The sequence below is a fragment of the Aquabacterium sp. TM01 genome (assembly GCF_057808345.1).
On the sequence record NZ_AP046529.1, the window covers coordinates 3,071,147 to 3,127,145 of the forward strand.

54 protein-coding genes and 3 tRNA genes (2 of these 57 cut by a window edge) are annotated in these 55,999 nt (G+C 64.9%); 14 read left to right on the top strand and 43 right to left on the bottom strand.

All coding sequences use genetic code 11. The annotated features are described in order from the left end of the window. The 7 genes from AC3WW4_RS14185 to petA all read right to left on the bottom strand — a co-directional run. Positions 1 to 393, bottom strand: the 5' portion of a protein-coding gene (locus AC3WW4_RS14185) for a PEP-CTERM sorting domain-containing protein (RefSeq protein ID WP_488829116.1). The gene continues 330 nt to the left of window position 1, outside the view; the window shows 393 of its 723 coding nt (coding positions 1–393); the start codon lies at positions 391 to 393; the stop codon falls past the left edge of the window. A 235-nt stretch (positions 394 to 628) separates the two neighbouring features. Then, a tRNA-Thr gene (locus AC3WW4_RS14190) sits at positions 629 to 704 on the bottom strand. Positions 705 to 730: 26 nt separating this feature from the next. Then, on the bottom strand, positions 731 to 1,336 hold the full coding sequence (locus tag AC3WW4_RS14195) for a ClpXP protease specificity-enhancing factor (protein ID WP_488829117.1): 606 nt from the start codon (positions 1,334 to 1,336) through the stop codon (positions 731 to 733). A gap of 28 nt (positions 1,337 to 1,364) precedes the next feature. After that, complete coding sequence (locus AC3WW4_RS14200; protein WP_290763543.1) at positions 1,365 to 1,979, bottom strand: glutathione S-transferase N-terminal domain-containing protein; 615 nt, start codon at positions 1,977 to 1,979, stop codon at positions 1,365 to 1,367. Between the two features lie 107 nt (positions 1,980 to 2,086). Then, positions 2,087 to 2,854, bottom strand: coding sequence for a cytochrome c1 (locus AC3WW4_RS14205; RefSeq protein ID WP_488829118.1), 768 nt, complete (start codon positions 2,852 to 2,854; stop codon positions 2,087 to 2,089). Positions 2,855 to 2,874: 20 nt separating this feature from the next. After that, a complete protein-coding gene (locus AC3WW4_RS14210) occupies positions 2,875 to 4,269 on the bottom strand; it encodes a cytochrome b (protein WP_488829119.1) in 1,395 nt (464 codons plus the stop codon). A 14-nt stretch (positions 4,270 to 4,283) separates the two neighbouring features. Then, the gene (petA, locus tag AC3WW4_RS14215) at positions 4,284 to 4,883 is read right to left on the bottom strand and encodes a ubiquinol-cytochrome c reductase iron-sulfur subunit (RefSeq protein WP_488829120.1); all 600 of its coding nucleotides are present in this window, start codon (positions 4,881 to 4,883) and stop codon (positions 4,284 to 4,286) included. Between the two features lie 262 nt (positions 4,884 to 5,145). Here petA and mscL point away from each other — a divergent pair, with 262 nt between their 5' ends. Next, complete coding sequence (gene mscL / locus AC3WW4_RS14220) at positions 5,146 to 5,565, top strand: large conductance mechanosensitive channel protein MscL (RefSeq protein WP_488829121.1); 420 nt, start codon at positions 5,146 to 5,148, stop codon at positions 5,563 to 5,565. A gap of 123 nt (positions 5,566 to 5,688) precedes the next feature. Beyond that, entirely contained in the window at positions 5,689 to 8,109 is a 2,421-nt protein-coding gene (locus AC3WW4_RS14225; protein ID WP_488829122.1) for a DUF1631 family protein, read from the top strand. A 22-nt stretch (positions 8,110 to 8,131) separates the two neighbouring features. On the opposite strand, the gene pdxA is transcribed toward AC3WW4_RS14225, so the two are convergent. Then, positions 8,132 to 9,136, bottom strand: coding sequence for a 4-hydroxythreonine-4-phosphate dehydrogenase PdxA (pdxA, locus tag AC3WW4_RS14230; RefSeq protein ID WP_488829761.1), 1,005 nt, complete (start codon positions 9,134 to 9,136; stop codon positions 8,132 to 8,134). A 140-nt stretch (positions 9,137 to 9,276) separates the two neighbouring features. Here pdxA and hisI point away from each other — a divergent pair, with 140 nt between their 5' ends. Genes hisI through tatC form a run of 5 tightly spaced genes read left to right on the top strand, consistent with a single transcriptional unit; the run spans position 9,277 to position 11,631 of the window. Then, complete coding sequence (hisI, locus tag AC3WW4_RS14235) at positions 9,277 to 9,666, top strand: phosphoribosyl-AMP cyclohydrolase (RefSeq protein ID WP_488829762.1); 390 nt, start codon at positions 9,277 to 9,279, stop codon at positions 9,664 to 9,666. Further along, the gene (locus AC3WW4_RS14240; protein ID WP_488829123.1) at positions 9,663 to 10,043 is read left to right on the top strand and encodes a phosphoribosyl-ATP diphosphatase; all 381 of its coding nucleotides are present in this window, start codon (positions 9,663 to 9,665) and stop codon (positions 10,041 to 10,043) included. Before hisI ends, AC3WW4_RS14240 begins: the two co-directional genes overlap by 4 nt. A 44-nt stretch (positions 10,044 to 10,087) precedes the next feature. After that, complete coding sequence (gene tatA, locus AC3WW4_RS14245; RefSeq protein ID WP_488829124.1) at positions 10,088 to 10,318, top strand: Sec-independent protein translocase subunit TatA; 231 nt, start codon at positions 10,088 to 10,090, stop codon at positions 10,316 to 10,318. Positions 10,319 to 10,356: 38 nt separating this feature from the next. Then, on the top strand, positions 10,357 to 10,833 hold the full coding sequence (tatB, locus tag AC3WW4_RS14250) for a Sec-independent protein translocase protein TatB (protein WP_488829125.1): 477 nt from the start codon (positions 10,357 to 10,359) through the stop codon (positions 10,831 to 10,833). Between the two features lie 9 nt (positions 10,834 to 10,842). Then, positions 10,843 to 11,631 carry a twin-arginine translocase subunit TatC gene (tatC, locus tag AC3WW4_RS14255; protein WP_488829126.1) on the top strand — a complete coding sequence of 263 codons (789 nt, stop codon included), beginning with the start codon at positions 10,843 to 10,845 and terminating at the stop codon, positions 11,629 to 11,631. Between the two features lie 108 nt (positions 11,632 to 11,739). Here the strand turns inward: tatC and AC3WW4_RS14260 are convergent, their stop codons facing one another. Together AC3WW4_RS14260 and AC3WW4_RS14265 are read right to left on the bottom strand one after the other, a co-directional pair. Next, positions 11,740 to 12,543 (bottom strand): THxN family PEP-CTERM protein, encoded by an 804-nt coding sequence (locus AC3WW4_RS14260; RefSeq protein WP_488829127.1) that lies wholly within the window; start codon positions 12,541 to 12,543, stop codon positions 11,740 to 11,742. A gap of 255 nt (positions 12,544 to 12,798) precedes the next feature. Continuing rightward, on the bottom strand, positions 12,799 to 13,986 hold the full coding sequence (locus AC3WW4_RS14265; protein ID WP_488829128.1) for a Do family serine endopeptidase: 1,188 nt from the start codon (positions 13,984 to 13,986) through the stop codon (positions 12,799 to 12,801). Between AC3WW4_RS14265 and AC3WW4_RS14270 the strand changes: the two genes are divergently transcribed. After that, the gene (locus AC3WW4_RS14270; RefSeq protein ID WP_488829129.1) at positions 13,985 to 14,764 is read left to right on the top strand and encodes a Nif3-like dinuclear metal center hexameric protein; all 780 of its coding nucleotides are present in this window, start codon (positions 13,985 to 13,987) and stop codon (positions 14,762 to 14,764) included. The genes AC3WW4_RS14265 and AC3WW4_RS14270 overlap by 2 nt on opposite strands. Before the next feature lie 136 nt (positions 14,765 to 14,900). On the opposite strand, the gene hisF is transcribed toward AC3WW4_RS14270, so the two are convergent. The 13 genes from hisF to AC3WW4_RS14335 all read right to left on the bottom strand — a co-directional run bounded on the left by hisF (position 14,901) and on the right by AC3WW4_RS14335 (position 26,204). Then, complete coding sequence (gene hisF, locus AC3WW4_RS14275; protein WP_290727480.1) at positions 14,901 to 15,680, bottom strand: imidazole glycerol phosphate synthase subunit HisF; 780 nt, start codon at positions 15,678 to 15,680, stop codon at positions 14,901 to 14,903. A gap of 1 nt (position 15,681) precedes the next feature. Further along, a complete protein-coding gene (hisA, locus tag AC3WW4_RS14280) occupies positions 15,682 to 16,428 on the bottom strand; it encodes a 1-(5-phosphoribosyl)-5-[(5-phosphoribosylamino)methylideneamino]imidazole-4-carboxamide isomerase (RefSeq protein WP_488829130.1) in 747 nt (248 codons plus the stop codon). Positions 16,429 to 16,476: 48 nt separating this feature from the next. Next, on the bottom strand, positions 16,477 to 17,163 hold the full coding sequence (hisH, locus tag AC3WW4_RS14285) for an imidazole glycerol phosphate synthase subunit HisH (protein WP_488829131.1): 687 nt from the start codon (positions 17,161 to 17,163) through the stop codon (positions 16,477 to 16,479). A gap of 33 nt (positions 17,164 to 17,196) precedes the next feature. Next, positions 17,197 to 17,823 (bottom strand): imidazoleglycerol-phosphate dehydratase HisB, encoded by a 627-nt coding sequence (gene hisB / locus AC3WW4_RS14290; RefSeq protein WP_488829132.1) that lies wholly within the window; start codon positions 17,821 to 17,823, stop codon positions 17,197 to 17,199. Continuing rightward, positions 17,820 to 18,932: a histidinol-phosphate transaminase gene (gene hisC / locus AC3WW4_RS14295; RefSeq protein WP_488829133.1), complete on the bottom strand. Its 1,113-nt coding sequence runs from the start codon at positions 18,930 to 18,932 to the stop codon at positions 17,820 to 17,822. The genes hisB and hisC overlap by 4 nt, the downstream gene beginning before the upstream one ends. A gap of 65 nt (positions 18,933 to 18,997) precedes the next feature. Next, positions 18,998 to 20,221: a diguanylate cyclase gene (locus AC3WW4_RS14300; protein WP_488829134.1), complete on the bottom strand. Its 1,224-nt coding sequence runs from the start codon at positions 20,219 to 20,221 to the stop codon at positions 18,998 to 19,000. A gap of 191 nt (positions 20,222 to 20,412) precedes the next feature. After that, the gene (gene hisD / locus AC3WW4_RS14305) at positions 20,413 to 21,738 is read right to left on the bottom strand and encodes a histidinol dehydrogenase (RefSeq protein WP_488829135.1); all 1,326 of its coding nucleotides are present in this window, start codon (positions 21,736 to 21,738) and stop codon (positions 20,413 to 20,415) included. Between the two features lie 98 nt (positions 21,739 to 21,836). Next, entirely contained in the window at positions 21,837 to 22,490 is a 654-nt protein-coding gene (gene hisG / locus AC3WW4_RS14310; protein WP_488829136.1) for an ATP phosphoribosyltransferase, read from the bottom strand. A 2-nt stretch (positions 22,491 to 22,492) separates the two neighbouring features. Continuing rightward, complete coding sequence (gene murA, locus AC3WW4_RS14315) at positions 22,493 to 23,797, bottom strand: UDP-N-acetylglucosamine 1-carboxyvinyltransferase (protein ID WP_488829137.1); 1,305 nt, start codon at positions 23,795 to 23,797, stop codon at positions 22,493 to 22,495. Positions 23,798 to 23,882: 85 nt separating this feature from the next. Next, complete coding sequence (locus AC3WW4_RS14320) at positions 23,883 to 24,128, bottom strand: BolA family protein (RefSeq protein ID WP_488829138.1); 246 nt, start codon at positions 24,126 to 24,128, stop codon at positions 23,883 to 23,885. Between the two features lie 18 nt (positions 24,129 to 24,146). Beyond that, on the bottom strand, positions 24,147 to 24,920 hold the full coding sequence (locus AC3WW4_RS14325) for an ABC transporter permease (RefSeq protein WP_488829139.1): 774 nt from the start codon (positions 24,918 to 24,920) through the stop codon (positions 24,147 to 24,149). Beyond that, entirely contained in the window at positions 24,917 to 25,834 is a 918-nt protein-coding gene (locus tag AC3WW4_RS14330; protein WP_488829140.1) for an ABC transporter ATP-binding protein, read from the bottom strand. The genes AC3WW4_RS14325 and AC3WW4_RS14330 overlap by 4 nt, the downstream gene beginning before the upstream one ends. Positions 25,835 to 25,895: 61 nt before the next feature. Next, entirely contained in the window at positions 25,896 to 26,204 is a 309-nt protein-coding gene (locus tag AC3WW4_RS14335) for a polyhydroxyalkanoic acid system family protein (protein ID WP_488829141.1), read from the bottom strand. A 240-nt stretch (positions 26,205 to 26,444) separates the two neighbouring features. Here AC3WW4_RS14335 and AC3WW4_RS14340 point away from each other — a divergent pair, with 240 nt between their 5' ends. Further along, complete coding sequence (locus AC3WW4_RS14340; protein ID WP_488829763.1) at positions 26,445 to 27,596, top strand: M20 aminoacylase family protein; 1,152 nt, start codon at positions 26,445 to 26,447, stop codon at positions 27,594 to 27,596. A gap of 24 nt (positions 27,597 to 27,620) precedes the next feature. Here AC3WW4_RS14340 and AC3WW4_RS14345 read toward each other — a convergent pair whose 3' ends face one another. The 3 genes from AC3WW4_RS14345 to AC3WW4_RS14355 are packed head-to-tail and all read right to left on the bottom strand — an operon-like array spanning position 27,621 to position 30,638. Then, positions 27,621 to 29,375 (bottom strand): cation:proton antiporter domain-containing protein, encoded by a 1,755-nt coding sequence (locus tag AC3WW4_RS14345; protein ID WP_488829142.1) that lies wholly within the window; start codon positions 29,373 to 29,375, stop codon positions 27,621 to 27,623. A gap of 2 nt (positions 29,376 to 29,377) precedes the next feature. Next, complete coding sequence (locus tag AC3WW4_RS14350; protein ID WP_488829143.1) at positions 29,378 to 30,079, bottom strand: RNA ligase family protein; 702 nt, start codon at positions 30,077 to 30,079, stop codon at positions 29,378 to 29,380. 22 nt (positions 30,080 to 30,101) lie between these two features. Beyond that, the gene (locus AC3WW4_RS14355; RefSeq protein WP_488829144.1) at positions 30,102 to 30,638 is read right to left on the bottom strand and encodes a hypothetical protein; all 537 of its coding nucleotides are present in this window, start codon (positions 30,636 to 30,638) and stop codon (positions 30,102 to 30,104) included. 72 nt (positions 30,639 to 30,710) lie between these two features. Here AC3WW4_RS14355 and AC3WW4_RS14360 point away from each other — a divergent pair, with 72 nt between their 5' ends. Beyond that, the gene (locus AC3WW4_RS14360) at positions 30,711 to 32,468 is read left to right on the top strand and encodes an ExeA family protein (RefSeq protein ID WP_488829145.1); all 1,758 of its coding nucleotides are present in this window, start codon (positions 30,711 to 30,713) and stop codon (positions 32,466 to 32,468) included. Next, on the top strand, positions 32,452 to 33,150 hold the full coding sequence (locus tag AC3WW4_RS14365; protein WP_488829146.1) for a general secretion pathway protein GspB: 699 nt from the start codon (positions 32,452 to 32,454) through the stop codon (positions 33,148 to 33,150). Before AC3WW4_RS14360 ends, AC3WW4_RS14365 begins: the two co-directional genes overlap by 17 nt. Positions 33,151 to 33,180: 30 nt before the next feature. Here the strand turns inward: AC3WW4_RS14365 and cphA are convergent, their stop codons facing one another. After that, a complete protein-coding gene (gene cphA / locus AC3WW4_RS14370; protein ID WP_488829147.1) occupies positions 33,181 to 35,766 on the bottom strand; it encodes a cyanophycin synthetase in 2,586 nt (861 codons plus the stop codon). 43 nt (positions 35,767 to 35,809) lie between these two features. Next, the gene (locus AC3WW4_RS14375; RefSeq protein ID WP_488829764.1) at positions 35,810 to 38,029 is read right to left on the bottom strand and encodes a cyanophycin synthetase; all 2,220 of its coding nucleotides are present in this window, start codon (positions 38,027 to 38,029) and stop codon (positions 35,810 to 35,812) included. 143 nt (positions 38,030 to 38,172) lie between these two features. On the opposite strand from AC3WW4_RS14375, the gene AC3WW4_RS14380 reads away from it, so the two are divergent. Beyond that, a complete protein-coding gene (locus tag AC3WW4_RS14380) occupies positions 38,173 to 40,452 on the top strand; it encodes a cyanophycin metabolism-associated ABC transporter (RefSeq protein ID WP_488829148.1) in 2,280 nt (759 codons plus the stop codon). Between the two features lie 6 nt (positions 40,453 to 40,458). Then, positions 40,459 to 40,929 (top strand): cyanophycin metabolism-associated DUF1854 family protein, encoded by a 471-nt coding sequence (locus AC3WW4_RS14385; RefSeq protein ID WP_488829149.1) that lies wholly within the window; start codon positions 40,459 to 40,461, stop codon positions 40,927 to 40,929. Positions 40,930 to 41,051: 122 nt separating this feature from the next. Here AC3WW4_RS14385 and AC3WW4_RS14390 read toward each other — a convergent pair whose 3' ends face one another. From AC3WW4_RS14390 to AC3WW4_RS14410, 5 genes are all read right to left on the bottom strand, one after another. Further along, positions 41,052 to 41,432: an HU family DNA-binding protein gene (locus tag AC3WW4_RS14390; RefSeq protein WP_488829150.1), complete on the bottom strand. Its 381-nt coding sequence runs from the start codon at positions 41,430 to 41,432 to the stop codon at positions 41,052 to 41,054. 101 nt (positions 41,433 to 41,533) lie between these two features. After that, positions 41,534 to 42,355, bottom strand: a complete 822-nt coding sequence (locus AC3WW4_RS14395) for an NADPH-dependent oxidoreductase (protein ID WP_488829151.1) — start codon at positions 42,353 to 42,355, stop codon at positions 41,534 to 41,536. Positions 42,356 to 42,511: 156 nt separating this feature from the next. After that, positions 42,512 to 42,587: transfer RNA gene (locus AC3WW4_RS14400), tRNA-Lys, on the bottom strand. A 202-nt stretch (positions 42,588 to 42,789) separates the two neighbouring features. After that, on the bottom strand, positions 42,790 to 44,451 hold the full coding sequence (locus AC3WW4_RS14405; RefSeq protein ID WP_488829152.1) for a 3'-5' exonuclease: 1,662 nt from the start codon (positions 44,449 to 44,451) through the stop codon (positions 42,790 to 42,792). 9 nt (positions 44,452 to 44,460) lie between these two features. Beyond that, positions 44,461 to 46,179 carry a leucine-rich repeat domain-containing protein gene (locus AC3WW4_RS14410; RefSeq protein WP_488829153.1) on the bottom strand — a complete coding sequence of 573 codons (1,719 nt, stop codon included), beginning with the start codon at positions 46,177 to 46,179 and terminating at the stop codon, positions 44,461 to 44,463. Positions 46,180 to 46,393: 214 nt separating this feature from the next. Here AC3WW4_RS14410 and AC3WW4_RS14415 point away from each other — a divergent pair, with 214 nt between their 5' ends. Continuing rightward, a complete protein-coding gene (locus AC3WW4_RS14415) occupies positions 46,394 to 46,621 on the top strand; it encodes a cysteine-rich CWC family protein (RefSeq protein WP_488829154.1) in 228 nt (75 codons plus the stop codon). 38 nt (positions 46,622 to 46,659) lie between these two features. Here the strand turns inward: AC3WW4_RS14415 and AC3WW4_RS14420 are convergent, their stop codons facing one another. The 10 genes from AC3WW4_RS14420 to rng all read right to left on the bottom strand — a co-directional run. Next, positions 46,660 to 47,988 (bottom strand): MFS family transporter, encoded by a 1,329-nt coding sequence (locus AC3WW4_RS14420; protein ID WP_488829155.1) that lies wholly within the window; start codon positions 47,986 to 47,988, stop codon positions 46,660 to 46,662. A gap of 139 nt (positions 47,989 to 48,127) precedes the next feature. Continuing rightward, the gene (locus AC3WW4_RS14425; protein WP_488829156.1) at positions 48,128 to 48,754 is read right to left on the bottom strand and encodes a response regulator transcription factor; all 627 of its coding nucleotides are present in this window, start codon (positions 48,752 to 48,754) and stop codon (positions 48,128 to 48,130) included. Between the two features lie 11 nt (positions 48,755 to 48,765). Beyond that, the gene (locus AC3WW4_RS14430; RefSeq protein WP_488829157.1) at positions 48,766 to 50,895 is read right to left on the bottom strand and encodes a PAS domain S-box protein; all 2,130 of its coding nucleotides are present in this window, start codon (positions 50,893 to 50,895) and stop codon (positions 48,766 to 48,768) included. A 136-nt stretch (positions 50,896 to 51,031) separates the two neighbouring features. Beyond that, on the bottom strand, positions 51,032 to 51,397 hold the full coding sequence (locus AC3WW4_RS14435) for a YdcF family protein (protein WP_488829765.1): 366 nt from the start codon (positions 51,395 to 51,397) through the stop codon (positions 51,032 to 51,034). A gap of 210 nt (positions 51,398 to 51,607) precedes the next feature. Then, positions 51,608 to 51,683, bottom strand: a tRNA-Lys gene (locus AC3WW4_RS14440). A 36-nt stretch (positions 51,684 to 51,719) separates the two neighbouring features. After that, positions 51,720 to 52,529, bottom strand: coding sequence for a tRNA threonylcarbamoyladenosine dehydratase (locus tag AC3WW4_RS14445; protein WP_488829158.1), 810 nt, complete (start codon positions 52,527 to 52,529; stop codon positions 51,720 to 51,722). Between the two features lie 19 nt (positions 52,530 to 52,548). Further along, positions 52,549 to 53,331, bottom strand: coding sequence for a tol-pal system protein YbgF (gene ybgF / locus AC3WW4_RS14450; protein WP_488829159.1), 783 nt, complete (start codon positions 53,329 to 53,331; stop codon positions 52,549 to 52,551). Positions 53,332 to 53,373: 42 nt separating this feature from the next. Beyond that, positions 53,374 to 53,916: a peptidoglycan-associated lipoprotein Pal gene (gene pal, locus AC3WW4_RS14455; RefSeq protein WP_488829160.1), complete on the bottom strand. Its 543-nt coding sequence runs from the start codon at positions 53,914 to 53,916 to the stop codon at positions 53,374 to 53,376. Positions 53,917 to 53,979: 63 nt separating this feature from the next. Then, positions 53,980 to 55,260 carry a Tol-Pal system beta propeller repeat protein TolB gene (gene tolB, locus AC3WW4_RS14460; RefSeq protein ID WP_488829766.1) on the bottom strand — a complete coding sequence of 427 codons (1,281 nt, stop codon included), beginning with the start codon at positions 55,258 to 55,260 and terminating at the stop codon, positions 53,980 to 53,982. A 104-nt stretch (positions 55,261 to 55,364) separates the two neighbouring features. Beyond that, positions 55,365 to 55,999: the end of a ribonuclease G gene (rng, locus tag AC3WW4_RS14465; RefSeq protein WP_488829161.1), read on the bottom strand. Its footprint extends 868 nt past the window's final position; only the last 635 of its 1,503 coding nucleotides appear in the window; its start codon lies off the right edge, out of view — the gene reads right to left on this strand; its stop codon occupies positions 55,365 to 55,367.

Sequence of the window (55,999 nt, forward strand, 5' to 3'; positions counted from 1 at the left end):
CGTGCCACAAGCAAAGCTCCCCAGATTCAGCGTGACGCCTGCGAACGACACGTTCGAAGCCCACCCAGCACTTTGGATCAGCAACGCACCGCCCGCGTTCACCCAGTTCAGGATGCTCACGCTGTTCGTGGTCAGAAAGCTCGCGAGTGCACTGTCGGTGCTGGCGCCGCCTTCCAACATGACCATGTTGTTGCCCACGCTGAAGATGCTTGCCACATTCAGCCCGGTGTAGCTGGTGTACAGACTGTACTGCCCCGCACCGAACACGGCGTTCATGTTGTCAACGTCCTTGTTCTGGCCCCAGGGCGAGGCACTGACAAGCACCGGCGCGGCACTGGCTGCGAACACGGCAAAGACGGTGGCGATGGCGGCGAGGATGGGTTTGATGCGCATGGTTACTGCAAAGTTAGGGATTGACATCTGTTTGACATCAGACATCAAGCAATACCTATGCCGCCTAATGAAATCAAAGACTTATAAAGCCATGGCGGATGCCGTGTAAAGCCTGCCGACAAAGTCTTCGCGCAGGGCCCGCGAATGACATGGGAGCGTTCAGCGTCGGCGGCACTCTCGATTCGCCAACAAAAAGGCCCCCAGGAACACCTGGGGGCCTTTGAAAGTATGTGCGTGGTGCCGGCTGTCGGATTCGAACTGACGACCTACCGCTTACAAGGCGGTTGCTCTACCAACTGAGCTAAGCCGGCACTGCCTCACATTCTACACAGCTTCTTCACTTGATTCTGCGCAGTGTCGGGCGGCCGCCACCCGATGGGGGGGGCTCGGGGGTGTCATCGCTGCTGCCCCCTGTGGGCGCAGGCCGGGCCTCTGCTTCCACGGCCTTCAAGACGGTTTTCTCTTTGACCGGCTTGGGCGCGCGCGCCAGGTGCAAACCTGTCGAACGCTCTTCCCCAGGGGCCTTGTCCGCCGCCGTGACCTCAGGAGTCTCGGACTCGTCGTCGGTGGCCGAAGTGGGCGCATCGACACCCTCGCCGCCCAACGAAGTCGGCACCGGAAAAGCCATGCCCTGCCCGTTTTCACGCGCGTAGATGGCCACCACATGATCGACCGGCACGACGATGTCGCGCACCCGTCCGCCAAAACGTGCCTTGAACTCCACAAACTCATTGCCCAGCACCAATTGACTGGTGGCCTCAAAGCTCACGTTCAGAACAATCTCGTTGTTCTTGACGTACTCCTGCGGCACCTGCACCGAGCGATCCACGTACACCGCCACATAGGGCGTGAACCCGTTGTCGGTACACCAATCATGCAAGGCGCGGATCAGATAAGGACGTGTGGACGTCCCTTGTGCTTCTTGTTCTGTGGACATGCTCATGGGGCTGGTTGTCGATCACGCAGCACGATCACTTGCGCATCACCTTTTCAGACGGGGTCAGCGCTTCAATGTAGGCCGGACGCGAGAAGATGCGTTCAGCATACTTCAACAGTGGCAGGGCGTTCTTCGACAGCTCGATGCCGTAGTAATCAAGGCGCCACAGCAGCGGCGCGATGGCCACGTCGAGCATCGAGAAATCGTCGCCCAGCATGTACTTGTTCTTCAGGAAGATCGGCGCCAGCTGGGTCAGGCGATCGCGGATCTGCGAACGGGCCTTCTCCAGTTGCTTGTCGGTCCCCTTCACGCCGCCACGGCCTTCGAGCAGGTTCACGTGCGAGAACAGCTCCTTCTCGAAATTGAGCAGGAACAGGCGCACACGGGCACGGGCCACCGGGTCGCCCGGCATCAGCTGAGGATGCGGGAAACGCTCGTCGATGTACTCGTTGATGATGTGCGATTCGTACAGGATGAGGTCGCGTTCAACAAGGATGGGCACCTCGTTGTACGGGTTCATCAGGGCGATGTCTTCGGGCTTGGCAAAGACGTCCACATCACGGATCTCGAAATCCATGCCCTTTTCGAACAGCACAAAACGGCAACGATGCGAGTAAGGGCAGGTCGTCCCGGAATAAAGCACCATCATGGGGGTGGGTCTCCTAAATATCTCAAAACAACGAAGCGCAGTGGCCGCTGAGAGCAGGCCACTGCGCCACCAGAGCACTCACTGATCGCTCAGCGAATGCCTCAGGATCACTTCACGTCTTTCCAGTACGCGGCATTCAGACGCCAGGCGATCACGAAGAAGATCGCCAGGAAAATCAGGACGCCCACACCGATGCGGGTACGCTGCTGCTGGACCGGCTCACCCATCCATTGCAGGTAGGCCACCAGGTCGGCGATTGCGCTGTCGAACTCCTGGGGTGCCAGGGTGCCCGGGGTCAGTTGCTCAAACCCTTCGAACTGGTGCGTCTTCTTGGTCGCGTCGTGCGGGTCAACCACTTCCACGAACTTGGCGGTGCGCTGACCCTGCAGTTCCCACAGCGCGTGCGGCATGCCCACGTTCGGGAAGGTCAGGTTGTTCCAACCGGTCGGACGGGTGTCGTCGCGGTAGAACGTGCGCAGGTAGGTGTACAGGTAGTCAGCACCGGTACCCGAATGGCTGGCACGCGAACGGGCCACCAGAGTCAGGTCAGGAGGCACTGCACCAAACCATTCCTTGGCATCTTTCGCATCCAAAGACACCTTCATGACCTCCCCGACCTTTTCAGTGGGGAACAGCAGGTTGTCCTTGATCTGCTGCTCGGTCAAGCCGATGTCCTTCAGGCGATTGAAGCGCATGAAGGCAGCAGAGTGGCAGTTCAGGCAGTAGTTGACGAACAGCTTGGCACCGTTCTGCAGCGCGGCCAGGTCCGAGACACGCTCCTTGGGGAACTTGTCCAGCACCAGGGCGCCACCGGCAGCCTGCGCGCCCGTCACCAGGGCGAAGGCGGCCAACAATGAGGCAAGAATTTTTTTCATGTCAGTGTTTCCTGCAGCGATCAGTGGGGCTTGAAGGTCACGCGGTCGGGCACGGTCTTGAAAGTACCCAACTGGCTCCACCAAGGCATCAACACGAAGAAGCCGAAGTAGATCAGGGTGCCGACCTGCGACACGGTTTCACCCACCGGCGACGGCGGCTGCACGCCCAGATAACCCAGGATGACGAAGTTGATCACGAACACGCCATAGACCAGCTTGTGCCAGCTCGGACGGTAGCGGATGGACTTCACCGGGCTCTTGTCGAACCAGGGCAGACCCGCCAGGATCACCACGGCACCACCCATCACGGCGACGCCCCAGAACTTGGCTTCGAAGGTCTTGAGCAGACCAATCACCACCGCGGCGATGACCAGGCCGACGACCTTGGACTTGCCTTGGCCCTTGACGAAGTTCAGCACGGCACCCACAGCGATGATGACGGCCAGCACGTTGACCATCAGGTCGGTCGTGGCGCGCAGCATCGTGTAGAAGGGCGTGAAATACCACACAGGCGCGATGTGTGCCGGGGTCTGGAACGGGTTGGCCGGGATGAAGTTGTTGTACTCCAGGAAGTAGCCACCGAACTCAGGCGCGAAGAAGATCACGGCCGTGAAAACGATCAGGAAGCCGACCACGCCCACCAAGTCGTGAACCGAATAGTAAGGGTGGAAGGGGATGCCATCGAGCGGCTTGCCGTTGGCGTCCTTCTTGGCCTTGATCTCGACGCCGTCCGGGTTGTTCGAACCCACTTCGTGCAGCGCGATGATGTGCGCCACCACCAGGCCCAGCAGGACCAGGGGCACAGCGATCACGTGCAGCGAGAAGAAGCGGTTCAGGGTGGCGTCACCGACCACGAAGTCACCGCGGATCAGGATAGCCAGGTCCGGACCGATGAAAGGCACGGCAGCGAACAAGTTGATGATCACCTGCGCGCCCCAGAAGGACATCTGTCCCCAAGGCAGCAGGTAGCCCATGAAGGCTTCGGCCATCAGCGCCAGGAAGATCAGGCAACCGAAGATCCAAACCAACTCACGTGGCGTACGGTAAGAACCGTAGATCAGACCGCGGTACATGTGCAGGTAGACCACGACGAAGAACGCCGAGGCACCCGTGGAGTGCATGTAACGGATCAGCCAGCCCCAGGGCACATCACGCATGATGTACTCGACGGAGGCGAAGGCCAGGTTGGCGTCCGGCTTGTAGTTCATGACCAGGAAGATCCCAGTCACGATCTGGATCACCAGCACCAGCAGAGCCAGCGAGCCGAAGAAGTACCAGAAGTTGAAATTCTTCGGTGCGTAGTATTCGCCGACGTGTTCGTTCCAGAGCTTGGTGGCCGGAAACCGGTTGTCCACCCAGGTCATGAACTTTTCGCCGTTCGAGGCACCCGCGGGCGCCTGCTTCATTTCAGCCATGTGCGTGTCTCCTGTCAGGCCTTCTTGTCTTCACCAATCAGCAGCTTGGTGTCAGACAGGTACATGTGGGGCGGAATCTCCAGATTGTCCGGAGCCGGCTTGTTTTTGAACACGCGACCAGCCAGGTCGAAGGTCGACCCGTGGCAAGGGCACAGGAAACCGCCCTTCCAGTCGTCCGGCAGAGAGGCCTGCGGACCTGCCTGGAACTTGGACGACGGCGAGCAACCCAGATGGGTACAGATGCCGACCGCCACCAACACGTCGTCCTTGATGGAGCGGTGGGTGTTGCGGCAGTACTCGGGCGTCAGCTCGGCACGTTTGCGTTCGGAATCGGGGTCGGCCAATTGCGGGTCGATGCTCTTGAGCGCGGCGACCTGCTCGGGCGTGCGCTTGAGGATCCACACGGGCTTGCCGCGCCATTCGACCGTCATCATCTCGCCCGGCTTGAGGGCGCTGATATCCGCCTCAACGGCAGCACCGGCGGCTTTCGCGCGCTCGGACGGTTGGAAGGTCGAAACGAAGGGGATGGCGGTGGCCACGCCGCCCACGCCACCGGCGGCGCAGGCCATGGTCACCCAGGTCCGACGGCTTTGGTCCACTGGCTGATTGCTCATGGGTATCCTTAGGGACTGATAGGACGATGACAGAGATATGGGGTCAACCGCATATTCTAACGGAGGTCAAAGGCGCATCCCGCCCGATTCTCAGCAGCTTGCTCAAGCGTTGGACAAGCGATCCTGCTACATTTTTGCAACATCCCCGGGTGACACTGACGCAGTGAGGTCAATTTCCGGGCCTCTCCCGTGTCATTGATACAGTGCATCACATCACCGGCAGCACTCCGCTGCCCCCGTTCATTCAAGACAGGAGCCAGCCATGGGTTTTTTCAGTGAGTTCAAGGAGTTTGCCGTCAAAGGCAACGTGATGGATCTGGCCGTGGGCGTCATCATCGGCGCCGCGTTTGGCAAGATCGTCGATTCCGTGGTCAATGACCTCATCATGCCGCTGGTCGGCAAGGTCGTCGGCGGACTGGATTTCAGCAATTACTACATCGCCCTGGCGGGACAGGACCCCACCCTGCCCTTGCTCGAAGCCAAGAAAATTGGCGCCGTGTTCGCCTACGGCAACTTCCTGACCGTTGCGTTGAATTTCGTGATCTTGGCGTTCATCATTTTCCTGATGATCAAACAGATCAACCGCCTCAAGAAGGAAGCGCCGGCCGCTCCGGCCGAGCCCGCCGCCACGCCCGAAGATGTTGTTTTGCTTCGTGAAATTCGTGACAGTTTGAAAAAGTAAGCGCCTCATGCAGATCTGCACGGTCACGGGCAAGGCAAGGTGCGCACCTTGCCGTGTTTCGAGACAGAATCGGGCGTCTGACTCTGGACCAATGCCCCGCATGACCTCTGATTGGATTGCCTCGTGACCGACCCACGCCTAGATGCCGTGCTGCGCCCCGCTCTCGGACGCATCCGGGGCGCTCTGTCGGGCGTGCTGGATCAGGCCGTCGTGCACCTGGGTGCTCAGGCCGCGGCCAGCACCAGCAATCTGCAAAGGCAAGTGCTCATGACGGCCGACCGGGAGTTGCGACTCAAGGCCGGTCGCCTCCAGCAAAGTTTCGAGCGTGAACTGAATAACTTGGTAGAGGGGTGCCTGCAGAGCAGCCAAGACACCAGGCCCAACAGTCTGGCCAACACGGACTGGGCCTCTTTGTCGCTGGTTGACAACGCCCAGGTCGAGCGCGACGTGCAGGCAGACCGCTTGGCGCTGAGCGTGATGCACGCCTGCGAGCGCCCCCTGGAAGCGGTGGGCAGCTACATTGCGGGCCTGCACGACGATGCCAACCCGGAACGCAACCCGCTGCGCCCCAAGCTGGTCACCAAGGCCCTGCTCGACAGCCTGATTCAGGTCGGCATTCCCGAGGATGCAGCCCAGGCCATTGCTGCGCAGTTGCCGCCTTTGCTCGGCCCGGCACTGGCGGGCTGCTATGAGCAGATCGCCGCCGACATGCGTGGACATGGCCTGCAACCGCAGAGCATGGCCGTTCAGAAATCGCGCAACTCGGGCGCCATGCCCCTGGTGTCTGATGCCCGGCGCCCCGAGCCTGTCGCCCTCGGCACCGAGCCCACGCCTTCACGCCCCAGCGCGCTGCATGCGCGTGCCGCGCAAGCCCTGGGGGAGATGTTCGGGGTCACCATGCCCGCCCCCGTGGGCGGTGAAGGCGACTACGGTGGTGGCAGCGGCAGAATGTCCGCCGGCGCACCACTGAGCGTGGACTTCCAGAATCTGCTGAGACAGATCAGCCGACAAGCCGGCGAAATCGGCAAGGAGGCCATGGCTGCGGCCGGCCTCGGCGTAGAGGGCGGCCACTCGGATGCCGGCCTTCACGTGCCAGGTTTTGCCGGACCGCTGATGGCCATCAACCAGATTCGCGCCAACCGCGACGAGCTGGTGCGTGCCAGCGGCGGGGCCGCGCTCGACAAGATGGTCATCGACATCGTGGCCGCCTTGTTCGATCAGGTGCTGTCCGACCCCAAGGTCTCACCCGAGATGGCGCGCCAGATCGCCCGCCTGCAGATGCCGGTGCTGCGTGTGGCACTGGGCGACATGAACTTCTTCAATTCACGCAAGCACCCGGTGCGGCGCTTCGTGAACCGCATCGCCTCGCTGTCAGCCGCCTTTGACGACTACAGCCAGGGACCAGGGGCCGACTGCCTGTCGCGCATCACCAGCCTGGTCAATGACATCGTTGACGGCGACTTCGACCGCATGGACCTCTACGAGTCCAAGCTGCGCGAGCTGGAGGCCTTCATCGAAGCCGAGTCCGCGCAGGAAGCGGCCGACAGTGCCGACATCGCGGCCTTGCTCAGCAACAAGGAAGCCGATCTGCGTGTGCAGCAGCGCTACATGCAGATCATGCAGCGCGAATTGCTCGATGTGGAGTTGCCGGATTTCCTGCGCGACTTCCTCTCCCAGGTCTGGAGTCGCGTGCAGGTGGTCGCGGCCACCCGCGACGGGGTCGACTCTCTCCTGGCTCAGCGGATGAAGGCCGCCGGCCGCGAGCTTGTCCTGAGCGTTCAACCCAAGGGCCACCCCAAGCTGCGTCAGGCTTTCCTGCTCAAGCTGCCGTCCTTGATGAAGGACGTCAACGAAGGTCTGGCCCTCATTCAGCACCCGGAGCCAGCCAAGCAGGCCTTTTTTGCCGAGCTGTTGCCGGCCCACGCCGCCTGCCTGAAAACGGCGCCCACGCTTGACCTGACCCAGCGATTGCTGGAACAGCGACTCAAGCAGGTCGAGAGCATCGCCATTCCGACGCGTGAAGAGACCGCTGGCGACTCGGTGCCGGCGCCGCTGGACAGCCTGCAATCCGACCATAGCCTGATGAGCACGTCGGCCTTCACCGCCGAAGAAATCAAGCAATCGGGCTTCATCCCCGAGGCTGCGCTGGACAGTGGTAGCCTGGACATCAACCTTGATCTGGCTGGCCCGACACCCGAAGCCGACCCGACGCTGGGCGAGCTCGACATCAACCTCGACACCCCGCCCCCGCCGGCGGCGGGCCTGCAACTGGTGCACCATATTCAGAAGGGCACGCCGTATCACATGATCATGCAGGGCAAGTGGCAGAAGGTCCGTCTGACCTGGATCAGTGAAGGCCGGACGTTCTTCATCTTCAATGCTGGCCACCTGCACAAGCAGACCATTTCACTGACGGGCCGCACTCTGGCCAGAATGTGTGAGACCGGGCGCTTCAAGGCGTTCGAGCAGGCCGAACTGATTGAACGTGCCACCGTGCGGGCCCGCAAGCAACTGGCCGCCCTGAGCGCCAGCACGCAGCACTGACTTCCGCGTCAGGGTGACGCGCTCAGCGACGCCGCCCGGCCACCAACGCATGGGCCATCTGCGCGGCCGCCGCCAGGCTGGCCGGATCGGCCCGCCCCGTGCCCGCGAGGTCGAAGGCCGTGCCGTGATCCGGACTGGTGCGCACGAACGGCAATCCCAGGGTGACATTGACCCCCTGGTCCAACCCCAGGTATTTGACGGGAATCAGCCCCTGATCGTGGTACATCGCCACGACCACGTCGAACTCCCCCGGGTGCGCGGGGGGCGCATGGCGCGCGCGCATGAACACCGTGTCGGGTGCGATCGGGCCGGTGGCGTTGATGCCCTCAGCGCGCGCCGCTTCGATGGCCGGGCCAATGATGCGCAACTCTTCGTCGCCGAACAAACCGCCCTCCCCCGCATGCGGATTGAGCCCGGCCACCGCGATACGCGGCTGGCTTTGCCCCCACAGCGCGGCGCTGCGGTGGGTGATGCGCAAGGTTTCGAGCACGCTGTCAAACGTCACCTGCTCGATGGCCTGGCGCAGCGACACGTGGATGGTCACCAGCACCGTCTTGAGCTGGTCATTGGCCAGCATCATGCGCACAGGCGCCGGCGGCTGCCCGGGTGGACTGCCTTCGGCTTGCAACAATTCGGTGTGCCCGGGGTAAGGTTCGCCGGCCAGCGCCAGCGCCTCCTTGTGCAAGGGGGCCGTGACGATGCCGGCCACCTCACCGGCCTGCGCGAGGCGCACGGCTTCGCGGATGCTGGCTGCTGCCGCCCGGCCGGCGCGCACATCGACCTGGCCCAAGGGGGCGTCCAGCAAGTCCTCAGGCAGACCGGGCGGCACCCAGACCCCCATCTCGTCAGCCGCCAAAGCCGAGGCCGTGCTCAGCTGGGTGAGCACGCGCACGCGGGGCCGCCGCTCGGCGGGCATCCAGCTCACGGCCCGCGCCATCACTTTGGGGCAGCCGACCACCACGGCCTCGCGCCCACCGGGCCACCACTGGGCAATGATCTCCGGGCCAATGCCACAGGCATCGCCCATCGTGACGGCCAGGAGGTTGGCGGGAGCATGCAAAGCAGAGGTCACCAGAAATTTCCTTCATGCGGTCTTGACATGAACATATTGTGACCTCAGCTAAGGGAACAAGGCTGGGCTGGCTTGCCGATTGCTACACTCCCACCATGACGTGGCTTGATGAGATTCGCTGGGATGACAATGGTCTGGTACCGGTCATTGCCCAGGAGGACAGCACCGGAGATGTGCTGATGTTTGCCTGGATGAACCGGGAGGCGCTGGCGTTGACGGCCGAGCGCGGCGAAGCGGTGTACTGGAGCCGTTCGCGCAAGCGCCTGTGGCACAAGGGCGAAGAATCCGGCCACATCCAGAAAGTGCACGCCATCCGCCTGGATTGTGACAACGATGTGGTGCTGTTGCGCATCACCCAACTGGGTCACGAACCGGGGATCGCCTGTCACACGGGCCGTCACAGTTGTTTCTTTCAAAAATACGAGAATGGCGCGTGGGTTGCTGCCGACCCGGTTCTCAAAGACCCCGAACACATCTACAAATGAGCGATTCCCTGGACACTCTGGACGTGCTGAGCCGCCTGGCCAGCGTCATCGAGTCACGCAAAGGCGGTGACCCGGACACCAGCTATGTGGCCCGCCTGTTCCACAAGGGCACCGACACCGTCCTCAAGAAGGTGGGCGAAGAAGCCACCGAGATGGTGATGGCCGGCAAGGACATGGCGGCCGACCCCAGCGAGGGGCATCGCAAGGCCCTGGTGGGAGAGTTTGCCGATCTGTGGTTTCATTCGATGGTGGCCATGGCACATCTGGGTGTGAACCCTCGGGATGTGGTGGGGGAGCTGGCGCGCCGTGAAGGCTTGTCAGGCCTGGAAGAGTTCGCCGCACGCAGCAAGCCCCTCGCAGGCCCGCAAGGCAGCTGAGTCACGTTTTTCAATTTTGGGTCACACTTTTTTCGGAGTTCATCATGGGTTCTTTCAGCATCTGGCATTGGTTGATCGTGCTGGCCATCGTCGTTCTGGTGTTCGGCACCAAGAAGCTCAAGAACATCGGCGGCGACCTCGGTTCGGCCGTCAAGGGTTTCAAGGATGGCATGCGTGACGGCACGACCGGCGAGCCAACCGACCCGCAGAAGGTCACCAATGCCACCCGCGACGATGCCAACACCGTCGACGTCGAAACCAAGACCAAGTCCTGATGGGTTCGCCCTGCCGGCTGCCGGGGGTGGCCTGATCCATGATTGATTTCGGTATCGACAAACTGGCCCTGATCGGGGCTGTGGCCCTGATCGTCATCGGCCCCGAAAAATTGCCGAAGGTGGCCCGCACGGTGGGCTTGCTGCTTGGCAAGGCACAGCGCTACCTCTCCGAGGTCAAGAGCGAGGTCAACCGCTCGATTGAGCTGGAAGAGCTCAAGAAGGCGAAGGAGGGACTGGAAGAGGCGGCGCGCGACATCGGTCAAAGCGTTTCGGCTGGCTTGCAGGAAGCGGGCGATGCCTTGAGCGAGCAAGACCAAGCCACCGCCGCCAGTTTCTACGACGATCAGCCGTTTTATGGCCGCGCCAAGCCCGTTCGGAAGAACTGGCGCCTCAAACGAGGGGCCATGCCACTTTGGTACAAGCAGCAGCACGGCATCCGGCGTCATGCGCAGTCCGGCGCGGCCCGTGTGGCGCGCTTCCGCCCTCCGGTGGCCTCCAAGCCACGTCAACCCTGACATCCCCCTGTGAGCGATCCCAAAACGAATCCAGACGAGCTGGAGGGCTCAGAGCAGCCCTTTGTGTCGCATTTGATCGAGCTGCGCGATCGGTTGATCCGGGCGGTGATTGCCATTGCGGTGGCGTTTGCGGTGCTGGCCATCTACCCCTCGCCATCCGGCCTGTATGACCTGCTGGCGATGCCGCTGGTTGAACACCTGCCCAAGGGTGCCACCCTGATCGCCACCAACCCGATCTCGCCGTTCATGGTGCCCGTAAAGGTGACGATGTTGGCGGCCTTCATGCTGGCTTTGCCGGTGGTGCTGTACCAGATCTGGGCGTTTGTGGCCCCGGGCCTGTACAGCCATGAGAAGAAGCTGGTGATGCCGCTGATTGTCTCCAGCACCCTGCTCTTCTTCGCCGGGGTAGCGTTTTGCTACTTCTTTGTGTTTGGCAAGGTCTTCACCTTCATCCAGAGCTTTGCACCCAAAAGCATCACAGCGGCCCCCGACATCGAGGCCTACCTCAGCTTTGTACTCAATATGTTCCTGGCCTTTGGCGCGGCGTTTGAAGTGCCCGTGGTGCTGGTGATCCTGGTTCGCATGGGCATGGTGTCGGTGCAAAAACTCAAGGATTTCCGCAGCTACTTCATCGTGATCGCTTTCGTGATCGCCGCGGTGGTGACACCACCGGATGTGGTCTCGCAACTGGCGCTGGCCATCCCGATGTGCCTGTTGTACGAGGTGGGCATCTGGGCGGCACAGTTGTTTGTCAAGCACACGAAGGCGCCAGACAGCGACGATGCTGCAGCCACCTGAGCGAAAGCGTTCTTCGAGCGCACCCGCTTGATGCAAAAGGCCCGCCAATGGCGGGCCTTTGTGTATCCAGAGGGAGGGCACCTGCTGACATGGCGCCCCTGCCGGATCTCACACTGTGGGCGTCACACGGCGACGGGCCATGCCAGCACCTGCCAGAGCCAAGCCCACCAAGGCCAGACCAGCAGGCTCAGGCACCGACAAAGGCACGGTGGAAATGGCCAGGCCGAAGATCAGGTTATTGGCGGTGTTTTCCACCGTCGTGAAACCCAGGCAACCCGCCGCTGCGCCGGCTGCTGTGCAAACAGGGGTCGCCAGCGTTTGCAAGGTCCCCGTGCCGCCAATCGGAAAGGCGTTCACGTAATAGGTGAACCCGTCGTAGTTCACAGCTTCATTCAACAATCCACTGGTCAACACGAAAATGTCGTTACACGGTACGGGACTGCCCGCCACCACACAGGTTCCTGATGTGTTGGGCGTTTCCAGAAACTGGATCGCGTAATTGATAGGAGCCACGCCTGGAATCGGACCTGAGGGACTTGGGAGATTGGGGGACAGCGCCAGAGACACATTGAGCGTGGCGTTCTGCAGCGAGGTCCCGGTGATTGGCCTGTTGGTGTGCGTCAGGGTCAAGGTCTGAACCGTATTGACCAGCGGCGGCACTCCCCCACCCACGTAGGTGTTCGCAAGGAGGTTCTGGGGAGGGTTCGTAATGCTCAAAGAACTCTGACCGAAGCCGGTGCTGGTCCCCCAGGTCAGCACACTGGGGCTGAGGCTGACCCCTGCAGGTCCCGCAGCCGTCCACTGTGCAGTCAGGTCGACTTCCCATTGTGTGACCATCGTGGCAGCACTGGCCTGTGAGCCCACCAGCAAAGCTGCGGCGGCGGCAATCATGGTTGACGTCAAGTGTTTCATTTTGAACCCCATCTGAATGATGATGAACCCGCATCGTTGGTCGATGCGCCTAGTTGACGGGCTGAGAACTGCCCCCGCACTCAGAACAACGCATAGACCGTGCCAAAGCCCCATCTGCGCGCCAAGTGCTTGAAAAACAAGGACATTCCCTAGGTAGCAACTTGGCGGTCAGTGGCAGGTGTCAATAAAACCAACACCTTGGTCGCGCCAACTTCCACGATCCAAAAACAAAGCCCGCATCAGCGGGCTTGGGGTTCACTCTTCGCTGTCGTCCTGCGGGGCCTGGGCTGGCAGGGCCGCCCTCGGGCGCTTGGCCACCGTAACCATGGCGGTCAGGCTCTGGCCGCCACGCAACAGGCGCAACTGAGCCGCCTCACCGGGTTTGAGCGCGGCCACGGCATTGAGCAACTGGGCCGTGTTGGCGACCTTCTGCGAGGCCACCTCCACCACCACATCGCCCGGGCGCACCCCACCCAGGGCCGCAGGCCCGTTGTGCAGCACGCCGGTGATCAGCACTCCCTCCTTGAGCGGCAGGTTGAAAGTCTCAGCGATCTCGGGCGTCAGGTCGCGCGGCTCGACGCCGATCCAGCCCCGGGTGACCTGGCCGTCGCGGATCAGGCTCTCCATGACCTGACGGGCGGTGGAGACGGGAATGGCAAAACCAATGCCCATGCTGCCGCCCGAGCGCGAGTAGATGGCGCTGTTGATGCCCACGAGGTTGCCGTCGATGTCCACCAGCGCGCCGCCCGAGTTGCCGGGGTTGATGGCCGCGTCGGTCTGGATGAAATTCTCGAAGGTATTGATGCCCAGCTGGTTGCGGCCCAGGGCGCTGACGATGCCCGACGTGACGGTCTGGCCCACGCCGAAGGGGTTGCCGATGGCCAGCACGGCATCGCCCACCTGCAAGGTGTCGGAGCTGCCAAAGGTGATGGCCGGCAGGCGATCGAGCTCGATCTTGAGTACGGCCAGATCGGTGTCCGGATCGGTACCGATGACCTTGGCCACTGCCTTGCGGCCATCGGTGAGCATGATCTGGATGTCGTCCATGCGGTCAACCACATGGTTGTTGGTGAGCACATAGCCTTCTGGCGAGACAATCACCCCCGAGCCCACGCCGGACTGCGGCTGCGACTCCTGGTCACCGAAGAAGTAACGGAACCACGGGTCGCTGCGACGGTTCTGGCGTGCCGCCGTGTTGCTGGCGCTCACACTGACCACGGTGGGGGCTGCCTTGCGGGCGGCATCACGGAAACTGGTGAGCGCCTGGCGCTCGGCGCTGGCGGCACTGGCGGCCGGGGATGCGGCCACGACCACGGTGGGCGCGGGCAATCCCTGCCGCGAGGTCCAAGCTGACAGCCACTGCGGGCGGAACGTCGCCACCACAAAGAGCACACCGACGGCAACGGTCACCGTCTGCGAGAAAATCAACCAGGTTTTGCGCATGAACATCACAAGCCAGAAAGGGCCCGCCGTGATCGATAGAGACACCCTGCATTCCCACCTCCACCAACTGCTGGAAGCCGAACGCTTTCGGGATTATGGGCCGAACGGTCTGCAGGTGGAGGGCAAGCAGGTCATTCGCAAGGTGGTGACCGGGGTGACCGCCAGCCTGGCGCTGATCGAGGCGGCCATCGCGGCCGAGGCCGATGCCATCCTGGTGCACCACGGCCTGTTCTGGAAGGGGCAAGATGGCCGAGTGACCGGCTGGATGAAGCAGCGTCTGCAGCGCCTGCTCGCCCATGACATCAACCTGCTGGCCTATCACCTGCCGCTGGACGCCCATGCCAGCCTCGGCAACAACGCGCAGTGGGGCGAGCAGCTGGGGCTGCAGGCCGATGCACGCTTTGGGGAGCAGGATTTGGGCTTCATCGGGGCGGCACCAGCGGGCTTGGACTTGCATACGCTGCAGGCGCGCGTTCGCTCGGTGATGGGGCGCGAGCCGGTGGGCTTGGCCGGCGATGGTCGCCCGCTGCGACGCGTGGCCTGGTGCAGTGGCGGCGCGCAAAGCTACTTCGAGAGCGCCATTGCGGCCGGCGCCGACGTGTTCCTCACCGGGGAGATTTCCGAGCCGCAGGCGCACTATGCGCGGGAAACCGGTGTGGCCTTCCTGGCCTGTGGTCACCACGCCAGCGAGCGCTACGGCGTGCAGGCGGTGGGCCAACACCTGGCGGCGCAGTTGGGCGTGCAGCACACCTTCATCGAGATCGACAACCCGGCGTGATCGGGACACAGCACGGCGACGGGCGAGGCAGCGCCACATGCCGTGGCCGCACGTCACGATGCGCAAAGAAAAGGCCGCGGTGAACGCGGCCTTATTACTGGTGGCAGAGGCCGGGACCTCTGCCCCTGCCGTGCAATCAGAGCCGCACCGGGATGCCCCGCTGCGCCATCAAGGCCTTGGCCTGGGCCACGGTGTACTCACCGTAGTGGAAGATGCTGGCGGCCAGCACCGCATCCGCTCCGCCCTGCTGCACGCCATCGGCCAGGTGGTCGAGGTTGCCCACGCCGCCCGAGGCGATCACCGGCACACCGACCGCGTCGCTCACGGCCCGGGTCAGCTCCAGATCGAACCCGGACTTGGTGCCGTCACGGTCCATGCTGGTCAGCAGGATCTCGCCCGCGCCGTGCTCGGCCATCTGCTTGGCCCAGGCCACGGCATCAAGGCCCACGTTCTTGCGGCCTCCGTGGCTGTACACATCCCAGCCCGGCCCACGTGCGGCGAGGTCTTCACCCTGACGCTTCTTGGCGTCGATGGCCACCACGATGCATTGAGACCCATAACGCTCGGAGGCTTCGCGTATGACCGGCGGGTTGGCCAGCGCGGCCGAGTTGAAGCTGACCTTGTCGGCGCCGGCATTGAGCAGGCGGCGCACGTCTTCGACCGTGCGCACGCCGCCACCCACCGTCAGCGGGATGAAGACCTGCGAGGCCACGGCTTCGATGATGTGCAAGATCACGTCGCGGCCATCGCTGGTCGCGGTGATGTCCAGGAAGGTCAGTTCGTCGGCGCCCTGGTCGTTGTAGCGTGCGGCGATCTCGACCGGATCACCGGCGTCACGCAGTTCGACGAAGTTGACACCCTTGACGACACGACCGCCCGTCACGTCCAAACAGGGGATGATGCGTTTGGCAAGCACGTCAGACGCCGCCGTTGAGTTCGTCGGCGCGCTTCTGGCCGGCGGCGAAGTCGAGGTCACCGGTGTAGATGGCACGGCCGCAGATCACACCTTCGACGCCTTCGGATTCGACGGCGCACAGGCGCTCGATGTCCTGCAGGTTCGACAGGCCGCCCGAGGCGATCACGGGGATGCTCAGGGCCTGGGCCAGCTTGACGGTGGCTTCGATGTTGACGCCCGACAGCATGCCATCACGGCCGATGTCGGTGTAGATGACACCTTCGACACCATAGTCTTCGAACTTCTTGGCCAGGTCCACGACTTCGTGGCCCGACAGCTTGCTCCAGCCGTCGGTGGCGACCTTGCCGTCCTTGGCGTCCAGGCCGACGATGATGTGACCACCGAAGGCGGTGCAGGCGTCACGCAGGAAACCGGGATTCTTGACCGCAGCTGTGCCGATGATGACGTAGCTCAGGCCGCCGTCGAGATAGCGCTCGATGGTATCGAGGTCACGGATGCCGCCGCCCAGTTGCACGGGGATCTCCTCACCGACCTCTTTGAGTATGGCCTTGATGGCCGCCTGGTTGACAGGCTGGCCGGCAAAAGCGCCATTGAGGTCCACCAGGTGCAGGCGACGCGCGCCGGCATCCAGCCAGCGCCGGGCCATCGCGGCCGGGTCTTCGCCGAAGGTGGTGGAGTCATTCATGTCGCCTTGCTTGAGGCGAACACACTTGCCGTCTTTCAGGTCAATCGCAGGGATCAGCAGCATGGCTGTGGTGCGTCAGTGAGGAAGTCGTTGAAAAGCCCGGGCCCGACATCAGGGCTGCCAGAGCAGGAAATTGCGATACAGGGCCAAGCCATGCTCCGCACTCTTTTCGGGGTGGAACTGCGTCGCGAAAATATTATCCCTGGCAACGGCGCACGTAAAGCGCACACCGTATTCGGTTTCGCCTGCGCTGTGCCGGGGGTCGTTCACGACGGCATGGTAGCTGTGAACGAAGTAGAAATAGCTGTCGTCAGGGATGCCGGCCCACACCGGATGCGGCTGACCGCCCCAGACGCCTTCGTGGCGGCTTTGGTGCACGGTGTTCCAGCCCATTTGCGGCACCTTGTAGCGGCTGCCGTCAGGCTGGGTCAGGCCATCAAGACGGAAACGCACCACCTTGCCGGGGATCAGGCCCAGGCCGGGGGTGTCCTGCTCTTCGGAGTGGTCGAGCAGCATCTGCATGCCCACGCACACGCCCATCAGGGGCTTGTTGGCGGCGGCATCGAGCACGGCGCCCAGCAGGTCGCCGCCGTAGGCGCCACGCAATTCGGCCATGCAGTCACGCATGGCGCCTTGCCCGGGCAGCACGACGCGCTCGGCGGCGCGCACCACAGCAGGGTCATTGGTCACCACCACGTTCAGGTTCAAATCCTTGGCGGCGTGCTCCACCGCTTGCGATACCGATCGCAGATTGCCCATGCCGTAGTCGATGACGGCCACTGTCGAGGTCTGGCTCATGAGAGTCAACAAGTTAGCAACAGAGGGCCAGGCTCACAGCGAGCCCTTGGTCGAGGGGATCACGCCAGCCATGCGGGGATCGCGCTCCAGTGCGCCGCGCAGGGCACGGGCAAAGGCCTTGAACACGGTTTCGCACTGGTGGTGGGCGTTGACGCCCTTGAGGTTGTCGATGTGCAGGGTCACGCCCGCGTGGTTGACGAAGCCCTGGAAGAACTCATAGGTCAACTGCGTGTCGAAACCACCGATGCTGCCTGAGGTGAAGGGCACGTCGATGTGCAGGCCCGGACGGCCCGAGAAGTCGATGACGACGCGCGACAGGGCTTCGTCCAGCGGCACGTAAGCGTGACCGTAGCGGCGAATCCCCTTCTTGTCGCCCACGGCCTTGGCAAAAGCCTGGCCCAGGGTGATGCCGACGTCTTCCACGGTGTGGTGGCCGTCAATGTGCAGGTCGCCCACCGCGTGAATGTCCAGGTCGATCAGGCCGTGACGGGCAATCTGGTCGAGCATGTGGTCGAAGAACCCGATGCCGGTGTGCAGCTTGGCCGCACCGGTGCCGTCGAGGTTGACGCGCACGGTGATCTGGGTTTCGGCAGTGTTGCGGGCGACCTCGGCCACGCGGTCGGCGCAGTCAGGGGCCGACACCTGTTGAGGAGCGTTCATGCAGAAGGAGTTGTCAGGGGTTCACGCAAGATCTCGGCCAAAGCCGTCATCAAGGCGTCATTTTCCGAGGGCAGGCCCACGGTCAATCGGACACAGTTTGCCAGCAATTGGTGCAGGCCGGACACATTCTTGATGAGTATCCCTCGGGACTTGAGGGCCGCAAAGGTGGCCGCGGCGTCGTTGACGCGAACCAGGATCATGTTGGCCTGGCTGGGGTAGGCACGGGCACCGGGCGCAGTGGCCAGGAAGGCCAGCAGACGCTCACGCTCGGCCTTGATGACCTCGGCTTGCCGCGCAAACTCGTCAGCGTGTTCCAGCGCAAACAAGGCGGCCTCGGTGTTGAGCACGCTGATGTTGTAGGGCGGGCGCACTTTCTCGACCTGCTCGATGAGGTCGGCGCGACCCATCATGTAGCCCAGGCGCACCCCGGCCAGACCAAACTTGGAGAGGGTGCGCATCAGCAGCACATGCGGATGGCGCGCAAGACGATCCAGGTAGCTCTTGCTGGCGAACGGTTGATAGGCCTCGTCGATCACGACCAGGCCGACGCCATTGGCGCCCACGGCCTGCACGATCTGCTCGATTGCTTCGTCGTCCCACAGGTTGGCCGTGGGGTTGTTCGGGTAGGCGATGTAGGTCAGGGCCGGGCGATGCTCGCGGATCGCGGCCAGCATGGCGGGCGTGTCGAGCTCGAAATCAGCCGTGAGCGGCACACCGACGAAGCTCAGCCCGTTTTGTTTGGCGAAGGCCTCGTACATGACGAAACCAGGCAGTGGCGCCAGCGCCACGGCGCCGGGCTGGGCGCAGGCCACCGACAGCAAGGAAATCAGCTCATCGGAGCCATTGCCCAGCACCAGACCGCAGTCAGTCGGAATGTGGGCGTGGCGGCGCAAGGCCGCGTGCAGGTCTTGCTGGCGAGCACCCGGATAGCGGTTCAGCGCCACCTGGCCCAGACGCTGGCCCAGCTCCTCCTGCAGCGCGGGCGGCAAGGTGAAGGGGTTTTCCATCGCGTCGAGCTTGATGTAGCCGGCGGCATCCTGCACGTGGTAGGCGTGCATGGCGCGCACATCGGCGCGGAAGGTATTCAAGAGGGTATCGAGAGTGCTCATGGGGCCAAGGCTGAAACAGCGCGGTTAGCCTGGTCGATTATCTCACGAGGGTGTCATCCCGACTGTCAGACCGGTCCGGACAGGCACTCCGTGCGGTTGCGTCCCGACGCCTTGGCACGATAAAGGGCGTGATCCGCCCGGTCAATGGTGTGCGCCAGAGGCTCATCGGCCAGATGGCGCGTCACGCCCGCCGAGAACGTGACCCGCAGGTCCGGCACGGTGGGACTGACCTGGGTGCGCGACAGGGCCTGCCCGATGCGCTCCAGCACCTGGCATGCATCGTCGCTGTCGGTATCCGGGAACATGACCAGGAATTCTTCCCCACCCCAGCGGGCCACCTGATCCGCCCCACGCAGCCCGCCACTGAGCACCTGGGCGGTGGCGCGCAGCACCTCGTCGCCCACGGCGTGGCCGTGTTCGTCGTTGACGCGCTTGAACAGGTCCAGATCGATCATCGCAACACACCAGGGAAAGCCTGAGCGATCGGCCCGGCTCTGCTCGATGCGCAGGAGCTTGTGCATGTGGCGTCGGTTGAACAGCCCGGTCAACTCGTCCCGGATGACCTGCCCATGGAGCTTGGCCATGGCCTCGGCCAGATCGTGCCGGGCGTGCGCCGCGCGTTCACGCAGCAGCGCGAGTTGGCGCACCAGCACGCAGGCGCTGCTCAAAATGATCAGCAGGACGCAGAAATACAGCACCTGCAACTCGATCACGAGAGGCTGTGAGCCCTCCTGCCCCACCACCCCAAGGCAGGCCGCGCCAAAGACCAGCACGGCCAGCGCACTGGCGCGGGCCATCTGCCGAAAGGTGACCGTGAGCAGCGCGAACATCAGGATGATGAAGAGCAGGATCAGCGCCACAGGCCGGCCCGGCCCGCCGATCAAGTAGCCCCAGCCCAGCAAGACGATGCCCACCCACATCTGAGTTTCGATCAGGGCGGGGTCGGCAAAACCGCGGTTCCGACCTGTGCGCAACACCAGGTAGATCCCACCGATGGCCAAGACCGCCACCCCGGTCAACAGTTGGACGGAAGGTGCATCCAGCACACCGCGATGAGCACCGTAATTCAAGGCCAACAAGCCAAAGGCATGGTTGCTGGCCCCGAACAGAAAGCGCCAGATGCGCGCGCGCTGCAAGGGGTCCGACGACAGCAAGGCATTGCCCAGGCCGGCACGGGGACCGCGTCGAGGATCGGGATGCGTACGCAGGCTCATGAGGAAGGCCAAGACCATCGCCAGCACGAGAAGCAGCAGGCCCCAGGTGGGCACAGACACGCCTTCACCGGTCATGCCAGGCACCGGCACAACCACCCGCACACCACCCGACGAAGATCAACCCAACGGCACTCAGCACACGCACTCCCAGCGGTTCGGCGCCTTGCCACATCTGATCAGAAATCAGAACAATCGCCACTCTCCGCTGATGCTAACGCCAAGTCTGATCGCTGAACAGCCCCGTCCCCAGGTACCGGGGGGCGGTATCAGTTCGAGGTCTTGACGCGCAGGCGGAACTCGGCCGCCTGGGCATGGGCCTGCAGGCCTTCGCCATAGGCCAGGACAGCGGCGGTCTTGCCCAGAACCTGGGCGCCGGCCTCGCTGACCTCGATCAGGCTGCTGCGCTTCTGGAAGTCGTAGACCCCCAGGGGCGACGAGAACCGCGCGGTACCCGAGGTGGGCAGCACGTGGTTGGGGCCAGCACAGTAGTCGCCCAGCGACTCGGAGGTGTAGGCGCCCAGGAAGATGGCTCCGGCGTGACGCAGCAGAGGCTCCCAGGTGTGCGGATCGTTGGAGGAAACCTCCAGGTGCTCGGGGGCGATGCGGTTGCTGATCTCGCAGGCCTCTTCCATGCTGCGGGTGTGGATCAGGGCGCCACGCCCTTCCAGCGAGGCACGGATGATGGCCGCGCGTGGCATGGTGGGCAGCAGGCGATCGATGGCCGCTTGCACTTGGGCGATGTAGGCGGCGTCCGGACACAGCAGGATGCTTTGCGCCAGCTCGTCGTGCTCGGCCTGGCTGAACAGGTCCATGGCCACCCAGTCGGGCGGCGTGGTGCCGTCGGCCAGCACCAGGATTTCGCTGGGGCCGGCGATCATGTCGATGCCGACCTGACCGAAGACGTGCTTCTTGGCGCTGGCCACGTAGGCGTTGCCGGGGCCGGTGATCTTGTCCACCTTCGGCACGGTGGCGGTGCCATAGGCCAGGGCGCCCACGGCCTGTGCCCCCCCGATGGTGAAGGCCCGGCTGACGCCGGCCACGTAGGCGGCGGCCAGCACCAGCGGATTCTTCTCGCCACGGGGCGTGGGGACGACCATGATGATCTCGGCCACGCCGGCCACATGGGCGGGAATCGCGTTCATCAGCACGGACGAGGGATAGGCGGCCTTGCCGCCGGGCACGTAGATGCCCACGCGGTCGAGCGGTGTGACTTTCTGACCCAGCAATGTGCCGTCTTCGTCACGGTAGGACCAGCTCAGGCCGCAGGCCTGCTTCTGACGCTCGTGATAGCTGCGCACGCGGGCGGCGGCGGCTTCCAGGGCGGTGCGCTGCACTTCCGGCAGGCTGTCGAATGCGGCCTTCAGCTCGCCTTGACCCAGCTCCAGGTCGGCCAGGGTCGCCACATCGAGTTGGTCAAAGCGGGCGGTGTACTCCAGCACGGCGGCATCGCCGCGGCTGCGCACATCGGCCAGGATGGCGGCCACGCGGTCTTCGATGGCCGTGTCGGTCTCGGCCGACCAATGCAGCACCTTCTGGAAGGCGGCTTCGAAGTCGGGCTGGGAGGTGGCGAGGTGGCGAATCTGGACTGTCATGGTGCCAAGGATCTCAGAAATCAGGGGCGAGGACGACGCCGAGGCGATGGGTTCTCGCGATCGGCGTCATAGGTCAGCGGCAGGCTCTGCCGAAGCGCTCAGGCCGGAATGGCCGACTCGAAGGCCTGGATCAGCGCACGGATGTCATCGCGCTTGAGCTTGAGCGCGGCCTGGTTGACCACGAGGCGCGAGCTGATGTCCATGATGTGCTCGACCTCGACCAGCTTGTTGGCCTTGAGGGTGTTGCCGGTGGACACCAGGTCGACGATGGCATCGGCCAGGCCCGTCAGGGGCGCCAGCTCCATCGAGCCGTACAGCTTGATCAGGTCCACGTGCACGCCCTTGTTGGCAAAGTGCTCGCGGGCGATGGTGGTGTACTTGGTGGCCACGCGGATGCGCGAACCTTGCTTGACGGCGGCGGCGTAGTCGAAGTCAGCTCGCACGGCCACGCTCATGTGGCACTTGGCGATGTTGAGGTCGAGCGGCTGGTACAGGCCATCGTTGCCGCCGGCACTGCCGGCATGCTCGATGAGGATGTCCTTACCGGCCACGCCGATGTCGGCACCGCCGTAGGCCACGTAGGTGGGCACGTCGGTGGCACGCACCAGCACCACGCGCACGTCAGGGCGGTTGGTGTTGAGGATGAGCTTGCGGGTCTTTTCCGGGTCTTCGGTCACCTCGATGCCGGCGGCAGCCAGCAAGGGCAAGGTTTCTTCGAAGATGCGGCCTTTGGAGAGTGCGAGGGTGATCATGATCAGGCGGCTCCCTTGACACGTGTGATGTCGGCACCGATGCCGCGCAGCTTGGCTTCCATGCGGTCGTAGCCACGGTCAAGGTGGTAGATGCGGTCGACCAGGGTTTCGCCCACGGCCACCAGGCCGGCGATCACGAGGCTGGCCGAGGCGCGCAGGTCGGTGGCCATGACGGTGGCGCCGGACAGCTTGGGCACCCCGGTGACCACCGCGCTGCGCCCGTCCACCGTGATGTTGGCGCCCAGGCGGATCAGCTCGTTGACGTGCATGAAGCGGTTTTCAAAGATGGTTTCGTGGATCACCGCACTGCCCTCGGCCACGCAGTCAAGCGCCATGAACTGGGCTTGCATGTCGGTCGGGAAGGCGGGGTACTCACGGGTGCGGAAGCCCACGGCCTTCGGACGGCTGTTGGCGGTCACGCGGATCCAGTCGGCACCGGTTTCGATGCCGACGCCGGCTTCACGCAGCTTGTCGATGACCGCGCCCAGGTGTTCGGCCTTGGCACGGCGCAGGGTGACGTCGCCCCCAGCGGCACCGACGGCGCACAGGAAGGTGCCGGCCTCGATGCGGTCAGGAATGATCTGGTGCGCCTGTGCAGGCGTGAGGCCGTGCAGGCGCTCGACACCCTGGATGCGAATGCGGCTGGTGCCACGCCCTTCAATCTGGGCGCCCATGGCCACCAGCAGGTCGACCAGGTCGGAGATTTCGGGCTCTTGCGCGGCGTTTTCGAGGATGGTTTCGCCCTCGGCCAGGGCCGCGGCCATCAGGAAGTTCTCGGTGCCCGTCACCGTGACCATGTCGGTGGTGATGCTGGCGCCCTTCAGGCGCGTGGGCTGGCCGTTCGCGTCCAGCGGGGTGCTGGCTTCGATGTAGCCGTGCGCCACCGTGATCTGCGCACCCATGGCCTGCAGCCCCTTGATGTGTTGGTCGACCGGGCGCGAGCCGATGGCGCAGCCACCAGGCAGCGACACGCGGGCGCGACCGAAGCGTGCCAGCAACGGGCCCAGCACCAGGATGGACGCCCGCATGGTCTTGACCAGCTCGTACGGCGCCTCGGGGTTGGCCACCCCACCGGCATCGAGTGTGACCAGGTCGGGGTTGTCCTCGTGGCGACGAGCGACCACACCCATGTTGGCCAGCAGCTTGAACGTGGTGGACACGTCCTGCAACTGCGGCACATTGGCCAGGGTCACCGGCTCGGCGCTCAACAGCGTGGCGCACAGGTCGGGCAAGGCGGCGTTCTTGGCGCCGGAGATCGTCACTTCGCCTTGGAGGCGACGACCGCCACGGATCAGGAGTTTGTCCATGAAACACAGAGGGCGCGATGCCTCCACCGCAGTGGAGGTCGCGCCTGAATTAGGGGTGACCGTGAAAAAACCGTGTGCGGCCGGCTCAGGCCTGCGCGGCCCACTCGGCGGGCGTCAGGGTCTTCATCGACAGCGCATGGATCTGCTCCCGCATTCTATCGCCGAGGGCCTGGTAAACGCGCTGATGGCGTGTGATGCGGCTCTTGCCTTCGAACTCGCTGGAGACGATCGTGGCAAAGAAATGCTGCCCGTCGCCATCGACAGACAGGTGGGTGCAAGGCAGGCCGGCGGCAATGTACTGCTGGACTTCGTCGGGGGTGGGGTTGGCCATGGCGTGTCTTTCAAGCAATCAATGACGGATTTTGTAGCCGGTCTTGAGCAGGCGCAGGGCCAGCAAGGCGACCAGCGTCGTGGCAGTGCCCACGACGGCAAGGCTCAGCCAGGGATTGGCATCGCTGACGCCAAAGAAGCCCCGACGGAAGCCGTCGATCAGGTAGAAGAAGGGGTTGAGGTGGGAGACACTGTGCCAGAACGGCGGCAGGGAGTGCACCGAATAGAACACGCCCGACAGGAAGGTCATGGGCACGATGACGAAGTTCTGGAATGCCGCCAACTGATCAAACTTTTCAGCCCACAGGCCGGCGATCAGGCCGAGCGAACCCAGCAAGGTGCCGCCGAGCATGGCGAAGGTGAGCATCCACCACGGTTCGGCCAGCCCCGGCCAGGCAAACCAGGCAGCGACGGCGAACACGCCCAGGCCCACCACCAGGCCACGCACCAGCGCGGCGCCCACATAGGCCACGAACCAGGCGCGGTGGGACAAGGGTGTCAGCAGCACAAACACGAGGTTGCCAGTGATCTTGCTCTGAATGAGCGAGGACGAGGCGTTGGCAAAGGCGTTTTGCAGCAGGCTCATCATCACCAGGCCGGGGATGAGGAAACTGGTGTAGCGCACGCCGGGGAAGACCTCGACGCGATCTTCCAGCACATGGCCAAAAATGAGCAGGTAGAGCATGCCGGTCAGCACCGGGGCCCCCACGGTCTGGAAGGCCACCTTCCAGAAGCGCATGACTTCCTTGATGAACAGGGGGCGAACGCCCTCGAAAGACTGGCGCCAGTTCATGCCCGTGCTCCTTGCTGACCTTGCATGATGGCCAGGAAGACGTCTTCCAGGTCGGCCCGCCCCAATTCCAGGTCTTCGACCGCGCAACCGGCCTCACGCAGACGCGCCAGCAGGGTTTCGACCTCGGCGGCATCACGGGCCGGCAGTTGCACCACACGGCCGGTGATGCGGGCCTGTGCAGCCAGATCGGGCGGCAAGGCGGCATCGGTTTTGAAGCGCAGCATGGTGGAGGCCGTGCCAGCCAGCAGGGCCGAGGTTCGGTCCAGCGCGACCAGCTCACCCTTCTTGAGCATGCCGATGCGGTGACACAGGGCTTCGGCTTCTTCGAGGTAATGGGTGGTCAGCAGCACCGTGTGCCCTTCCTTGTTGAGGCGGGCGATGAAGTGCCACAGGGTCTGGCGCAGCTCCACGTCAACCCCGGCGGTAGGCTCGTCGAGCACGATGACGGGTGGGCGGTGCACCAGCGCCTGTGCCACCAGCACGCGGCGCTTCATGCCACCCGAGAGCTGGCGCATGTTGGCCTCAGCCTTGTCGCTCAGGCCCAGGTGGGCGAGCAACTCGTCGATCCAGTCGTCGTTGCGCCTCAGGCCAAAGTAGGCACTCTGGTTGCGCAACGTTTCACGAACTGAAAAGAAGGGGTCGAAGACCAGCTCTTGCGGCACCACCCCCAAGGCGCGGCGCGATGCAGCGTAGTCGCTCACCACGTCATGGCCCTGCACGGTGACCCGGCCTGACGAGGCGCGGCTCAGCCCAGCGAGGATGCTGATGAGGGTGGTCTTGCCGGCCCCATTGGGGCCCAGCAAACCGAAAAACTCGCCTTCTTCGATGTCAAAACTGACATCTTGCAGGGCGCGCACGCTGCGCCCGCCGGAGGTGAAGGTCTTGGAAACGTGCTGAAAGGATACTGCGCTCATGGAGGGGGCGATTCTAGGCCGGCACGGCTCAGCGTGCTCGGCGCCCCGGCCATGCCCCGCCTCAGGCCTGGGTGCCCGAGGCCTTTTCCACCATGCGGCTGACGTTCTTGGCGATTTCCGCCTCGATCATGGGCTTGAAGGCCTTCATCATCAGGCCGAGCTTGATGTTCACGTCGAAGCTGTTGGCGGTGACGGTCATGGTGCCGTTGACACCCGAGCGCTCAAAGGCGATGACGTCCTGCTCGGCACCTTCCTGGTGCTTGCAGGTCAGGCCCATCTTGGCTGCGGCGCCGTCGGCCCAACGTTGGGCCAGTTCGCGGGCCTTGGACAGACCGAGGTTATGGGCTTGCTGAAACTGCACGTCGCTCATGAGCGTCCTCAAAAGTAAGAAGGGGTGTCAAAGGCGCGAACTATAAATAGCTCACTCCCCACGTCAAGCCCCAGCCTCAAGAGTTGATCGAATGGCAGACAATCTTCCCCCTTGATGAGGGGGCTTTCCGGGCGGGTAAGATGGGCTCGACGCCATTTTTGCGGTGAGATTCCGATGTCCCAGCTCCCAGTCATCCCGACCTCACTCGTCTTGCCAGAACTGCTGGCGCAAAGCGATGCCATGCGCGTGCTGCGCCGCGACATTCACGCTCATCCGGAGTTGTGTTTTCAGGAGGAGCGCACATCCGAGGTCATCGCCCGCACGCTGCAAGCCTGGGGCATCGAGGTGCACCGGGGCTTGGGCAAGACCGGGGTGGTGGGGGTGATTCCAGGGCGGCCGGGCCCGCGCACCATCGGCTTGCGCGCCGACATCGACGCCCTGCCCATGACCGAGCACAACCAGTTTGCGCACGCCAGCCGCCATCACGGACGGATGCACGCCTGCGGCCATGATGGTCACACGGCGATGTTGTTGTCGGCGGCGCAGCACCTGGCTTCCACCCGCGACTTCGATGGCACGGTGATCCTGGTCTTCCAACCTGCCGAGGAAGGGGGCGGCGGCGCCCGCGAGATGATCAAGGATGGGCTGTTCGAGCGCTTCCCGATGGATGCGATTTTCGGCATGCACAACTGGCCGGGCATGCCCGCCGGCACCTTCGCCATTAAGGATGGCCCCTGCTTTGCCTCGAGCAACGAGTTCCACATCACCATCCGGGGCAAGGGCTGCCATGGGGCCCAGCCGCACCTAGGCATCGACCCGGTCCCCGTGGCCTGCCAGTTGGTGCAAGCGTTTCAAACCATCGTGAGCCGTAACATGCGTCCCTCGGAAGCCGGGGTGATCTCGGTGACGATGATCCAGGCCGGCGAGGCCACCAACGTCGTGCCCGATTCGGTGACCTTGCAGGGCACGGTGCGCACCTTCACCGACGACACGCTGGACCTGATCGAAGAGCGGATGCGGGAGCTGAGCCACCAGTTGAGTGCCGCGTTCGGCGCCACGGCCGAGTTCGAGTTCCAGCGCAATTACCCGCCCACCATCAACCACAGCGCCGAGACGGCGTTTGCGCGGCAGGTGATGACCGAGGTGGTGGGGCCGGAGCGGGTGCAGGAGTTCGAGGCCACGATGGGTGCCGAAGACTTCAGCTTCTTCCTGCAGCAACAAGCGGGGGCGTATTTCGTGATCGGCAACGGCGACGGCACGCACCGTGAAGGCGGCCATGGCCTGGGACCGTGCACACTGCACAACCCCAGCTACGACTTCAACGACGAACTGATTCCGCTGGGCGGCACCCTGTGGGTGAAGCTGGCTCAGCGCTGGCTGGCGCAGCCTTAAGGCTTCACCGACCGCGCGCCCGACTCAGGTCACGGCGCCGTTGTTGAGATCGGCCACGCGGCGCGTGCGCTCGCGGTCGAGCACATGGCCCACGGTGGTCTCGGGCACACCCAGGGCCTCCAGCACGAACGCCGACAGCTGCAAGCCGGCCTCGACCGTTTCCGGGATCACCATGTTGGCGCCCGCGGCCAGCAGGTCGCGCGCGTGTTTGGTGTCGCGGGAGCGGGCAAAGATCTGCAGCTGCGGGTACTCACCGCGCACCGCGCGCACGGTGGCCAGCGCGGCCGCCGGCTGGTCCATGGTCACGACCACCGCTGCAGCCTGGCCGACGTGCAGACGTTGCAGGAACTCCGGGCGGGCGGCATTGCCATAGAACACGGGCTTGCCTTTGTTGCGCAGCTGCGCGACGAGGTTGGCGTCTTGCTCGACGGCGACAAACGACACGCCCTGGTCAAGCAGCAGCTCACCGATCAGCTGGCCCACACGACCGTAACCGGCCACCACCACCTGACCTGTACCCAGGGAGGGCACGGTTTCCAGCATGCTGAGCGGACTGGCGGGCGGGTGCCTGGCATCCAGACGCGTGCCCAGCCATTGCCCCCATTGCGCCACCATTGGGGTGACGAACAGGGTGAGGCCCACCACCAGCAGAACGAACTGTGCCATCCCTGGCGACAGCAGCTGGCTGGCAGCCGCCACGCCCACCACGATGAAGGCGAACTCACCGCCCTGCCCCAGCAGCAAGCCGGACTCGACCGAGCGCCCCCAGCTGAGCCCGCCGACGCGGAAGATGACAGTGACGACCGCCGCCTTGATCAAGATGAGGCCGATGACCGAGAGTGGCACCCACAGCGGGTTGGCCAGGATCTCGCGGGCGTCGATGCCCATGCCAACGGTCATGAAAAACAGGCCCATCAACAGCCCCTTGAAGGGCTCGATGGTGACCTCGACCTCGTGGCGGTATTCGGTCTCGGCCAGCAGCAAGCCAGCGAGCAAGGCGCCCAGTGCCATCGACAGACCCGCCGCCGCCGTGAGGCCCGCGATGCTGAGGGTGGCCAGCAGCGTCAGGGCCATGAAGACATCGGCCTGACGCTGGCGCGCGAAATTGCGGAACAGCGGGCGAATGACCTTGCGCCCTATCACGAAGATGAGCACGACGGCCACCACAGATTTGAGCAAGGTCAAGCCGGTGACCGACCACATGTCAGGGCTGCTGCCGCGGCCCAGCAGGTCGATGAGGATGAGGACGGGCACGACGGCCAGGTCCTGGAACATCAGCACGGCGAACACGGACTGGCCCATGGGGGTGGCCAGGGCCTCGCGCTGAGACAGCAGTTGCACGATCACGGCCGTGGACGACAGCGACAGCACCATGCCCAGCACCAGCGAGGACTGCCAAGAGTTGCCAAAGCCCATGGCCAGCGTGCAGATCAAGGCCGACGACAGCACCACCTGCAAGGTGCCCGCGCCAAACACCCATCGCCGCATGGCCCACAGGCGCTCGGCGGACAACTCCAGCCCGATCATGAACATCAGGAACAACACGCCCAGATCGGCCAGCGCCGTCACGCCCGCACGCTGCGGGAAGGTGAATTGCGACAGCCAGGGCCACACATCGACCCACAGGCCCAGCCCGTAGGGCCCCACGATCAAGCCCGCCCCCAGAAAGCCCAGAACCTGGTTGACCTTCAGGCGTTGCAGCAAGGGGATGAGGACGCCCGCCAGCACGAGAAATTCCAGGGTCTCGCGCAAAAACGGCATGCCGTGTTGCTCTGCCATGCTCAGCCCTCGTCCGTCCAGGCCACGCGGTTCCACTGGATGGCGCGGCTGCGCCAGTGCTCTTCGATGCTCTGCACGAAGTCCGGCCGCACGAGCTTGGCACGGCCCAGCAGCCAGTCCTCGTCCTCATGACGGACGACGACGCCTTCGAGCGAGCCGAGCCGGTAGTGGCTGCGGTGAGTGTTCACCCACTCGGTCAACACGGGCAGCGTGGTCTCCCCTGCACTGACGCGCGGCACCTCGCGCAGGCCCAGCTTCTGAGCCAGCTCATGGCGGCGGCGGGTGCTCCAGAACCGCTGCTCGTCGCGGTCGTACACATCGAACACGAGGAACCAATCGGGCAGCGTCTCGTAGTCCAGCGAGTGCTGGGCGGCGCACCATTCTCCGAACAGGATCAGGCGGTCGCCCAGGGCATCGAACAGATCGCCCTCGCGGATGGCCAGCCACTCGTCCAGCCGGGAGAATTGGCCGCCATAGGGCTTGTTGAGGTACTGACCACGGTTTTGCACATGCAGCACGGCTTCGCTCGAAAAGGAGATGCCCATGTTGGCACCGTCCAGTTTTTCTTCGACCACGACGGGGTGCTGCAGAAGGGCCTGGGCCTCATCGGGTGACAGCACCTTGTCGTCGCGCGGCGTGCCGCTGGCCAGCCAGGCGATGTGGGGGGTGTGCGGGAAGCGGAAAAAATCGTGGGTATGCGACATGGGTGGCGTCACGCAGAGTGAATCAGCAGCCGAACTTGTGGCTATGGAATTCCTGGACATCGGCGCAGCACAGAAAGCGGATCTGCACGCCGTGATCGGCCAGATGGGGTGCCCAGTCCAGCCACTTGGAGTCGGCGGCCTGCAGGATGGGCGGGCGCTCGGGATGTGCATGTGCCACGGCAACGAACTTGCGGTCAGCGTCGTCAAAGTGGGTCAGATCCTCGTCCACCGGAAAGCTGAGAAAGCCGCGCTGGTCATCGGGGTCAAGGCGCACGAGGTCGCAACGGGCGGCGTCGTCCACATGGTGCAGCACCCAGCGCACGAAGGCATCGCCCACGCCCTCGCCATGGCCGGCATGGGTCTTGTGCTGGTATTCGCCCACGATGGCGTAGTCCTCGTCCAGGGCGACACGCCCCTCGGCCATGATGCGCTGCAGCCAGTCCTGGCATGCCGTCACGCAGGCTGAGCTCACATCCGGGTGTTGGCCGTTGGCCACCAGGATGACGTTGGTGTCCACCACATAGGTCACAGGGGTGAGGCTGGTGGCAGGAAGGGTCAACGGCGGCATCATCTGCCAATTGTGCACCTGGACAGGGCATGACAGACCCACGGGGGCCGTTATCCTGTGCAGATGTACGCGCCCTTTTTTGGTCTGACCCAGCCGCCCTTTTCGATCGCGCCCGACCCTCGCTATCTGTTCATGAGCGAGCGGCACCGCGAGGCCCTGGCCCACCTGCTGTATGGCGTAGGCGGCGGGGGCGGCTTCGTGCTGTTAACCGGCGAGATCGGCGCGGGCAAGACCACGGTGTGCCGCTGTTTCCTGGAGCAGGTGCCGCCGCGCTGCCATGTGGCCTACATCTTCAACCCCAAGCTGACGGTGCCGGAGTTGCTGCAGACCATCTGCGAGGAATTCCACCTGCCCGACGTCGCCCGCTCAGCCGCTCCAGCAGGGGTCAAGGAGAACGTGGACCGGCTCAATGCCTACCTGCTGCGCAGTCACGCGGAGGGCCACACCAACGTTCTCATCATCGACGAAGCCCAGAACCTGTCCGCGGAGGTGCTGGAGCAATTGAGGCTGTTGACGAATCTGGAAACCAATGAGCGCAAGCTGTTGCAGATCATGCTGATCGGTCAGCCGGAGCTGCGTGACATGCTGGAGCGCCCCGACATGGAGCAACTGGCGCAGCGGGTGATTGCACGCTTTCACCTCGATGCCTTGTCTGCGCCCGAAACGGCGCAGTACATCCAGCACCGGCTGAAGGTGGCGGGCCTGGCGCGTGGGCGCCTGTTCGACAGCGAGGCGGTGCGCCGCGTTCACCGTTGGACGCGCGGGGTGCCCCGGCGCATCAACCTCTTGTGTGACCGCGCGTTGCTCGGCGCCTACGCGGAGAACCAGCCACAGGTGACCCTGGCGATTGTCGACAAAGCCGCCGCCGAGGTGTTCCCTCGCATGGCGCGCCAGCGTGCGCAGGCCGCAGCCAGCGCTCCCATGGCGCGCACGCCCTCGGGCCGACACGCCCAGCTGGCTCTGGCGAGCCTGGCCCTGCTCGGAGTGGCCGGCGTCGGGGCGGCCCTGTGGCTGTCTCGACAGGCACCCTCGACCGTGGCCCCAGGGCCGGTGGCGGCGGCACACGCTGCCGCATCCTCGCCCTCACAACCCGCGCGCGCCGTGACCGGTCGCCCACCCGGGCTCGTCCCCCGCCCAGACGTGGCCGAGCGGGCCGAGGTGGTCAGCGCCACCGACTTGATGCAAGCGGCCCTGCCCGACGAGAACACCGCCCTGCGTCTGCTGCTGACGCACTGGCAAGTGCCAGCCGTGCCAGGCGACGTCTGCCAGAACGCCTGGCGCCAAGGTTTGATGTGCCATCCCAACAGTGGCGGTTTGCCCCAGATCCGACAACTGGACCGCCCTGTGATGCTGCGTCTGCAAACGGGGATGCAGGTCCGCCATGTGGTGTTGACGGGCGTGGATGCGCAACACGCCCACTTGCAAACGGGTGCGCAAACCGTGCGGCTGCCCCTGGGCACCCTGGCGACCTTGTGGCGTGGTGATTTCGTGACCTTGTGGCGCACCCCACCGGACTACCGCGCCAAATTGCTGCTGGGGCAGCGCAACGCCACCGTCGGGTGGGTGGCCGCCCAACTGGCCCGCCTGGAGGGGCGCACCCTGCCCGCCAACGCGGCCCCCACGTTTGACGCGACCCTGGAAGCCCAGGTGCAGGCCTTCCAACTGGCCCAGGGCTTGGCGCCCGATGGGGTGGTGGGCGCGACCACCCTGATGCAACTCAATCGGGCCATCGGTGTGGCCGAACCACGTCTCAACGCCTCGGCCCCCACCACGGCCCCCTCTTCGCCTGCCAGCCAGCCCGCTCATGTCTTACATCCTTGATGCCCTGAAGAAGGCTGACGCCGAACGTGAACAAGGCCAGGTACCGGGCCTGCACACGCCCACCGCTCACTCCAACCTGGAGGAAGGCCCACGCCTGCACACACCTCCGCGCTGGGTGATGGGCCTGGGTACGCTCCTGGTGTTGGTGGCGCTGGGGGCCGTCTGGCAATGGACGCGCCCGGTGGCGCCGCCCGCCGTGGCTCAGCCCGCCTCCACACCAACGGCGATGCCCCCACCGCCCGTCCCCGTGCGCGCACCGGCGATCACGCCAGCCGCCACGCTGCCCCAGTCTGCGCCCACCGCCGTGCCGGAGGCTGTGGCCACCACGCAGCCATCACCATCGCAGCGCAGCGTGACGCGCGCAGAAACGGTGCTGCCACGCACGATCGTGACCACGCCACGCGCACCGGTTCACGTGGACCCGGCCCCGGCGCCGGCGCCCGCGCCCAGCAAGCAGGTGCCCACGCTGGCCGAATTGCCAGATGAGGTGCGACGCAGCCTGCCGCCCTTGGCGGTGAGCGGCGCGATGTACTCGGACAACCCGGCCAACCGGATGCTGCTGATCAACAACCGCGTCTTCCACGAAGGCGACCAGCCCGCTGCCGGGCTGGTGCTGGAAGAGATCCGTTTGAAGTCAGCGGTGTTCCGCTACCGCGGCACGCGCTACGCCGTGTCGTACTGACACGGCGGAACCGCGCTCATCTGCCTGGACTCAGGCGTTCGTGCCACCCGCAGCCGCTTCACAGCGGCGCGCCAGGTGGGCCAGCGCTTCTTCGACCTGGTCCACCAGGACCAGGCACAGATCGCCCGCTTGCAGGCGGCTCAAGGCCGTGTCGATGGCCAGGAATTCACCCCGGATTTCACCCACGTGCTGCACGCGCGGCGCGTTCTCCAGCCCCTCGCGCAACAGCTTCAGCACCTCGCCATCGGCCCGGCCGCGCTGACAGGCATCCTGAAAAAGGATGACGTCGTCAAACGCCTGCCCAAGGATGACGGTCTGCTCGCGGATGTCCTCATCGCGACGGTCACCGGCCCCGCTGATCACCACCGAGCGGCGCTGGGCCGGCAAGGCATTGACGGCCGCCACCAGGGCGCGCATGGCGTCCGGGTTGTGGCCGTAGTCGGCAATGACGGTGGCACCCTTGTAGTCCATCACGTTGAAGCGACCCGGCGCGTTGTCGGCGTCGTTGACGAAGCTGGCCAGGCCGCGGCGGATCAAATCCCAGTCCAGGCCACTGCTCCACGCCGCGCCCACGGCCGCCATCACGTTCTCGATCTGGAAGCCGATCGTGCCGTTGCGGGTGATGGGAATGTCACGCAGCGGCAGCAATTCGCGCCAGCTGCCTTCGGCCACGACGATCGCATCGCCGTCGATGCAGATGCTGCGCTTGCCCTGCGCCCGGTGCGCGGTCAGCACGGGGTTATGGGGCTCGGCCGAGAAATAGATGACGCCGCCCGGGCACTTGGCGGCCATGGCCACCACGATGGGGTCACCCGCGTTGAGCACGGCATAGCCGTCTTCGGCCACGTTCATGACAATGACGCGCTTGAGCACCGCCAGATCTTCGACCGTGGTGATGTAGTTCAGCCCCAGGTGATCGCCCGCGCCGATGTTGGTCACCACGGCGGTCTGGCACCGGTCGTAGCCGAGGCCCTCCCGCAGGATGCCGCCCCGGGCGGTTTCGAACACGGCGGCATCCACATCCGGGTGCATCAGCACGTTGCGGGCGCTCTTGGGGCCGGAGCAGTCGCCACTGTCGATCTGGCGACCGTTCACATAGACGCCATCGGTGTTGGTCATGCCCACGCGCAGGCCACTGGTGGCCAGCAGGTGCGCGGCCAGGCGCGCGGTGGTGGTCTTGCCGTTGGTACCGGTCACAGCCACCACGGGAATGCGCCCGTCCTCACCCGGTTTGAACAGGTGGGCCACCATGGCCTCGCCCACATTGCGCGCCTTGCCGAACGATGGCGACAGGTGCATGCGCAGACCAGGCGCGGCGTTGACTTCGACGATGCCGCCGTTTTGCAACTCCAGCGGCTGGTGCATGCCTTCGGCCAGCACGTCCACCCCGCAGATGTCCAGGCCAATGGTCTGCGCCGCCGCGATGGCGCGCGCCGCCACGGCCGGGTGCACGGTGTCGGTCACATCGGTGGCCGTGCCCCCGGTCGACAGGTTGGCGTTGTTGCGCAAGATGACGCGACGCCCCTCTTCCGGAATGGACTCCGGCGTCAGGCCCTGGATGCCCAGGCGCGCCACGGCGATGTCGTCCAGGCGCATCTTGGTCAACGCGGTGGCATGGCCATCGCCGCGACGCGGATCCTTGTTGACCTCTTCGACCAGCTCGCGCACCGTGTGGATGCCATTGCCAATCACGTGAGCGGGCTCACGGCGTGCGGCTGCGACCAATTTGTCGCCCACCACCAGCAGGCGGAAGTCGTGCCCCGGCAGGTACTTCTCGACCATGACGGTGCCAATCTCCTCCGCCGCCTTGTAGGCGATTTCGAGGTGATCCCGGCTGACGATGTTGACCGTCACGCCCTTGCCCTGGTTGCCATCCTGCGGTTTCACAACCACCGGCAAGCCAATTTCCAGGGCCACGGCCCAGGCGTCGTCCACATCGCGCACCGGACGCCCAATGGGCACGGGCACACCGGCGGCGGCCAGCAGACGCTTGGTGAGATCCTTGTCCTGGGCAATCGATTCCGACACCGCACTGGTTGAATCGACCTCGGCCGCCCAGATGCGGCGCTGCTTGGCGCCCCAGCCGAACTGCACCAGACTGCCCTGCGTCAGGCGACGCCAGGGAATGCCACGGGCCGCTGCGGCCGTCACGATGGCACCGGTGCTCGGCCCCAGTCGCACATCTTCATCCAGATCACGCAGCTCCACCAGAGCTGCCTGCAGATCAAAAGCCGTGTCTTGCTGCGCTGCCGTGATCAGGGCCTGGGCGTGCTTGAGCGCCAGTTTGCCCACGGCCTCTTCGCTGTACTCAACCACCACCTGGTAGATGCCCTCTTCCAGGGTGGCCGCTGTGCGACTGAAGGTGACCAGACAACCGGCCTGCGCCTGCAGCGCCAGCGTGGCCGCCTCCAGCACATGGGCCAGGGAGATGTGATCGGGCCGCCCCGCTGGCCGCAGTGCACCCAGGATGGGAAACAGCTTGCGCAGGCGATCTTCAAAACCGGGCATGGCCTCCAGCGCGCACTCGGCGGGCTCACAGGCCACCACGGCCTCGATGGCCGTCTGGCGGCTCCAGAGGTTAGGGCCGCGCAGGGCCCGGATGCGAGAAACTTCCATCTTGTGTGTCTCTTGGTGTTCGCGTCGTGTGATCGGGCCGCGCTCAGCGCACAGCCTGAACGGTCGGGTCGAAAGTTTCCATGCCTGCCGTCAGCAGCTCAGGCGAAATGTCCAAGGCCCAGGCCACCGCCACAGACGCCAGCAGGGCTTGCACCCCGGCACCCGGTAGGGGATGCTTGGTCAAACCACCCATCACCCGGCGTGCCGAGGCACTGTCCAGGTCAATGCAGCGCACCGGCGCGTGGCCGTTGTGGGTCAGCAGCACGTGGTTGTCGGAGACCGACACGGTGCGCCCACCCTTGGCGCGGTGCGCTACCATCACCGGGCTGTGCTGATCAACGTCGTAGAAGATGACCTCGCCGTCGCACAGCTCGGCCATCTCGACCAGACGCTCATCGGCCGCATGCAGCACGGCCACGCCCTCGGGCAGCACCACGTCCACCTGGGTGCGCAGCACCTTGAACATCTGCTCGGGCGCATGGATGTCGTGCGCCGCCAGCGCCGGCTCCACTGGGGCCTCGGCACCGCGCAAGTCGGTCACCAGGCCCACCTGGCAACGGTCGTAGGCCAGGCCATCGTCGAGGATGGACACCGGTCCGTTCTCCACCACGATGGCGTTGACCTCGCGGTTCATCAGCAGGCGCTCGGCCGCCGCAAAGTTGGCGCGGTTGCCGGACTCGACGCAGCGCGAACCCAGAAACAGTCCCTCGCTGCAAGCCAGCCCCACCACCTTGCCACTGAGGTGCAGGAACCACGCCGTCAGGCGGGCGATGTGGGTCACGCCTTGCGAGCCGGCCACGCCGATGATGGGGACGCGCCCCGTCTCATCTTCGTCAAACAGGTTGTCGACGATGGCCTGCCCCACCGGACGGGGCAGACCTTCGGCCGGTTTCAGGTGCATCAGCAAACCCGGGCCGGCATTGACCTCGACCACCGCCCCGCGCTGAGATGCCAAGGGCTTGCCAATGTCTTCCACCACCAGGTCGATGCCTGCAATGTCCAGACCCACCACACGGGCGGCCAGCGACGCCAGATAAACGATGTCGGGGTGCACGTCGTCGGTGCAGTCGATGGCCACATTGCCATTGCGTTGCACCAGCACCTTCTGACCGGACTTCGGCACCGCTTCGCCATTCAGGCCCTGGCGCTCCAGCAGCAGGCGCATGGCCGGCTCGCGCTCCAGCACGATGGTCTCCAGCGGGAACTCCTCGGCATCGCCGCGGCGCGGGTCGCTGTTGAGCTGGACTTCGATCAGGCGGGCCACCGTGTCACGGCCATTGCCCGTGATCCACAGGCTTTCACCCTTGGCGGCGGCCACCATCTTGCCGCCGACGATCAACAGCCGGTGCTCATCGCCGCGCACATAACGCTCGACGATCACCTCGCTGCCCTCGGCCTGAGCAATCTGGAACGCGGACTCGACGTCGGCGCGCTCGGTCAACTCCAGCGACACCCCCCGACCGTGGTTGCCATCCAACGGCTTGACCACCACGGGCAGGCCGATGTCCTGCGCAGCCTCCCAGGCCGCCTCGGGGCTGTCCACCACCTCACCTTCGGGCACCGGCACCCCGCAGGACTTCAGCAGGGTCTTGGTCAGATCCTTGTCGCCGGCAATCGCCTCGGCGATCGCGCTGGTCCGGTCGGTTTCGGCCGTCCAGATACGGCGCTGTGCACGCCCGTGGCCAAGCTGGACCAGGTTGCCATCGTTCAGACGCAGGTGCGGAATGCCCCGGTCGGTGGCCGCGCCCACGATGGCCGCCGTGCTGGGGCCCAGATAGCAGTCATCGATCAACTCGCGCAGGCGCTCGACCGCGGCCGGCACATCAAATGGTTCGTCGTTGATAGCAGCCATCAACAGGGCATGGCCCTCGGCCAGGGCCAGGCGGGCGACCTGCTCGTCGCGGGCACGGAACACCATGCGGTACACGCCGCGCTGCGAGGTGCTGCGGGTCTGACCAAAGCCGGTGGGCATGCCCGACAGGTTCAGCAGCTCGATAATCACATGTTCGAGGATGTGCCCTGCCCAGGTGCCCTCTTCCAGACGCTGGAGGAAACCGCCCCGCTCGCCCACGCCACAGTGATGCTCGACCAGGGCCGGGAGCAGCGTCGTCAGGCGCGCGTTGAACCCCGGCAGCTTGTGGGAGGGCCAGTCTTCCAGCTCACCCAGGTCCAGCCACACCTCCAGCACCTGACGATAGGTCCAGATATTGGGGCCACGCAGGTAATTGACCCGCAGCAACGTGATGTCGTTCTTCTTGCTCATGTCCAGCCTGTCTGACTGCATCGTGTTCATTCACCGGGTCCTTCAGGGTTCAGAAAGTCAACATGGGCCGCGCCGCATCGGTCAGAATGCCCCCACGCCCTTGGCAGACTTTGCCCTGAGGCACTCTGGGTTCGCTTCTCACCATGCACTCTCGTCCTTCCCTTGCCACTCCAGGGCATGCGCCCATTCAGGACCTCGCCAGCGCGCAACCGCCGCTGGTATCCGGAGAGAACGTTCTCACCCGGCTGACGGTTGACCTGAACGGACAACTACATTTCACCGACGGGGCCATCGTCCTCACCGATCATCATCTGCATGCGCGCGCCAGTGCGCAAGGGGCTTGGCAATCTTGGCCCCTGAGCACTGACTTGTCGCTATCTCACCACGATCATGCCGGCGTCGCCACCCTGAGCCTGCACACCCCCACCCGCAGCCTGGGCACCTGGCATCTGACGATGAACCAGCAGGAGGCTTTGCAGCGCCTGACCGACCAGTTCGAGCGACAGCAACAGATTCGTGCCACCGGCCTGACCCCGGACGACGAGGACGACACGAGCCACTGCCCGGTCTGCCACGCCCCCCTGCCCCCGGACAGCGATGAGTGCAGCGTCTGCCACCGCGACAAACAGGCCACGCCCTCCACCTGGGTGCTGCTGCGCCTGTGGCGCTTTGCCCGCCCCTACCAGGGCATGTTGCTCGCCGGCTTCCTGCTGACCCTGGCCGGCACGGCCGCCACCCTGGTGCCGCCCTACCTCACCATGCCGCTGATGGACGAGATCCTGATCCCGTTCCAGAACGGCCAGGCCATCGACATCCACCACGTGCTCCTGTTGCTGTCCGGCCTGCTGGCCTCGGCGCTGGCCGCCTGGGGCTTGGGCTGGGCGCGCAACTATGTGCTCGCCCTGGCGTCCGAACGCATCGGCGCCGACCTGCGCACTGCCACCTTCGAACACCTGCTGCGCCTGTCGCTTGACTATTTCGGTAGCAAGCGCACCGGCGACCTCATGACCCGCATCGGCTCCGAAACCGACCGCATCAACGTCTTTCTGTCGCTCCATGCCCTCGATTTCGCCACCGACGTGCTGATGATCGCCATGACGGCCGCCATCCTGGTGTCCATCAACCCGTGGCTGGCCCTGGTCACCCTGGTGCCCCTGCCCTTCATTGCCTGGCTGATCCACCTGGTGCGCGACCGCCTGCGCACCGGCTTCGAAAAAATCGACCGCATCTGGGGCGAGGTCACCAATGTGCTGGCCGACACGATTCCGGGCATCCGCGTCGTCAAGGCCTTCGCCCAGGAGCAGCGCGAAGCCGACCGCTTCCGTGCCGCCAACCAGTACAACCTGCAGGCCAATGACAAGCTCAACAAGACCTGGTCGGTGTTCACCCCCACCGTGTCGCTGCTGACCGAAATCGGGCTGCTGGTGGTGTGGGCCTTCGGCATCTGGCTGGTGCATGAGCAAGACATCACGGTGGGCGTACTCACCGCCTTCATCGCCTACATCGGGCGCTTTTACGGCCGGCTCGACTCCATGAGCCGCATTGTCTCGGTGACGCAAAAGGCCGCCGCCGGCGCCAAGCGCATTTTTGACATCCTCGACCACGTCTCCAACGTGCCCGACCCGGTCAACCCGGTGAAAATGCCCGCCCTGCAAGGCCGCCTGGAGCTGGACCACATTGGATTCCGCTATGGCAGCCGCGCCGTGATCCGCGACGTGAGCCTGGACATCCGCCCCGGCGAGATGATCGGCCTGGTCGGCCACAGCGGCTCGGGCAAGAGCACCCTGGTCAACCTGATCTGCCGCTTCTACGACGTTAGCGACGGTGGCATCCGCGTCGATGGCGTGGACGTGCGGCGCATCGCCGTGGCCGACTTCCGTCGCCACATCGGCCTGGTGCTGCAAGAGCCCTTCCTGTTCTTTGGCACCATTGCCGAGAACATCGCCTACGGCAAGCCCGACGCGACCCGCGACGAGATCGTGGCCGCCGCCCGTGCCGCCCATGCCCACGAGTTCATCCTGCGCCTGCCGCAAGGCTACGACTCGCTGGTGGGCGAGCGTGGTCAGGGTCTGTCCGGTGGTGAGCGTCAGCGCATCAGCATTGCGCGTGCGCTGCTGATCAACCCGCGCATCCTGATCATGGACGAGGCCACCTCCGCCGTGGACACCGAAACCGAAAAGGAAATCCAGAAAGCGCTGGACAACCTGGTCCAGGGCCGTACCACCATCGCCATTGCCCACCGCCTGTCCACCCTGCGCAAGGCTGACCGCCTGGTCGTGATGGACAAGGGCCGCATCGTGGAAGTGGGCCCGCACGATGAACTGATGGCCCGCGAAGGCGCGTACTGGCGCCTCTACCAGGCGCAGGCCCGCAAGGCCGAACAAGACGCCCTGATTGATGACGAACCCGCCGACAAGGCCTGAGACGCCATGAGCCCCCCGATTCGCCACCTCACCCGCAACGATCTGGGCCAGCTGATGCTGACCCTGGACGACAGCAGCACGCACACCGGCATCGTACCCGTGCGCGCCTACCCCTTGAGCGCCCCCGACGAAGGCCTGTCCCTGATGAGCGCCGACGGGCGCGAAGTGCTCTGGATCGACCGCGTGAGCGCCTTGCCAGAGAAGGTCCGCAGCCTGCTGGAGGCGGAGCTGGCCGTGCGCGAGTTCACACCCCAGATCTCCGCCCTGGTCAGCGTCTCCAGTTTTTCGACGCCCAGCATCTGGACTGTCGATACCGACCGCGGGCGCACCACCCTCGTATTGAAATCGGAAGACGACATCCGTCGCCTGGGTGACGGGCGCCTGCTGATCCACAGCGCGCAAGGGCTGAACTTCGGGATCGCAGATCGCACGCGCCTGGGCAAGGCCTCACGCCAGTTGCTCGAACGCTTTCTCTGACCGGGCGTCAGCCACCCGCCCACTCTGACCCTGCCCAGGCATGGGCAAAATAAAACCGGTGCAGCCCTTGCGAGCGACACCGGTTTTTTTGCAGCGAGACCCACGCGGGGTCTGCACAGCGATCAACGCTTCTTGGCAGCGGCCTTCTTGGCGGCAGGCTTGGCAGCGGGCTTCGCAGCCTTCTTGGCCGGCGCAGCCGGAGCCTTGGCGGCCTTGCGTGCAGCAGCCTTCGGATCGACCGCTGCCTTGAAGGTGGCGCCTGGGGTGAACTTGGGCAGCTTGGCGGCGGGGATCTTGATCTTGTCGCCGGTGCTAGGGTTCACGCCGTTGCGGGCCGCGCGTGCATGCTGCTTGAACGAGCCGAAACCAGGAATGGTCACGGCGTCGCCCTTCTTCACTGCGGTCACGACGGTGTCGAGCAGCGTGTCGAGGATGCGGCCAGCCTCGGCCTTGGACAGCTGGTGCTGGTCAGCGAGACGCTGGATGAGATCAGTCTTGTTCATGAATGATGTTCTGAAAGCACCCGCAAATGTCGGGCAAGCTATTGTGCCCTCGCCAAACCCCGATGAACACTGGTGTTGACGCGGATGCGTCGCAAACATGCCTATTTCAAGGGAAAGCCCAGTGCCTGCAACGCTTCTTTGAGCCGGTCGCGGCCCGTCAGGGCCTCTGGCGTGGCCACCCGCTTGCCGGAATGCACCGCCCAGGTGCCCCGCACCTTCATCTGCTGTTGCTCATAAAACGCGGCCATGGCCTCGTTGTACGTGGCCACATCAGCCTGCTGCGCCGCCACCGGGTGGTAGCGCTCATGGTGCAGCACCGCCGCCTGCGGCAAGCGCGGCTTGACCGATGCTGGCTGTGCGGGGTCTTCCTTGCCCAGCGTCATGCCAAACACCGCGAACACCCGCGGTGGCAGGCCCAACAATTGCGCCACCGCCTCGGGATGGTTGCGCATGCCGCCGATGTAGCAGCCCGACAGACCCAGCGACTCGGCCGCCGCCATGGCGTTCTGCGCCGCCAGGGCCGTGTCGATCACGCCCACCAGCCCCATCTCCAGATAATCGAGCGCCGCATGACCCAGCCCCTCGGCTTGGGCCACTGCTTCCAGGCGCGCCAGATCGGCCAGCCACACCAGCACCAGCGGCGCCTGTTGCACATGGGCCTGGTCGCCAGCGAGTTCCGCCAGGCGCGCCCGCGTGTGCGGGTCACGCACCGCGATCACGCTCCAGGGTTGCAGGTTGGACGAAGACGCCGCCGATTGCGCTGCCGCCACGATGGCGGTCAAGTGCGCATCGCTCACCGGCTCTGGCAGGTGATGACGGACGGAACGGTGCGCCAACAGCTGATCGATCAGAGGGGACCAGGCTTCGGGCACGGCGGGCGCCTGCTGGCCATAGCGGGCGTTCAAAAGAGAAGAGGCAGACATCGTGACAGGCAAGGGGTACAAAACATCAACCCTAACTCAAGCCCGGCTCACGCGCTGCGCGTGTGGCAAAAACCTGGGGCCCGGCACACCTGTGACACAAATGGCGCGCGCAAAACAAAAAGGTCTGAATCTTTCGATCCAGACCTTTTGAAATTTTGGTGGGCCCTGAGTGACTCGAACACTCGACCAACGGATTAAGAGTCCGCTGCTCTACCAACTGAGCTAAGAGCCCGCACCTGTTATCTTCTTGCGAAGATCGCTAGAAGTGATTATCTAGCGAAGACTTGAATTATATACACAAAGTTTGCGAACATTCAAGTCTTTTTAAACTTTTCATCAGCTTCGCCTGGGTTGATCCGGAGATCGATTCAGACGCTGTCCAACGAAGAACGAAAGTATACACACAAAATCGCCCCTCGCCGACCGTCGTCGCTTCACAACAAGTGGCCAGGCGCCGGGCGGCCCGTCAGCATCTCGATCTCTTCACTCAGCGCGCCCGACTCGGTGGCCAGCGCCGTGATCTCCTCGTCCAGTGCCTGCGCGTGGGTTCGCGCGACCTCCTGCAGGTAACCGTCGCGCTCTTGGCTGAGTTGGTGCAGCTCATAGCGGGCGTCACGCCGCAGTTCGTTGAGGGCATCGAGCACCAGCACGATCTGCAGCTGCAAGGTCTCAAACAGCTTGCGCAGGCTGGCGGCCTCGATCGAGTCGCTGAAGTCCAGGTGCCCCCACCCCTGTTTGAGCAGGAAGGCATTGGGGTCCTGCGCAATCTCGCGCAAGCGCTGCACATCGCCGCTGTCACGGGCGCGGTTGATTTCGCTGGTCAGTTGCTGAAAGATGGCGAGCTTGCCCGCATCGTGCGCAAAGCGATCCGGATGGAACAGCCGCACCAGCTTGCGCCATAGGCTCTTGAGCTCGCGGGCCTCGTCTTCGGGCAAGGCCTTTTGCTCTGCGGCCTCGAAAGCGACCTGCTCGTACTCGGCGTCCGACTGCTGCCAGGCTTCTTGGCATTGCTGGGCCACGGCTTCGGCGGCCTCCTCGCCGTCGTACACCAGGGCGTCCAGGTACTGGCGGCGATAGCTCACCAGCAGGCGCAGGCGATCGCGCTGCTGGTAGTGCGGGCGCAGCAAGCCGAACAAGCGCGCCTGCGTGACATCAACATTGTGACGCTCCTGGGTGTAGCGCGCCTCCAGATCGGCCAGCCGCACCCGCGCCGAGGCGATCAGGGCCTTGAGCTCGTCCAACTCTGGTTTGACGAACACCAGCACGCCGGCCTGGGCTGGCTCGGCGGCGATGGGCTCGCCCTGTGCGCCCCGGCCAGCCGGTGTCTCCACCTGGGCCAGCGCCTCGTCCACCTCGGGGGCCGGCTCGGTCAATTGGGCCAGATACCAGCGCCCCATGCTGGCCGAGCGCGGGCTGGACGACCCGGCCAACCACACCAGCCACGCATGCAACGCCGGATCGCTCAAGGCTTCGCGGAAATGGCGGCCCTTGAACTCGCCAAACGCCAGACGCGACGGGTACCAGGGCGCCTGCGCATGCTCGCACACCGCCTGCCAGCTGTGCAGCCCGCGGCGCATCGCCAGCGGTTGCAGCACCGTGCCCAGCAGGTCCACGCCGGTTTCGACCTCACCCAGGGCCGACGCCGGGGTGCGCTCGGGCAAGCGGTAGTACTGCCTCAGGGTCTGCAGCTTGCCGCTGACCACCGGCACCGGGTCGAGCAGGCGTTGCGCCAGGCGCAGGGCACAAAAGCCCTCGGTGCCGATGGGCGCAAGGCCCAGCCGCACCCATTCGGGCTGCAGTGCGCGATGCAAGGCCTGCGGCAGGTCAAACGCGACCAGGGGCAGTCCGTCGATGTAGTCGGCCCACTCGCGGTAGACCTGCGCCGGCGCTTCGCCATCGCGCTCGATGAGGGCCCGACTGAGCCCGTGCACGCGCGAGCTCTCCTGATTCATGTCCGGGCCGTGGTTGAGCAGGCGACGCCAGGCCGGTCCTTGTGGCGACCAGCCCCGCATGCGCTGCGCGGCCAGCTCCACCACCACGGGCGAGCTCAAGCCGGCCGTCTCGACATCAATCAGCACCCAGTCGCGGTCGTCCATGCCTCGCCTTCAACGTCGCTTGCCGGGCGGCGTGCCCAGCAAGCCCACGGTGGGGTCGGCCGCGAACACGCTCAACTGCGACAGGGTGCGGATGTCCAGCAGCGTCAGCCGGTTGCCGCCGCAGTCGAGCAAGCTCAGTTGCGGCACGGCCGGCAGGTTCAAGGCCATCAACTGGTTCGCCCGGCACCACAGCTTGGACAGGTGGGGCACCCCGGTCAGCGCCAGCTGGCGCAGCTGGTTGTGCGCACAGCCCAGCAGGCTCAGCGCCGGCACGGCCGACAGGTCGAGCGCCTGCAAGGCGTTGTGGTCGCAGGCCAGGGCCGTGAGCGCCGGCACCCGCGACAGGTCGAGCTGCGTCAGCTGATTGTGGCGACACCACAGCTCCTTGAGACCGGGCAGATGGCCCAGCTTCAGCTCGGCGAGCTGGTTGTTGTCGCACACCAGCAGGCTCAAGGCCGACAAGGCCGACACATCCAGGCGAGTGATCTGGTTGTCGGCACACCAGAGCTTGGTCAGCGCTGGCACGGCAACCGCCGCCAGCGTGGTCAGCCGGTTGCTGCTGCAGTCCAGCAAACTCAGCTGCGGCACGGCCCAGAGCGCCAGCAGGGTGAGCTGGTTCTCCCGGCACCACAGCTCACGTAACTGCGGCACGGCCGCCAGGTCCAGCTGAGACAGGTCGTTGTGGTTGCAGCTGAGCATGGTCAGCTGCGGCACGGCGGCCAGGTCCAGCCGGGTCAGCTGATTGTGGTCACAGGCCAGCGACACCAGTGCAGGCACGGACGCCAGGTCCAGCTGGGTCAACAGGTTGTGCCGGCACCAGAGCTCGGTCAGGCGCGGCGTGGCGGCCAGATCCAGCTCGCGCAGATGGTTGTGATTGCAGTTGAGCACGCGCAGCCCGGGCATGGCCGCCAGCGGCAGTCGTGTGAGCTGATTGCCGCGACACCACAGCTCGGTCAGCGCGGAGGCCTCCGGCAGTTGAAGGGCATGAAGACGGTTGTAATCACACACCAGCAAGTTCAGCTGCGACACCTCGGCCAGGTCGAGCTCGGCCAACTGGTTTTCCTGGCACCACAGTGTCGTCAGGGCCGACACCCCGTTCAGCGTCAAGGTGCGCAACTGGTTGTTGTCGCAGGCCAGCGTCGTCAAGCCTGGGGCGGCGCGCAGATCCAGGGCGGTGAGTTCGTTGTAGGCGCAAAACAGGCGGGTCAGTGCGGGCGCGGTCTGCAGCTGCAGCTCGGTCAAGCCCACACGGGTGCACCACAGAAAATCGAGCCGTGGCAGGCGAATGGCCAGCTTGCGCGGTGTCGGGGCGCCGGCCTGCTTGAAGCCCAATCGCCGAATCTGCAAGCCGTCCACCCACTCAAAATGCGCAAGTGGCAAGGTATCGAAGTCCCACACCAGGGTGGTCAACGCACCGTTGTCGATGGCCAAAGAGAGGGTTTCGCCGTGGGCGTTGTCGATGCGGGCTTGGGCCAGCCGCTGCAAGACCTCTTCGGGCGTCAAAGCCAGGGCCTGCGCCCACATCAGCACCTGTCGGTGATCGGCCTCGCGTAACTGGTGGTCGCCAACCTGATGGGTGGGCTGTTCGCTCAGGGTCTGCTGCGCGCGCGCCACCGCCAGCACCCCTGATGTCATGCGCATCAGGATGCCACGCGCGGCACCGTCTGCGTTGGCGAGCGCGGCAGACGGTCGACTGATCAGTGAGCGAGCTTCTTCGTTGTCAATCATCACGACTCAAACAGGGGCGACAGCGGCGCGAACAGGGGCATCGCCCAGCCCGGATGATTGACAGTTTAAGCGCTGTTGCCGAGCCCGAAGCGCGCCTCGCGCAGGGGGGATTGCGCACATCCGCACGCTTGGCAAGCCTGCGATATTTCACCCGACACAGGCACCGCCACGCAGCCACTCACCAGGAGCGTCCCAGATCGATTAGGCTGAGGGCATGAACGTCGTCTGCCCTTCTCCCAATTTGTGTCCCCTGTGCGGCAAGCCCAACGCCTGCAGCATGGCCGCCAACGGCCAAGCCGCCACCCCTTGCTGGTGCAGCAAGCTCACGTTCAGTCCGGCGTTGTTGGCTCGCGTACCAGAGGCACAGCGCAGCCTGCACTGCATCTGCGAGACCTGTGCACGTGCCTCCATTCACCCCCCTGAAACGAACAAAGCCACCTAACGGTGGCTTTGTGGGCAGCGTGAGCAAAGAGCGCAGGCTCAGTGGTCGTTGTGCAGGTAGGTCGCCTGGCGGGGCAGGCGCAGGCTGACGAGGAAGGCCAGGGCCATCATGCCGGTCACATACCAATAGAAGACCGACTCCATCTGCAGGGTTTTCAGGCCCAGGGCCACGTATTCGGCTGAACCCCCAAACATCGCGTTGGCCACCGCATACGACAGACCCACACCCAGCGCACGCACCTCCGGCGGGAACATCTCGGCCTTCACGATGCCGCTGATCGAGGTGTAGAAACTGATCACCGCCAGAGCCAGGGTGATCAGCAAAAAGGCCATCACCGGGCTGCTCACCGTCTGCAGGGCTGTGAGGATGGGCACCGTCATCAGCGCGCCCAGTGCGCCAAACATCAGCATGTTGTTGCGGCGGCCAATGCGGTCAGACAGGGCACCGAACACAGGCTGCAGGCACATGTAGACGAACAGGCACAAGGTCATCACACTGCTGGCCGTCTTGATGGACAGTCCGGCTGAGTTCACCAGGTACTTCTGCATGTAGGTGGTGAAGGTGTAGAAGATCAGCGAGCCACCGGCGGTGTAGCCCAGCACGGTGAAGAAGGCGGCCTTGTGATGGCGGAACAGTTCGCCCACGCTGCCGGCACCCTTGTGCTGACGCGTTTCGGCGCTGGACGTTTCCTTCAGCGTGCGACGCAACATGAGCGCCACGACTGCCGCCAGCGCGCCCACCACGAAGGGAATGCGCCAGCCCCAGGCTTTGAGTTCGACATCGGTGAGGAACTGCTGCAGCACGATCAAGACGAGCACGGCCAGCAGTTGCCCCCCGATCAGGGTGACGTACTGGAAGGACGAGAAGAAACCGCGCTGGCCGCGCATCGCCACTTCACTCATGTAGGTGGCCGTGGTGCCATATTCACCGCCGACGGACAGGCCCTGGAGCAGGCGTGCCAGCAGCAGCAAAGCCGGCGCGGCCACACCGATGGTTTCGTAGGTGGGCAGGCAGGCAATCATCAGCGAGCCGGCGCACATCATCACCACCGAGGTCACCATGGACGTCTTGCGGCCACGACGGTCGGCAATGCGGCCAAACAGCCAACCGCCCACTGGCCGCATCAGAAAGCCGGCGGCGAACACCCCCGCTGTGTTGAGCAGCTGCACCGTCGGGTCGGCCTTGGGGAAGAAGGACGGCGCGAAGTAGATCGCGCAGAAAGCGTAGATGTAGAAGTCGAACCACTCGACCAGGTTGCCCGAGGACGCCGCCATGATGGCGAAGATGCGCTTGCGCTTCTCCTCCAGGGTGTAGGGCTGCTGAGCCGGTGCGGTCGCACCGTCGAGCGTGGGATGGGCTGCTTGCATTGCGTGAGCTCCAGACTACAGGCCACACACCACCCCCTGTGGCGCGTTTCAACCGACCGCCTGAGTGTCCGCATTGCCAAACCAGATGTCGTCCGTAAGCCGCGCAAGGCGGCCTGCGTAGTTTTACGCAGAGGCGGACTCAGACGCCTGGGGCGCTCGCTTCGCTGGGCACGGCGTGCGCCACCATGCGCGCAATCTCGGTCACGCTGGACGTGCCGAGCTTGTCGTAGACGCGCGCCCGGTGCGATTCCACCGTGCGGGGATCGCAGGGCGGCACCAGCCGGCGCGAGATCTCCTTGTTGGGCAAGTCCTGCGACAGCAGCTGCGCCACCGCCTTCTCACGCGGCGTCAGGGTCTGCCAGACCTGCAAGGCTTGCTGCCGTTCAGCCTGACGCGCCGCGACCACCGCCGACGCGGCCAGCGCCCGCTGCACCTCGTCGAGCAGTCGCTCGTCGCTGCAAGGTTTGGGGAGCCACATGCTGGCCCCGTTGCGCATGGCTTCGGTGGCCAGCGTGATGTCGCCGTGGCCGGACAGGAAGACCACCACCAGCGGACTGGCACATGCGCGCAAGTGCTCGAACACCTGCAGACCACTGAGGCCCGGCATGCGCAGGTCCAGGATGACGCACCCTGGCGCATCCAGCGCTGCACCTTGCAGAAAGTCATCGCCGGAGGCAAAGACCTGCACCTTGAACCCCCGCGAAATGAGCAGCATGCCAAGGGACCGGCGCACGGCCTCATCGTCATCGACGACGTACAGATGCATCTGAAACGGTGTCATAGCCCGCGTGGCAAATCGAAGAAGAAGGTGATGCCCTCGTCCGCCGCCTGCTCGAACCCGAGGCGGCCCCCGTGGCTTTCGATGATGGTACGACAGATGTTCAAGCCCAGCCCCAGCCCTTCCGCGCGGGTGGTGAAGAAGGGTTCGAACACCCTTTGAGCGGCCTGCGCGTCCATGCCCGGCCCGTGGTCCCGGATCGACACCCTGATGCCACCGGGCTGATTCGCGGTGCTGATCTCGATCAGGCGTCGCGCACGGGGCAGGCCGTCCATGGCCTGCAGGCTGTTGAGGATGAGGTTGAGCAACACCTGCTCCAGCAGCACCCGATCACCCTGAACCTCGGCCAGATCGGCCGCCAGCTGCAGACGGACCTGAACGCGGTGATGGCGCACCTCGGCCTTCAACAAGGCCAGCACGTTGTCCACGCAGGCGTTGAGTGCGCAGCGCTCGGCGCCCGCCGTGCGCTGACGCACGAAGCTGCGCAGGCGGTGCACGATGTCGCCAGCACGCTGCGCCTGCGCGGCGATTTCGTCAAGGCTGTCGATCAGCAAGCCGTGCTCGTTCTGGGTGGCAAACGCCTTGGCCGCACTCGCAAAATTGCTCAGCGCCATCAAGGGCTGGTTCAGCTCATGCGCCAGGGTGGAGGCCATTTCACCCACGCTGGCCAGCCGCTGGGTGTGCTGCAACTGCTCGTCGTACTGGCGCTGGCGGGCTTCGGCCTGTTTCTGCTCGGTGATGTCCACCATCGAGCTCATCCAACCGCTGTGCTGTCCGCTCGCATCGATCAAGGGCGCGGTGTAGACCATCGTGTAGACATCGTGACCGTCGCGATGCCGGATGCGCAGCTCCAGGCCTGTCGGGGCCGAGCCGCCCGCCAAGGCGGTCTCGGTGGCCGCCCAGTGCTTCTCCATCTCGTCCGGGTGCCAATACGGGTAGGGCGGCAACTGGCCGATCAGCTCCTGCGCGCTGTAGCCGGTCAGCTCGCACAGCGCGGGGTTGACGTAGATGATGCGGCCAGCGAGGTCACGGGCTCGCATGCCCACCGGCAGCGAGTCCTCCATGGCCTGCCGAAAGGCATTGGCCTCGGCCAGCTCGCGGGTACGCTCCAGCACCCGCACCTCCAACTCCCGGCGCGCCTGTCGCTGCTCACCGAAGCGCCGCGCCAGCAGGCGCCAGTACAAGCCCATCACCACCATCAGGGCCGCCGCCAGACTGGCCAGCGCCCAGGTCCGGTTGCGCGCGGCGATCACCGACGCATAGTCCTTGGTCACCGTCAGCGTCCAACCCATGTCGGGCAAGGGCTCGTCGAGCGCCAGAAACACGCGCGAGCGACCCGCAATCTGGCTGGTCAACAAATAGCCCTCATGGTCTTGCGCCGGCTGCGTCCGCCACGGCAGGACAGGAAAGTCCTGCACCTCCCCGTAGACCTCATGCTCGCGCAGCCAGTCACGCTCGTGGTCCGTCAAGGGGCGCGTGGCCCGGTAGCGCCAGCTGGCCTCCGACCCCAAGAACAGTACGCCGCGCGCATCCGACAACATCACCGGATCCCCCGACTGGGCCCAGGTGTCCTGAATCTGCTGCAGGCTGATCTTGACGGTCACCACCCCCAGCACCCGCCCCTCGTGTCGAACCGGTGCGGAGAAGAACAAGCCCGGCTCTCCGGTGGTCTTGCCCACCCCGTAGAAGCGCCCCTGCCGTCCGGCCAGCGCGTCAATGAAGTACGGCCGGTTCGCGTAACTCTCACCGACGAAACTGTCCGGACTGTCCCAATTGCTGGAGGCCAATGTTTGACCTTGCACATCCATGACGTACAGCGCCAGCGAGCCCGCGTGACGGTTGATGTCCTGCAGGTAGGCATGGGCCCGTGTCAGCACCGCCTCCGCGCGGGGCTTGCGCAGCACCTCGATGATCTGCGGATGCAGGGCCACCGTGAAGGGCAGGTAGCTGTATCGGTCCACACTGCCCCTCAGTGCCAGCTTGTGAACCTCGATCACGCGGTGAATGGCCTGGGCTTGCAGCCCGGCTTCACGCCGCGCGGCCCAGATGCCTGACGCGAGCACGCCCGCGACCAGGCTCAGGCCCAGCAGCGAGAAACCCAACCAGAGGCGGATCCGGGATGACGTCATGCCGGGATTGTCCAATGGGAATGCGCGCACCGGCCGATGAGGGTTGCGCTGACTGCCCGCGCTGCTCGCATTGAGGCGGCGACTTGGCTTGAAGCGCGGCGCGCAGACCACGTCAGCGCAACCCCAACGCGGCCTTTCAGCGGGTCAGCCCGTACATCGCCAGGCCCAGCCACTCGTGCAACGCGGTCTGCCAGCGCAGCAGGCTGTGGGCCAGCGTGTACTCGGTCCAGGGCGTTGAGTCGCCCGTGCGGAAATCAACGGGATAGGGCGTCACCTTGCAGCCCACGGCCTCGAACTCGCTCATCGCGCGTGGCATGTGCCAGGCCGAGGTCACCAGCAGCCAGGGATCCTGGCAGCGTGCCCCCAACAACTGGGCCACCTGCTGGGCATTTTCCCGGGTCCTGCGGGATCCGCCTTCAAGCGGCACGCGGCGCATGTCGACACCTTGCTCCAAGTAGAAGGCACGCGCCAAGGCGGCCTCCGTGATCCCGGTCGTCAGCAGCCGCGCCGCCCAGCATCAGCAACCCACTCCAGAGCATGGCCATGCCCCACCACAGGGCCACCCAGAACATCGGCTGGGTGCTCGCCGACAGCAGCTTGGAGAAGATGAACATCCGGCGCGCGCTCCTGTGAGCTGCCTGTCTGGCCGGCAGAAAACAAAAAAGCCAACCGAAAGGGTTGGCTTGCTTGTTTGAGTTGCCTCAGATGTCATTGGTGGGTCGGGAGGGACTCGAACCCTCGACCAACGGATTAAAAGTCCGCTGCTCTACCGACTGAGCTACCGACCCCCGCCGAGCCCGCAAGTATAGCGTGTTTTCAGCACCTCATTTGCGGGCGCGAGACAGCAACTGTTCGATCAGTTGCGCCGCTGCCACCATGCCGAAGGTCGCCGTCACGGTGACGCTGGAGCCATAGCCCGCGCAGTTGAGCGAACCATCGCCGCCCTGCCCCACGTCACAGCTGTCTTGCGGCGGCAGCACGGCTTCGCGCGAGAACACGCAGCTCAGCCCCATCTTGCCGCGGCGTGCGCCGCCATGGCGTTGACGCCAACGCTGGCGCAAGGAGGCCAGCAGCGGGTCGTGCGTCACCTCAGACAGGTCGGCCACTTCCACCAGTTGGGGACGGGTCTTGCCACCCGCCGCGCCCACGCTCACCACCGGCTTGCCGTGGGCCACACCCCAAGCAGCCAGCGCGGCCTTGGCGCGCACCTGGTCACAGCAGTCGATGACACCGTCCAGCTCTTGCGCCTTCAGCAAATCGGCCACATTGGCCTCATCGACAAACTCTTCGATGGCCTCGACCACACACGCGGGATGGATCTGGGCAATGCGCTCTTGGAGCGCCACCACCTTGGCCTGGCCCAGCGTGCTCTCCAGGGCGTGCACCTGGCGGTTGATGTTGGACTCGGCGATGTTGTCGAGGTCAATCAAGACGAGGCGGGCCACGCCGCTGCGCGCCAGCGCCTCGGCCGTCCACGACCCAACGCCGCCCACCCCCACAACAGCCACACGGGCCGCGCGCAGCGTCTCGTAGGCGCTCACGCCGTGCAGGCGGCGCAGGCCACCAAAACGGCGCTCGGGATCAGCTTGGCTGGCGGCCGCCAGCAGTTCGGCATCCGGAATCAACACAGTCACGTCACTTGCGTCACAGCGCTCACTTGGCCTTGGGCATCGTCAGCAGACGGTCGCGGGCGGCCTGGGCCGCCTCGGTCTGCGGATACTGCTTGACCAACTGCTCCAGCACCTTGCGGGCACTGGCGTTGTCCTTGAGTTCGATGTGGCAATTGCCAATCGACAACAGGGCTTCGGGCGTGCGCGCGTGATCAGGTGCCTGATCGACCAGCTGCTTGAACGCCTGGATGGCCGGCTTGTAAGCACGCAAGCCATAGTGGGCGTTGCCCAGCCAGTACCAGGCCGACTCGCGGTAGCCCGTTTGCGGGTAGCTCTGCAGCAGCTTGTTCAAGCCCGCAGCACCGGCCGCGAAATCGGCGGCCCGCAGGTGGGCCAAGGCGTCGTCGAACGCCCGCTTCTCATCGGCCTGGGCCTTGAAGGATTTGCCGTCCACCGCCACGGTTTGCGGCTCCAGCTGACGCAGGCGCTCTTCCTGAGCGGCCTGGGCATCCTTCTGGCGTCGCTGCAGCTCGGCGACATCGCGCAGCAGCAGCTCTTCCTGCCCGCGCTGACGCGCCAGATCCGCCCGCAACTGCTCGACCTGGGCGTTCATCTCCAGCAGGCTGCGCTTGAGCTGGTCCACCTGGGCCGACAAGGCGGCGTGGGCCTCCTTGTCTTGCGTTCGCAGCTGGCGCAAATCCAGGATGGCGCGACGGGCTTCGTCATCACCAAACAGGGCCGCATGGGCCCCGACCGACCCGAGGGCCGCGGTCATGACCAACACCCAGGGACGCAGACGCCCCAGGAAAGACTGAACATCAGACATGAAGTGTCCTCAAGAAACGGGCGAAACGCAGACCAGACGCGATCAGCGGTCCTTGATTTCAGCGCGGCGGTTCTGCGACCAGACGGCCTCGCCCTCACCTTGTGCAGCCGGACGCTCTTCACCGAAGCTCACGGCTTCGAGTTGCTCGGCCGACACGCCCAGCAGCGTCAGCGACTTCTGCACGGCTTCGGCACGCTTTTGACCCAGGGCCAGGTTGTACTCACGGCCACCACGCTCGTCGGTGTGGCCTTCGATGATGACCTTCTTGCCTTTGTTGGCGTTCAGGCGCTTGGCATGGCCGTCGATGGCGCCGGCGAACTCGGACTTAACGACAAAGCTGTCAAAGTCAAAGTAGATGACGCGGGTCAGGCCGCTGGCATCGGCCGCAGCGTTCTGGTCAGGCACCACGACCGAGGCCACATTGCTCGACGACGTGCCATTGGCGCCCGCCCCCGGCGTGGCCGAGGTGATCGGGGCAGCGCCCGAACCGGCCTGGTCGTCCAGCTTGACGGCCGAACCGCAGCCAGCCAGGGTCAACACAGCGGCGCTCACGGCCGACACGAAAAGGGTGCGAGAGAAGTTCATGATGGGATCTCCAAAGAGTGTGATCGGGACAAAAGAAGCAACAGCAACAACAGGTGACAAGCGTCAACGACGCGGCGGCAGCACGTGCGGCCCCCACACCGGCTCACGCACATCGGCCTGGGTGGTGGCCAGACGCGCTTTGATGCGACCATCGAGCGAAGTGGTCATCAGCACATCGCGCCCTTGGGCGCGGGTGGCGTAAATGATGAGCTTGCTGTTCGGCGCAAAGCTCGGGCTTTCATCGTCGCGGGTGTCGGTCAGCGGCGTGACCTTGCCGCTGGCCAGCTCCATCAGGTGCAGGCGATAGCCGGCGTCCACCTGGCTGATGTAGGCCATGTAGCGGCCATCGGGGCTGATGGCCGGGCTGATGTTGTAGCCACCCGTGAAGGTGACGCGACGCGGTTGACCGCCCGAGGCAGGCACCGTGTAGATCTGGGGTGCGCCCCCGCGGTCGCTGACGAAGTAGAGCGTGCGACCGTCGGGTGACCAGGCCGCCTCGGTGTCGATGGAAGCACTTTGCGTGACGCGCTGCAGGCCCTGGCCGTCAGCGCCAATCAGGTAGAGCTGCGAGCCCCCGTCGCGGCTGAGGGTGACGGCCAGCTGACGCCCGTCGGGCGACCAGGCGGGCGCGCTGTTCGAACCCTTGAAGCCTGCCACGACCCGGCGGCGACCCGTGCTCACTTCCTGAACCACCACGACCGGCTTGCCCCCCTCAAAGGAGACATAGGCCAGACGCTGTCCGTCCGGCGCCCAGGCCGGAGAGATGATGGGCTGGGAAATCGTCAAGGGGGCCTGTGCGCCCTCGCCATCGGCATCGGCCACCACCAAAGTGTGGCGCGCGCCAGCCTTGCTCACATAAGCGATGCGGGTCGAGAACACCCCCATGTCGCCGGTCAAGCGCTGGTAGATGTCGTCGGCAATGCGGTGCGCCGCCTGGCGCAGGTCGCCCGCCGTCACCACCAGGCTGACGATGCCGCCGCCCTGACCTTTGAGCACATCCCACAGCTGGTAGCGAATGTCGAAGCGGCCATCGGCCAGGGGCGTGGCCGAGCCGGTCAGCAGGGCATCGGCACCCTTGCTGCGCCATTCGGGCAGCGGTGGGCGGCTGGTGTCGTCGAGGCGGTCGGCCGAGGCATCAAGGATGCGGAACAGGCCGCTGCGTTCCAGGTCGGCCTTGATGATGCGCGAGATGGGTTGGGGCACCCGCCCTTCGTCGCGGAAAGCGCCGATGGCAATCGGGATCTGGGTGGCCCCCACCCCCGAAATCTCGACACGAAACTGGGCCTGGGCCGCTTGCCACGGCCACAGGGCACCGCCAACGAGCAGCGCCACACCACCCAACATGCGCTGGGCTGCAGCGCGGCGCGAGGGGGAATGCGTCATGGGTCCGTTACCTGACAGAAATGAGAACAGGTTCCCATTGTGCCGCCTGACGGCACGAAGTTCCCTCACAGCAACACAATGTCGTACTGTTCCGGGGACATGGACGGCTCAGTCTGCAGCGAAACAGGCTTGCCGATGAAGTCGCTCAAGCCGGCCAAGTGCTGGCTTTCCTCGTCGAGCAACATCTCGACCACGGCGGCACTCGCCACCACGCGGAACTCCTTGGGACTGAACTGCCGCGCCTCACGCAGGATTTCGCGCAGGATGTTGTAGCAAACGGTGCGCGCGGTCTTGACCTGGCCCCGCCCCTCGCAGGTGGGGCACGGCTCGCACAGCATGTGCGCCAGCGACTCGCGGGTGCGCTTGCGTGTCATCTCCACCAAGCCCAGCGGCGAGAAGCCGCTCACGGTCAGCTTGGTGCGGTCACGCGAGAGTTGCTTGCGGAACTCGGCCAGCACGTTTTCGCGATGGTCTTCGCGCAGCATGTCGATGAAGTCGACGATGATGATGCCGCCCAGGTTGCGCAAGCGCAGCTGGCGCGCAATGGCCTGCGCCGCCTCCAGATTGGTCTTGAAGATGGTTTCGTCGAAGTTGCGGGCGCCCACATAGCCGCCCGTGTTGACGTCGACCGTGGTCAGCGCCTCGGTCTGGTCGATGATGAGGTAGCCGCCCGACTTGAGCTCCACGCGCCGCGCCAGCG

Coding starts and splice junctions, on each gene's coding strand:
- tatA (WP_488829124.1), top strand. CDS start 10,088: ATGGGTTCTTTCAGCATCTGGCATTGGTTGATCGTGCTGGCCATCGTC.
- AC3WW4_RS14430 (WP_488829157.1), bottom strand. CDS start 50,895: ATGACGTCATCCCGGATCCGCCTCTGGTTGGGTTTCTCGCTGCTGGGC.
- hisH (WP_488829131.1), bottom strand. CDS start 17,163: ATGAGCCAGACCTCGACAGTGGCCGTCATCGACTACGGCATGGGCAAT.
- AC3WW4_RS14365 (WP_488829146.1), top strand. CDS start 32,452: ATGTCTTACATCCTTGATGCCCTGAAGAAGGCTGACGCCGAACGTGAA.
- AC3WW4_RS14360 (WP_488829145.1), top strand. CDS start 30,711: ATGTACGCGCCCTTTTTTGGTCTGACCCAGCCGCCCTTTTCGATCGCG.
- cphA (WP_488829147.1), bottom strand. CDS start 35,766: ATGGAAGTTTCTCGCATCCGGGCCCTGCGCGGCCCTAACCTCTGGAGC.
- AC3WW4_RS14335 (WP_488829141.1), bottom strand. CDS start 26,204: ATGAGCGACGTGCAGTTTCAGCAAGCCCATAACCTCGGTCTGTCCAAG.
- AC3WW4_RS14415 (WP_488829154.1), top strand. CDS start 46,394: ATGAACGTCGTCTGCCCTTCTCCCAATTTGTGTCCCCTGTGCGGCAAG.
- hisB (WP_488829132.1), bottom strand. CDS start 17,823: ATGAACGCTCCTCAACAGGTGTCGGCCCCTGACTGCGCCGACCGCGTG.
- AC3WW4_RS14320 (WP_488829138.1), bottom strand. CDS start 24,128: ATGGCCAACCCCACCCCCGACGAAGTCCAGCAGTACATTGCCGCCGGC.
- AC3WW4_RS14240 (WP_488829123.1), top strand. CDS start 9,663: ATGAGCGATTCCCTGGACACTCTGGACGTGCTGAGCCGCCTGGCCAGC.
- hisA (WP_488829130.1), bottom strand. CDS start 16,428: ATGCTGCTGATCCCTGCGATTGACCTGAAAGACGGCAAGTGTGTTCGC.
- AC3WW4_RS14375 (WP_488829764.1), bottom strand. CDS start 38,029: ATGAGCAAGAAGAACGACATCACGTTGCTGCGGGTCAATTACCTGCGT.
- AC3WW4_RS14410 (WP_488829153.1), bottom strand. CDS start 46,179: ATGATTGACAACGAAGAAGCTCGCTCACTGATCAGTCGACCGTCTGCC.
- hisC (WP_488829133.1), bottom strand. CDS start 18,932: ATGAGCACTCTCGATACCCTCTTGAATACCTTCCGCGCCGATGTGCGC.
- AC3WW4_RS14345 (WP_488829142.1), bottom strand. CDS start 29,375: ATGGCAGAGCAACACGGCATGCCGTTTTTGCGCGAGACCCTGGAATTT.
- hisD (WP_488829135.1), bottom strand. CDS start 21,738: ATGACAGTCCAGATTCGCCACCTCGCCACCTCCCAGCCCGACTTCGAA.
- AC3WW4_RS14260 (WP_488829127.1), bottom strand. CDS start 12,543: ATGAAACACTTGACGTCAACCATGATTGCCGCCGCCGCAGCTTTGCTG.
- mscL (WP_488829121.1), top strand. CDS start 5,146: ATGGGTTTTTTCAGTGAGTTCAAGGAGTTTGCCGTCAAAGGCAACGTG.
- hisI (WP_488829762.1), top strand. CDS start 9,277: ATGACGTGGCTTGATGAGATTCGCTGGGATGACAATGGTCTGGTACCG.
- pal (WP_488829160.1), bottom strand. CDS start 53,916: ATGAACTTCTCTCGCACCCTTTTCGTGTCGGCCGTGAGCGCCGCTGTG.
- AC3WW4_RS14380 (WP_488829148.1), top strand. CDS start 38,173: ATGCACTCTCGTCCTTCCCTTGCCACTCCAGGGCATGCGCCCATTCAG.
- tolB (WP_488829766.1), bottom strand. CDS start 55,260: ATGTTGGGTGGTGTGGCGCTGCTCGTTGGCGGTGCCCTGTGGCCGTGG.
- AC3WW4_RS14270 (WP_488829129.1), top strand. CDS start 13,985: ATGAACATCACAAGCCAGAAAGGGCCCGCCGTGATCGATAGAGACACC.
- AC3WW4_RS14200 (WP_290763543.1), bottom strand. CDS start 1,979: ATGATGGTGCTTTATTCCGGGACGACCTGCCCTTACTCGCATCGTTGC.
- petA (WP_488829120.1), bottom strand. CDS start 4,883: ATGAGCAATCAGCCAGTGGACCAAAGCCGTCGGACCTGGGTGACCATG.
- AC3WW4_RS14425 (WP_488829156.1), bottom strand. CDS start 48,754: ATGCATCTGTACGTCGTCGATGACGATGAGGCCGTGCGCCGGTCCCTT.
- AC3WW4_RS14420 (WP_488829155.1), bottom strand. CDS start 47,988: ATGCAAGCAGCCCATCCCACGCTCGACGGTGCGACCGCACCGGCTCAG.
- AC3WW4_RS14395 (WP_488829151.1), bottom strand. CDS start 42,355: ATGTCTGCCTCTTCTCTTTTGAACGCCCGCTATGGCCAGCAGGCGCCC.
- AC3WW4_RS14405 (WP_488829152.1), bottom strand. CDS start 44,451: ATGGACGACCGCGACTGGGTGCTGATTGATGTCGAGACGGCCGGCTTG.
- AC3WW4_RS14325 (WP_488829139.1), bottom strand. CDS start 24,920: ATGAACTGGCGCCAGTCTTTCGAGGGCGTTCGCCCCCTGTTCATCAAG.
- tatB (WP_488829125.1), top strand. CDS start 10,357: ATGATTGATTTCGGTATCGACAAACTGGCCCTGATCGGGGCTGTGGCC.
- AC3WW4_RS14330 (WP_488829140.1), bottom strand. CDS start 25,834: ATGAGCGCAGTATCCTTTCAGCACGTTTCCAAGACCTTCACCTCCGGC.
- AC3WW4_RS14210 (WP_488829119.1), bottom strand. CDS start 4,269: ATGGCTGAAATGAAGCAGGCGCCCGCGGGTGCCTCGAACGGCGAAAAG.
- ybgF (WP_488829159.1), bottom strand. CDS start 53,331: ATGTCTGATGTTCAGTCTTTCCTGGGGCGTCTGCGTCCCTGGGTGTTG.
- AC3WW4_RS14390 (WP_488829150.1), bottom strand. CDS start 41,432: ATGAACAAGACTGATCTCATCCAGCGTCTCGCTGACCAGCACCAGCTG.
- AC3WW4_RS14205 (WP_488829118.1), bottom strand. CDS start 2,854: ATGAAAAAAATTCTTGCCTCATTGTTGGCCGCCTTCGCCCTGGTGACG.
- AC3WW4_RS14195 (WP_488829117.1), bottom strand. CDS start 1,336: ATGAGCATGTCCACAGAACAAGAAGCACAAGGGACGTCCACACGTCCT.
- hisG (WP_488829136.1), bottom strand. CDS start 22,490: ATGATCACCCTCGCACTCTCCAAAGGCCGCATCTTCGAAGAAACCTTG.
- AC3WW4_RS14385 (WP_488829149.1), top strand. CDS start 40,459: ATGAGCCCCCCGATTCGCCACCTCACCCGCAACGATCTGGGCCAGCTG.
- AC3WW4_RS14265 (WP_488829128.1), bottom strand. CDS start 13,986: ATGCGCAAAACCTGGTTGATTTTCTCGCAGACGGTGACCGTTGCCGTC.
- AC3WW4_RS14340 (WP_488829763.1), top strand. CDS start 26,445: ATGCGCGTGCTGCGCCGCGACATTCACGCTCATCCGGAGTTGTGTTTT.
- pdxA (WP_488829761.1), bottom strand. CDS start 9,136: ATGGGCGATGCCTGTGGCATTGGCCCGGAGATCATTGCCCAGTGGTGG.
- AC3WW4_RS14350 (WP_488829143.1), bottom strand. CDS start 30,079: ATGTCGCATACCCACGATTTTTTCCGCTTCCCGCACACCCCCCACATC.
- murA (WP_488829137.1), bottom strand. CDS start 23,797: ATGGACAAACTCCTGATCCGTGGCGGTCGTCGCCTCCAAGGCGAAGTG.
- AC3WW4_RS14300 (WP_488829134.1), bottom strand. CDS start 20,221: ATGACCGGTGAAGGCGTGTCTGTGCCCACCTGGGGCCTGCTGCTTCTC.